We start from the raw sequence: 57,671 nt of genomic DNA, 5'->3' as shown, positions 1-57,671 counted from the left end.
CATCGGTGATTCCGTCGACAATCGAGTAAAGCAGAAAGTCCGGCCCTTTATTCATGTATAATTTACTGCGCAAACTGGTGGCCGCAATTCTCCCCAGCGTCGGCATTTGTTTGCGATGGATGGTGACGATATAATTCGGTCCAAGAAATACATTCAGTTCAAGCGTTGTAATCTCCGTATCGCTTTCCTCGTTATAACGAAGGGCGTGAAACACGAAGAAAAAATAATCCTCATAATCATCAACCTTGGCGCGCGGGCTGACGTGAAGGCAATCTTCAATCGCCAGCGGGTGGAAATTGAAAATTTTTGCCACGTATTGCAATTCTTCATTTCCCACATCGTATAAATCAATCCATAGCAAATCTTCGGGAGAACGTAAAAATTCATTCACCTGATCCAGATCCACGTCATGGTGCATAGTTTGTTCTGAATGGTTATAAAAATATGATTTAATCATCGTTCCACACCTCCCGAATATCCCCGTTACCCTTGATTATAGCCGAAAAAAGAGCAGGAGTTTTCACCTGCCCTTTCATCATACGGGAAATTTATGCGGCTTTCAAATAAAATTCTGGTTAAAAATCAGTCAACGTGATCGATGCCAAGTTTTTTTGCCACATACGCGGTCGTGCTTGCCTGCAGCAGAATCGTTAGCAAAATCGCAAGGAATGTCACAGAAGCGATCATATCCGCATGTGGCACGCCCATCCCCACGACCATACCTGAAAGGGCAGCGGGAATCACACCCGTTTCCCTAACCCAGCACATAAAGAGCATTTCACGAAAGGTCCAGCGGGCCTTGCGATCAGGCAGAGCACAGAGAAATACCGACAGCGGGCGGGCCACCAGCATGAACACAACAATGACAAGAAGCCCGCCGCCCAAATACTTTAGTATCGAAGCAAAATTCACCTGACTGCCTAACAGAACAAAAATCAACATGCGCATAAGCACCGTGATGTTATCCGTGAAATGGTTCATCTCCATTTTTTTATCGTCCATGTGGAGACCGAATATATGCGAATTCCCCCAAATAAGGCCTGCAACAAACGCGGCCATAAATCCGCTTAAGTGGAGTTCATCCCCTATCAGATAAGACAATAAGGCGGTCACGATCATTGCGATCGTTGTGTAATCTTTCAAAAATCCGAGCGACACGTGAGAAACCACATAGGCGACGACATAGCCAATCACGGCACCGACAATGATTCCACCGATGGATACTTTCAAAAAGTCCAAGATGCCCCCGGCTATCGAGACGCGTTGTGCCCCTGTCACGATAGCTAAAACCGAAAAAGTAAGAATGGACCCGACGGCATCATTAAAAGCGGATTCACTTTCTACCGTTTCCCGTACTTTCGGCCTGATTTTCACCTGTTTAAATACAGGAATAAGAGTAGCAGGGTCCGTGGAGGCAATAATCGCTGCCAGCAGAAAGGCATAGGCGAGCGGAATATGCAGAATGAACGCAGCGGTGTATCCGACCACGACAGCGGAGATTAACACGCCAACCACACTCAATAATGCCACCGTTGGCCATACCCGGCGCAGCGTGCGTAAACCGATATTTCTTCCTCCGTCAAATAAAATTAAAGTTGCCCCGAGCACGAGAATAAACTGGTTAGTAAAGGAACGGCTCGTTTCTGAAAGCAAATTCAACCCGGGACCAAGTATAATACCAAATACGAGAAACAGGGCCACATCGGGCAGCTTAAGCGAATTCGCAATTTTACCGGACACCATCCCTGTGGCAAAAATCAGAATCAGAATATACAGAATATAATGAATTGATAATGTAATCTGTTCCATAATCTAGCACCCTTCCCTGAGCTGCACGAAGATTTTTTACCGGCTACAAAATCCCTTCCAAAACATTTACAAAGCGCCCACCGCTTCCGTCCACCATTAGAGGAATAAACAACCCTTTTCGCTCATAGATTGTACAAAAAGTGAGGTGAGCATTAGAAATGGTTAAAATGGAACGGATCACCCTCCCCATTCTTTCCGGAGTTTTATATTCCACGGTGATTGTAGTCATAGGCGCCTTAGTCACTTCCCTCATCCTGGCCTTTTCTTCTCTAAAAGAAGCTTCCCTTCCTTCCTTTGTTTATAGCATCAATTCGCTGGCTTTATTTGTAGGAGGCTTCGTCTCCGGAAAAAAAGGAGGGGAAAAGGGCTGGTATTACGGAGGGATGACAGGAATCGCTTTTTACACACTCATCCTTCTATTCAGCTTTCTCGGTTTTAATACAGAGATTGGCATCAGCCGTCTGTACCACGCTATCCTTGCCTTTATTATCTCATCATTCGGTGGCATCATAGGGGTTAATGTAGCGAGAAAGTAAAAAAGTAAAAGCCCGCTTGCCGATAACCGTCAAGCAGGCTTTTTTCATTACTTTGCCTTTTCACTTTCCTTTTCGCTTACAACAGGCTTTTCTCCTGCAACCGCGTTGACGGCGGCTTTATCGAACGTCAATTTTTGACCTCCGGCGTTAACAACAATCGTGTTGTTCTCCTCATTAATTAGATCAATCGTACCATGAAGCCCGCCGATTGTTACAATCTTGTCCCCTTTTTTTAAAGCGCTCAGCATGGCGTTTCTTTGTTTCGATCGCTTTTGCTGCGGCCGAATCAGAAGGAAGTAGAAAATCACGAACATTAAAAGTAATGGAAGAAGTTGTCCTATTGATGCATTCATTGCGTTAGCCCCCTGCTATATTGTATTTACTATCACTATATTCAAAAACCTCTTGCTTCATTCACCCCATACCGGGCAAAAAATTCATCCCGGAAATCACCTAAGCGATCTTCCATAATGGCTTCACGCACTTGCTTCATCAATTTTAGCAGAAAATAGAGATTATGGTAAGTAGTTAAGCGTATTCCGAAAATCTCTTCACATTTAATCAAGTGGCGAATGTATGCCCTGGTGAAGTTTCGGCAAGTGTAACAGTCGCAATTATGATCAAGCGGTGTAAAATCACGGGCATAGATTGCATTGCGAATCACAAGCCGTCCATGGCTGGTCATACAGGTGCCATTGCGCGCAATACGTGTCGGCAGCACGCAGTCAAACATATCGATTCCCCTTATTGCACCTTCAATAAGTGCGTCCGGCGAACCTACCCCCATCAGGTAACGGGGTTTATTCTCAGGAAGCAGCGGCACGGTATAATCAAGCACTTCATACATAAGGGAGTGAGGTTCCCCTACACTTAATCCGCCAATCGCATACCCCGGAAAATCGAGCGAAGTAATCTCCCTCGCACTCTGTTCCCGCAGTTCCCGGTACACCCCTCCCTGTACAATGCCAAAGAGCGCCTGAGTATGCGGGCGTTCATGCGCCTTCAGGCAGCGTTCAGCCCAGCGGGTTGTGCGTTCCATCGACGGTCTAACGTAATCCGGGTCTGCCGGATACGGTGCGCATTCGTCAAAAGCCATAATAATATCGGCGCCGAGTGCGTTTTGAATTTCCATCGCCTTCTCGGGGCTGATAAAAAGCTTCTCCCCGCTTAAGTGCGAACGAAAAGCGACGCCCTGCTCGTCGATTTCGCGCAGATTACTTAAGCTGAACACTTGAAATCCGCCGCTATCCGTTAAAATCGCCCGGTCCCAATTCATAAAACCGTGCAGTCCCCCCGCTTCTTCCACGATTTCGTGTCCCGGACGCAAAAAAAGGTGATATGTGTTGCTCAGGATAATTTGGGCTTCCATATCTTTCAGTTCTTCCGGGCTCATCGTTTTGACCGTGGCAAGCGTGCCTACGGGCATGAAAATCGGTGTATCAATTGTGCCATGCGGCGTATGAAGTTTGCCCACCCGGGCTCCTGTCTGTTTGCATTTTTTTATTAATTCATAGCGAACCGCCAAATTGTTATCCTCCTGATTACAATATGTATAAAGCTGTAGATGGATAGTCAGAGTGAAGTCCGTACGACTAAGAAATGATAAGCATGGCATCTCCAAAACTGAAAAAGCGATACTTACGTTCCACAGCCTCTTCATACGCATGAAGAACTGATTCTCTGCCCGCCAGTGCACTGACCAGCATAACCAGCGTGGACTTTGGAAGGTGAAAATTTGTCAGCAGGCCGTCCAACACACTGAATGTATAACCAGGGTATATGAAGATGCTCGTCCAGCCTTCATCCGCCTGGAGGATACCGTTATATTTTTTGCCGATCGTTTCAATCGTCCGGCACGAGGTTGTCCCCACTGCAATCACCCGGCCGCCCCGCTTCTTAGTTTCGTTAATAAGCCGTGCGTTCTCTTCATCTAACCGGTAAAACTCGCTGTGCATTGTATGGTCCTCAATTGTATCCACCGAAACCGGGCGAAACGTACCAAGACCGACATGCAGCGTAACAAATGCAATGGTTACGCCCATCCCCCGCAGTTGTTCGAGGTATTCGGTCGTAAAATGAAGACCTGCTGTCGGTGCGGCAGCAGACCCGCTATGTTTCGCGTAGACTGTCTGGTAACGCTCCCTGTCTGCCAATTGTTCCTTAATATATGGCGGTAGAGGCATCTCTCCCAGCCGGTCAAGCAATTCGTTAAAAATTCCTTCGTATTCAAACTGCAGAACCCTGCCGCCTACCTCCGTTTCAAACAGACATTCCGCGGCAAGCATTCCATCGCCAAACACAATCCGGGTACCCGCCTTAACACGTTTACCGGGCTTGACCAGTGTTTCCCAGCGGTCTGAACCGAGCGGCTTTAACAACAGCACTTCGATATGGGCTCCGGTCCCTTCTTTCACGCCAAAAAGCCGGGCAGGAATGACCCTTGTATCATTTAATACAAGGGTATCGCCGGCTTTCAAATAATGTTTCAGATCGGTAAATTGTTTATGTTCGATATGCCCGGTTTCCTTATCCAGCACCAGCAACCGTGACTCTGTACGATTGGGCAGCGGATTCTGGGCGATTAACGATTCAGGCAAATAAAAGTCATAATCTTTTACATCCACGGCTAATCCCTCTGCTTATTATTCTTTTGAAACGTTATCTATGATAACGATTTTTCTATGAACTTGCAAGGAAGTGCGAATATAGCCGTTCTGCTAATTTCCGTCATTCTGCGTCAACACTGCCCCTTGGTAATAAAAATCCAGAATTTCCGCAAAGGTTTTTCCTTCCTTGGCCATTTCCCTCGCACCCCATTGGCTCATCCCAACACCGTGCCCCCATCCGTTCCCTGTGAAGGTGACAGAGGCAATCGTGCCTGCTGACGCCTGCTGGCCGGACAAGGAAGCTTGTCCGGTTGCCCCTTGAATAACAGTTTTTCCCGGAGCTACCGGTTTCACACCTGTTGCCGTTTGAACAGACAAACCAAGCAGGTTTTTCTTCTCGGCAGTCTGACCGAGTACAGTAACCGTGCTGTTCGGATCCGGGTTTGAAGCTGCATTTCCTGTGGTATTAAGTTTTATGGTATACATCGCGCTTTTCAGGCCGAGAACCGTGCGGGCTCTTTCTTTTGATAGATGCTGGGTGCCTTTATCCCCCTGAATAACTAAATCCGCAATCCGGTGAGAAGGATATACCGCTGCAAGCTGAATGCTCTTAACAGTTCCTACCCCCATGCCGGCAGCCGCCAGTTTTTTTTCAATATCACCAATCGTGTACGTTTCCTGCCATCCAATATGCGGTGATATTTTAGCATCATAGGGATCCGGCTTCTCTGTCAGATAGGGATAAGCCCCTCCACTCCACACGTTTTCCGAAGACTCCGTATAACCGCCGTCGCTCGAACTGTAAAGGGCTGAAATTAACTGGCCATTATACGTAAGCACTTCACCCTTGGTGCCTTCCACGGCCTGAGTCGCATTGTCGCCCTCTATATTTACGCCTCGATAAGCCTGGTATTTAACCGTATCGTTAATGTAGCCGTTCGCATTCAATGATTGCATGGATTTCATTACATACGTACGCGCGGCTACCGCCTGTGCTTTTAACGCTTCCATTTCCCATGAATCGCTCATTTCCATAGGAACAACACCTTTTAAATAGTTATCCACGCTAAGCTCGTTAATCGGAATGATACAGGATTGGCCGTTTTTCACACCCAGCCTGAATTCCATACTCTCCCTGTATTTATTGGAAGATTTATCGCCATCCAATTCTACCATATTGTCATCAACAGCGCTGTTTGCTGGTGTCAGCACAATAGAAGTCTTACCCTGTATGATAGGATTCAGGCTATCGCCATTAATCTGGTATAAGTTTAGCACTCCGCTCTCAAGAGAGACGACATATTTCTGACCGGCAGCAATTGGCGTACCTTCGGCCAAATAATCCTCTGTTACCGAAAAATTAATACTGGACAGAGTTCCTGCATCGGTGCTAAAAGGTGACGTAATCTCAACCTTTACCTGCTGCTCTTCGGCGTGTGCAAAACTAGCAAACGGAAAAATCAAACAAACACTTAGGAGGCCCCCAAAAATTCGTGCGGCTTTCATCCGTGCATCCCCTTCTCCTTTGTAATCAACATTACGTTATGTACATTCTACCAGAAATCTATCTACTATTTTCCAACAATAATAATATATACGGAAAAACAGGAGGAAGGTTGCTATATATATTTATTTTTCTCTGCTACTAAAGATATATCCAGATGTTTTCGAACGTTCATTCGTTTGTAATGTGAAAATTCTCAAATTAAATGATAGATTCATGCGAAGGACAAAGGAGAGGAAGCGTAATCGTCACGATCGTTCCGAGGTAACAGTTGCTTTCAATTTGGATAAATCCGCCATGCATCTTAACGATTTTTTGCGCGATAGAAAGCCCGAGCCCTATATCCAAAGGTTTGGTTGTAAAAAAGAGGTCTGATGTGTGCGCAAGCAAGGAAGGCGGCATTCCCTTTCCATTATCTTTAAAAATAATTTGAATCTGTTCCCCCTTGAGGGCTGATTTTATTGTGATGTTCATATCCGCGCGCTCTTTTGCTTCCACGGAATTCGTAAAAAGGGCCAGGAGAACTCTGAGAAACCGTTCCGGGTCTACCTCTATGGCAACCGTATCTAACTCCGGGGACAAGTCTAAGATGGTTTGTATTTGATGAGCAGATAATTGATGGGAAATAGTCTTGTAAAATTCTCTGAGTAAAGCGTTCATAAACACACGCTCTTTTTTGAGTAAAATAGGCGTTGAAACAAGCAAAAAGTCACTGATTACGCGATTGACGCTGTCCAGTTCAGGAATGAGGATGGTTTCGAAAATATGAGCGATATCCGGTCCGACCTGCCCTGAAAGATACTGGAGGTAGCCGCGAACCGTCATGAGCGGATTCCGGACTTCATGGGCAAAGCGGGCTGCCACCCTCCCGACCAGGAATAATGCTTCCGCTTCTGCTCCCCTCTCTTCTCCACTTATCTCCCCATATTTCTCCGTCTCTTCGAATAAAAAATTCCAGTTAAAGTCCAGCGTTTTTGCGATCCGCCGGGCTACGTCTACGCTTGGCGTTCTTTTTCCATTTTCGATCTGGGTATAATACGCTCTTTTTATGTTTGAAAATGCAGCAACCTGTTCCTGTGTATATCTTTTACCTTCTCTCATTTTAACCAGCCATCTCCTTGGAGCCATCCCATCGCCCCCTTTGATGTAGCGTTGCGCTACTTTTAAGCCTAATATTATCTTAAATAGAATAATATGTCAATCATCATGTATCTTATCGCTACAATTATTCTTATGTAGCTCACTGCTACAGTATAATTAACCCATACGAGATAAGGATGGGGTTGCTGTGTTAGGCGACAAGTTAAAAGAACTTCGTCAGAAAATGAAATTAACACAAGAAGAAGTAGCTAAAATCCTCAATATTTCACGTGGAACGTACGCACATTATGAAATAAATAAAAGGCAGCCGGATTTTACAACACTTCAAAAGTTTGCTGATTTTTTCAATGTTTCTACGGATTATCTGCTGGGCCGGACAAGTGAAGCTTCCTCCGTGCCTGAAATTTTAAAGGATCCGTCGATAAACATCGCCTTCTACGAGGGCTATCAGGACCTTTCCCCAAGAGAACAGGAGTTAGTCAAAGAACAGGTCCGCAATACAATCGAAATGCTAAAAAAACTAAAACAGGAACAAAAAGAAGAGTAACCCCTTTGCTATTCTACAAGCCATAAGGGGTTACTCCTTTTTTAGGCTGCTATCGGCCCTAGAAAACGTCAAAATTTATAAACCATATAGAATCCATATATAATTGCTACCGATTGACGATGAAACAAACTCGAGAAACTTAGTTGTTCTTAATTTGAAAGATTTCGCGGTCATGTTCGCCTATTTTGGCATCATAGAAGCGCAGCGCCTTTGTCAAATCCTGAACGTCCTTTTTCGTTTCATAAATATCCTTCATACAAGTTTTTACGTCATCTCTGAGGTCTCGTATTTCAGCTTTTATCTCGGTAAAACTACTCTCCATGCTAACCACTTTTTCGAGTAAAAGCTGCATTAACTTATTCGTATCCATCCGCGAATCCCCCCGTATCATCCTATTGCTATCATTGTAGCAAAAACCACGGTAGATTTCTTTATTTTTGTCGTTAGCTCCCAGCAGACCGTTTGAGAATCCGCTTTTCTACAATGGATAATAATAAGCTAACTGCAAGAGTTGAGTCACTAAGATTTTCCCTTAACTATGATTGAGATAAATGAGGCTAAAAATATTGAGACACTTATGCTCAACATAAAAGCATATCCATTAAAATAAAGGCTATTCTTATGAACGTCCATCCACCAGTTGAACCATTGATTAGTACCTTCTGTATCCGGTACTAATTTTATAACTCTTTTTGAAAAACTTGTTTCTAAGTAAAGGAACGATAAAGTTGATAGCAAAGAGAGGAAAAATACGTATAGTGTAAACCGATAACTGTGGAAACGAAAATATCTTATTCCTTTTAAGACAAAAAGGACATGATAAAGAAGAAACAATATCGCTAATGGAATCATCACAATCAGACCCGGATTGCCGTTTCCCGGATTCATATCCGGGGGGAATGTCAAAAATTTATAAACCATATAGAATCCATAGCCGTGGAACGCAAATAGAAACAGCAATAGATAATTTTCAAGTTCATATACATTACCGTTCGCGAAATGCAGCTTGTATAACCAAACAGTAGCCATTATCGCAAGCAAAAAGAGAAGAAATGAAACCAATAAAATAATATCGCTCATATTTCCCCCTGAAAAGATTTGATAATACTAGGATATGATTAAGCTGAAGGATTTACCATTTAATTATAAAGTAAAACCACTCTTTTTCTTTCGAGTGGTTTTACTTCTAGTTACCTTTCATTTAACTTCCAGGAATAACAAACATCAACGTATGATTACCAATGCTATCATAATCCTGCCAAGCATCACTACCCCACGTGTTTACGTGATAAGATTTGGAACCTGTAGAACTTTGATAGTAACCTCTACACGTTACGATATGCCAGCTATATGGTTTAGAATTAAGAGGAAAAAACATACCAAATGGGTGACCAGCATTAATTTGATTTACCATATACCCCCAAAACGTACTACCTAAGGAAGCGTCATAGGTATAATTTTGCGTTGTAAAGCGATAACCGCTATGTGAGTTAGCATGGGTTTTCATACCCTGTGCCCACGCGCTTGGATCAGTACCAATAATAGAAGTTTGTAAATCACCAAACATGTGATTCATTAGATTGATTCCATTTGTACGATCATTGTCACTTTGAAGATTAGTATACCCTCTTTCATCCCAATAGTTTAATATATTTGCTGCTGCGGCCGGTCCGCATCCGGTATTATTATTTTGAGAATATGCCTGATTATATGATCTTACGCTCAAATCTTTATTAGTATAAACATCCATGGGGCTGATAACACTTTGAGGTTTGGTAATTTTTGATTCAAGAAATCCAGCCCATTTTTCTTTTGCTTTCTTTTTGTTTTCTACACTTATTTTCAAGTCGGAAAATTGGTCCATTTCAAATTGGCCTTGAAGATGATAAATGGACTTCCCAATCACTTTCCCTTTGTCCAGAATGTCAATTTGAACTCCTAAATTCATGGGACCCCCATACAAATACTTAATACCGTCAATGTGCTTATCGCTGCCGACTTTTTTCTTTGCCATTTCTTTTATCATATCTATATTATCTGTTGGTGCTTTACCCGCACCCACTGTAATAATAGGGCTAACATCTTGAGTTGCACCAGCAATAATATAACCTATTTCTTTTGATCCTTGATAAACCTTTAATTGATAGACGATTTGATTGCCATCAATATAGAGTAAAAAGGGACAGGGTTTTCTACTGTAGCTCCTACCCAATTGGTATACAAATACTTAGAAACCACGTTTTTAATGTAGTCGTTTGCTACTTTTATAACAGCATTTGAATCAATAATAATAGAGTCTTGAGTGCTCGGTAATGTCTGCGAAGCTGCTTCAATCGTTTCTGGATTAACTGAATTTTTTTCAATTAGAATAGAATCTTTTGTTGTACTCACACCTGTGGGCTCCGCTGTTGCACCTACCTGCGGTACCTGTATATTTTCAGAGGCTAAGGATATGGTTGGTGACAACAAAGACGCAAGAGTAAATGGAATCACAATTACTTTTTTGACAGTTTTCAATTCGAGTCCCTCCTTAAAAATAACATTTTGTTAATACATGTAAATACAATAAAACAAAATATACCAATTTTCTATTATTTTTTTTGAAATATCTTAATAAATTGTGAACTTTTAATACTTTATATATACCTCAAGAAGGTTAGTCTTAAATTATCACTGAAACGGGAACATACTCATTTAAGAATCCCGCTGCATTATTGTAATAACTTAATGAAGAATAACTATCGAATGACTCAAATCCGATGATCATAAACTGATCGTAGACCCGGTCATCTATAGAACAACAGCAGGCTGTCAATCCAGCCTGCTGTTGTTCTATAGAATTTATTTGCCTTACTTCTGATTACTACAAATTACTTCTCAATTAACTGCAGTTGAACCGGGATGGTTTTGTCAACTGATTCACCTTTTACGACTTTACTGGCTGCATCAATCGCGTATTTTCCAATGAGTTCAGGCTGCTGGGCAATCGTGGCGCTCATTTTTCCCTCTTTCACTGCTTTAACCCCGTCCGCGGTTCCATCGAAGCCGACGATAACCACATTTTTTAAACCTGCGGCTTGAATGGCCTTGATCGCCCCGAGAGCCATTTCGTCATTCTGGGCAAACACTGCGTTCACATTCTTGTTGCTTTGCAGAATATTTTCCATTACGGTAAGACCCTTCGCGCGGTCAAAATCAGCCGGCTGCGAGGCAACCACTTTCACACCCGCTGCTTTGTCAACCATTTCATGGAACCCTTTGCCGCGTTCACGCGCAGCGGAAGAACCAGGGATTCCCTGCAGTTCCACAATGTTGCCTTTGTTCCCCAATTTATTCAGAATGTATTTCGCGGCCATCTGACCGCCCTCTATATTATTGGAAGCCACGTGGGACACCACTTTGCCGCCATCCGCTGTTCGGTCAACCGTAATGACCGGAATATTGGCCTGATTCGCCGATTGAATCGCCGTTTTAATCGCTGAAGAGTCGGTAGGATTGACGAGGAGCACATCCACCTTTTTCTGAATTAAATCTTCAATTCCGGACGTTTGCTTCGCCGGGTCATCCTGAGCATCAACGGTGATTAGTTTCATATGATTTTCATTTGCTGCCTTTTCAGCCCCGTCTTTTAGCGAGACGAAAAACGGGTTGTTTTCTGTCGATAGCGCAAGGCCCACTGTAATCTGGTGGTCTTTTGCCGGCGCCGGTGACGAGCTGTTCGTTCCTGGAGCCTGGGTTGAACAACCGGCTAAAAGCGACAGGCCGACTAAACTTGCGGAAACCCCTTTAATAAATTTATTCATTTGAATAGCACCCCTTTTACATTTTTATATTTTAATTAGCTTTCTTACGGTCGAGTAAGACAGCTAATAAAATAACAATGCCTTTCACAACTTGCTGGTAAAAAGAAGAAACTTCAAGCAAATTCAGTCCATTGTTTAGCACACCGATGATCATGGCACCGATAAGCGTTCCGAAAATCCACCCTTTTCCTCCTGACAGGCTGGTCCCTCCGAGTACGACCGAAGCGATCGCATCAAGCTCGAATCCTGTACCGGCATTGGCTTCCGCTGAATTTAAGCGAGAGGTAAGAATGATTCCCGCAAAAGCGGAGAGAAGGCCGGTTAAGGAATAAATAGCAATTTTTACCCTGTCCACTTTGATTCCGGAGAGAATAGAAGCTTCTTCATTCCCACCTATTGCATAGACACGTCGTCCAAAAGACATTTTTCTTAAAACAAAATAGAGAACCGCAAAAATGGCGAGCATCCAAATTACAGGAACAGGTATATAGGATACGTAACCGCCGCCAATCATCGTAAACAAATCACTGGTAAAATCAGTAATCGGACGGCCGCCCGTATAAACTAACGTGATGCCCCGAAAAAGAGTCATCGTTGCAAGCGTGGCAATGAACGGAGCAATTTTTCCTTTCGTGATCAACAATCCGTTAATAGCCCCCATGATGGTTCCGGCTAAAAGTCCCAGCAGAATCGCTGCGACAGGGTTTAGGCCGGCTACCAGGTAGTTTGCTGTGATAGCCCCTGACAGCGCCAGGATGGCTCCAACCGATAAATCGATCCCACCTGTCAAAATAACGAATGTCATACCGAAGGCAATAAGAGCATTGATGGATATCTGGCGCAATACATTAAAGATATTATTCCATGTAAAAAAATCGGGACTCATAATTGCCAGGACGATAACCAATAAAATAAGCCCAATCAGTGATCCCAGTTTTTGCAGATTGATAGTAAGTGCTCTTCTATCTATCATTTTTTTCTCCCCCAGTAGCGGCATACATAATAGATTCCTGAGTCGCTTCTTCTTTGTTCATAATGGCAGTAATTTTCCCTTCATGCATGACGATGATCCGGTCACTCATACCCAGTATTTCCGGCAGCTCCGATGAAATCATCAGGATTGTGACTCCTTCGGCGGTAAGCTGGTTCATTATGTTGTAAATCTCTTTTTTTGCGCCGATATCGACGCCGCGCGTTGGTTCATCGAGGATGAGAATTTTAGGTTTAATGCCCAGCCATTTGCCAATGACAACTTTTTGCTGGTTTCCCCCGCTTAACGACTTAACGATCTGTTCAGCGTCTTTCGTTTTAATATTTAATTTCTTAATCATGTCTCCGGTTAATTCCCGCTCTAATCGCTCAGAAACAACGCCGCTTTTTGAAATGGCAGCAAGGTTAGGAATGGAAATATTCTCCCGGACAGACAGGTCAAGCACCAACCCTTCCTGTTTCCTGTCTTCCGTTACAAATGCAATTCCCGCTGCAATGGCCTGTTCAGGTTTTCTAATGTGTATCTCTTTGCCAAACAAGAACACTTTTCCGCTCGCTTTCTTGTCAGCGCCGAATAATGTTCGGACGAGCTCCGTCCTTCCCGAACCCATCAGACCCGCAATTCCTAAAATTTCACCGCGTCGTGCTGAAAAAGAAATATTTTTAAGGAACTTTCCATTGCTCAGGTTCTCGACACGCAGGCTCTCTTCCCCGATACCATGAGAGCGCTCCGGAAAGCGGCCGCCGATTTGGCGACCAACCATCATTTGAACAATCGCCTCCAGATTGGTTTCATCAATATTTTCGGTTCCGATAAAATGGCCATCCCGCAGTACGGAAATTCTATCGCAGATCGCAAAGATTTCTTCCATACGGTGTGAAATATAGATAATGCCGACTCCCTGCCTTCGTAAGTCATTCATCACATTAAAAAGGGTTTCAATCTCTCTGTCTGTCAGCGCGGCGGTCGGTTCGTCCATGATGAGAACTCTCGTATCCAGTGAAATCGCCCGGGCAATTTCCACCATTTGCTGCTGTCCTACTGACAGATTCTCCGCGATTTCATCCGGGTTAATGCTTATGCCGAGCTTTTCGAGATACTCTCTCGTTTTCTTCTTCATTTCTGACGTTCGTAATATGCCGGACTTACCATAACAAAGGTCACGTCCTAAAAACATATTTTCGGCAACCGATAACTGGGGAATAATGTTTAACTCCTGGTGGATAACCGATATTCCCATCTTTTCCGCATCTTTAGGCCCTGAAAATTTGACTTCCTGGCCATTGACGTAAATCGATCCCGTATCCGCTGTGTAAATTCCCGTGAGGATTTTTATTAAGGTTGATTTTCCTGCCCCGTTTTCACCCATCAGGGCATGGACTTCCCCTTCCTTTAGAGAAAAAGAAACGTTTTCAAGCACTTTTACATTGGAAAACGATTTGCTTATGTTCTTCATCTCGATCAGATCATTCACCACGAAACACCACCTTCCATATAGTAGACGCAGACCAGCACCAGGCCGCAGGTATAGGTAATTGGCGATTACCTTAGCTGCACCCGGGGGATAAGAAAGGTGTACTTTCTTATCTGCCTAGAAAATAACCCCCGACTGCAAAATCACATTGGCGTAGGGCGTGTCTTCCCCTGTTCGGATGATAGCTTTTGCCTGTGCGGTTGCTTTCTTAAAATCCTCGTGCGAGAGATACGCACATTCCACTCCGGGCATCAATTCCACTATCTTTTTTTTCATCTCAGGATTTTTCTCCCGGATTTCGTTCGCAAGTACGTATTTCTCCACTTCCATTTCCGATAAAACCGTTTCAAGCGTTTCAATTAAACCGGGAGTGCCTCGTTTTAACGCGAGGTCAATTCTTTGCACACCGTCCGGAACCGGGAGGCCGCAATCAGCGATCACGATGGTGTCCGTGTGCCCGAGTTTTGAAAGTACCGCTGAAATGTCACTGTTTAACGTTCCAATTTTTTTCATAATTCTCTGCCCTCCCTTTCCTGAAGAAACTGCTCTACTTCATGTCTTGTCGGCATTCCGCTCTGGGCTCCGAGCCTGGTAACGGAAAGCGCTCCTACTGCTGCCGCATATTTTGTGGCTTCAGAAAGTGATTTTCCCTCGGCCAGCATGACAGCTAGCCCGGCATTGAATGAATCTCCCGCCCCTGTCGTATCGACCGCCTCGACACGATAGCCCGGGCAATAGCCGATCCCGCCATCCGCCGCGGTATAATACGCCCCTTCTTTTCCTTTCGTCATCACTAATTGTCCGGCATACGATTGAATCGCCTTTTTGAAATCGTCGGGCTGCTCAAATTTCTGCCCCGCAATCGTTTCCAATTCATATTCATTTGGGGTTACCACCGTTATTTTTTCCAGCATGCTGCTAGGAAGTTCAGCCGCGGGAGCCGGATTTACGATAACCGGAACCTGATATTTATGGGCGATGTCAACCGCCAGTTCCACACTCTTCAGCGGAATTTCCAATTGCAGCAGTAATAAATTCGATTCCTTGATCAAGTGCTCCACTTGTTGTATTTTCTCTTCATCAATCGCATAATTAGCTCCTGGTACAACGATGATCGAGTTGTCCCCATCCTGTACGGTAATACAGGCAATCCCTGTAGAAAGAAATGTAACCGGTTCCACATTTTCCGTAGAAATATTCTCTTTGCGCAAATTCTCTACCAGCTGCCTGCCGAAAACATCGTCGCCGACGCAGCCAACCATGGTGACATCCGCTCCTAACCTGGCACAGGCGACCGCCTGATTGGCTCCCTTGCCGCCAGGGGTCGTTAAAAATTGGCTTCCGAGCACCGTTTCTCCCATCTTTGGCACCCGGTCCGTTTTAACGACCAGATCCATATTTATGCTTCCAATCACCGTTATTTTAGGACGGCCCATCCTAATCACACACCTTTCTTGTTGTGCCGCGTTCGATGAATTGAACATCCAATTGTTGATACAGTTTATCGACCGGACTATTTTCTATTAATTTAATGAGCATTCTGGCTCCGATTGCGCCCATATCATAAATCGGCTGCGCAACGGTTGACAGCTCCGGAAAAATCATTTCACCCAGGGTTATCCCGTCGAATCCGATTATGGCAAGTTCGTCAGGGATTCGAATTTTTAGCTGCTGAGCCGCTTTCATCGCACCGATAGCCATCAAGTCATTCCCAGCAAAAATTCCGTCCACGTCCGGCTGTTCTGTTAATAGCTTCATTGTCTCATGAAAGGCCTTTTTGATTTCATAATTCCCCTGAATAATTAAATTCGGATGAAACCATTCCTTTTCCCGGACAACGTCTACATACCCTTCACATCGCTCTCTGGCGTTGATAACAGATTCGGGTCCTCGTAAATGTGCGACTTTCTTGCATCCCTGCTTGAGCAAAAGTCTCGTGGCGAGCCGGGCCCCCTCTTTATTTTTAGCAACGACCGTCGGAATGCCCTGACTGACAATACGGTCAATGACTACAATCGGAACGTCAAATGCCTGCATATCTGAAATAGGCATCGACGCAGTAGCTAAGATAAGTCCATCAATATATTTCTGTTTTAATATTTGAAAATAGTGCTTTTCCTTCTCTTCATCTTCGTCTGAATTACAAAGAATAACCGTATAGCCGTATATCTTCATAACATCTTCCACGGCTCTTGCCAGTTCCGGGAAGAACGGGTTCGTAATATCCGGAACAATAAGCCCGATTGTTTTTGTTTTTTTATTGGATAAACTCCTGGCCACAAAATTAGGGATGTAGTTTAACTCATTTATCGCCTTTAAAACCTTTTGTTCCGTATCAGGATGAACATACCCATTCTGATTGAGAACACGGGATACAGTGGCAACAGAAACACCGGCTAATTTTGAAACATCTCTAATATTAGCCATAGTATTCTACCTCTCGCATTAAATTTGCCGTTCAACTAACCTTGTGAATTCTCACATCCCTCCGGTGTGTAACCGGTTACAGTAAGCGCAAAAAAATAGGTAATCGGTTACACGCTATTTAAAAAAATACCTTGAAACTAATAGGTAACCGATTACACCATTTAATATAAAAGATAGAATAAACCGTGTCAATCTTTTATTTTTCTTGTACAGCACCTTCTTTTCTGAAAAAATTTTTCACGTCTCCGACAAGAATATAGTTTGCTACCATACCCGCAATTAATCCACAGAATGCGGATCCAATTCCAGCGATAGAAACGCAGGATATCGTAACAAGAAGTGTGATAAGAACACTTTCCCTGTGCGATTCTTCCTTCATCGCTGATGAAAGACTGGAACTTAACATCATAACATTAGCACGATAAAGGAATGAAATCCATATTTTTCTTGCAAAGTAATTTTCTTATCTCCATGGAAAATAGCTGTCACCAGGTCAAACCTACTAGCCACAGCCTTCCTCTACAAATATGCAATGTTCTCAAACGGTTTCTCTATTCTATATGCGGGTTGCGCGTTTTCATCGATTCCACACTTTTGTTAAATTCCTCTATCTCTTCCGGCAAAAGCTGCGAGAACAAAACTTGCTCAGAGCGGCGTTGCAAAAGGCTCGTGAGCTCCTCCATTACCAGCGGAACATTGATTTCCTTATCGACAAGTTCAGCCAGGGAGGCCAACCGCTCGGGAATGATTTCCGGGTATCCGGTGTCTTCGCTTCCGGCCGCTCGGGAATAGAACGAACGCAGCAACTCAGCCCGCTTTCCCCCGCTTCCTGCAATTAGCAAAAAAGCCTGAACGGCAACGGCTCCTCTCCGCCTGCGCTGGGCCAGTCCGCCAAACTTCCGCCCGCCTATGCTTACATCATACTCACCCGGACAGTAGGATCCATGAACCTCTCCTGTATCCACCGTCACGTGATACGGTTCAAGCAGCAAACGAATCAACTCCACCATTGCCTTATAACCGGCATTAATCTCAGAAAAAATACCTTCTGCCGGGAGAACGAGGGAAATGTTAAGAACTCCTTCGTCCAGTACAACGGCAGCACCTCCGGAATTCCGCACAATAGCCTGATATCCTTCCTCTGCCAGGTAGCGGATTCCGTCACCGATATTCGTAAGTTTATAATCTCTGTTTCCGAGCACTACATTATGCTGGTGTACCCATGTCCGCAGGGCCGCAGGGCTCCTGCCCGAACTGACGGACGAACATAACGTATCGTCAATAGCGAAAGAATAAAGCGCCGTAAACGACGGGTGCGTCTTCGACTGGTCGATCAGGCGCCACTCCTTCCGGCCAAACAACCATCTAACGTCAACCATAAATGTGTCCCCTTTTTTCCTTTCTTATTTAAAAGAAAACTCGACTATCGCCAGGCCGAAGGCACTGGCGATAGCCTTAGTTGCACTTATGTAGATAACAAAGCTATACTTTGTTTTATCTACCGAAAAAAACGCAGTACGTAAAAAATAAACGATAAAATGATGCTTACAATAATGCTGGAAGCGAGCGGAAAATAAAACCGGAAGTTTTCTTTTTCTATCGAAATGTCACCGGGCAATTTGCCCAAATGGAGAAACCGGCCGCCAACCTGCCACAGCAGCCCGAGTACGATCAGAATAATTCCACCAACCACCATCATTTTGGCGATAGGATTCATTCAGGCATCTTCCTTCCAAAATATTGATACGCCTGTACTGTGGCCATGCGGCCGCGCGGAGTTCGCTGGAGAAAACCAATCTGCATTAAATACGGCTCGCATACATCTTCAATCGTCCCCTTCTCCTCGCTGATCGTCGCTGCGAGCGTATCCAGCCCAACCGGGCCGCCGCGAAAGATATCGATAATCGCCATCATCAGATTATGATCGATATGGTCAAGTCCCATTTTATCAACGCGGATTCGTTCCAGTGCCTCGGATGCCTGTTCAGCTGTAATCACGCCATTCCCCTGTACCTGGGCAAAATCGCGAACCCGCTTCAACAGGCGATTGGCGATTCGCGGGGTTCCGCGCGAACGGCGGGCAATCTCCGCCGCCCCTTCACCGATAATTCTAATATCGTAAATATCGGCTGCCCGTGTTACGATGTTGGTTAATTCATCTACCGTATAATATTCAAGCCGATTCACCACACCAAACCGATCCCGGAGCGGTGCGGACAGCATCCCCGCCCGCGTGGTCGCGCCCACCAGCGTAAAAGGCGGCAAATCGAGCCGGATGGAACGAGCTTCCGGACCTTTGCCAATGACAATATCTAATGAATAGTCTTCCATGGCCGGATATAACACTTCTTCCACACTGCGGTGCAGGCGGTGGATTTCATCAATAAACAGGACGTCCCCTTCCTCAAGACTTGTGAGTATGGCCGCCAGATCACCCGCCCGCTCAATGGCCGGGCCTGAGGTTGTGCGAATATGAACGCCGAGCTCGTTTGCGATAATGGTTGACAAGGTCGTCTTGCCGAGGCCGGGCGGTCCGTACAGCAGGACATGGTCAAGGGCTTCTTCCCTCATTTTCGCAGCCTCGATAAATACTTTTAAATTGTCTTTAATCTGTGTCTGTCCGATATATTCATGCAAATAACGGGGACGAAGGCTGGATTCCAAGTAATCTTCCCCCTGAATTTCCGCCGTTATGAGTCTCTCTTCCACCATTTATCCCTCCTCAGGTGGTTAAAAATAGCTGGAGTGCCCGCTTCACAATCTTGTCGGTTGATGCCAGGTCAGCCCCATCCTTCTCAAGCTTTTTCATGACTTTCTGTATCTCGTTATCGCTATATCCAAGAGCGGTCAAAGCCTCTATCGCTTCCTGTCTCGGCTCTTGAAAAGCCCCAAAAAGCGAAAGTTCTTCTTCCTTAGGATTCTCTTCCACCTGTTCCATCAATGTTTCCTTATGTATAGCGCCTTTCAGCTTATCCTTCAAGTCAAGCACAATCCGCTGGGCGGTTTTCTTGCCAATTCCGGGAAAACGCGTGAGAAAGTCGATATTCTCCAGTTGAATGGCAGAGATAATCTGTTGCGGCATACCGGCGGATGTAATGGCGAGCGCTCCTTTGGGCCCTATCCCTGATACATCAAGTAACTTGCGAAATAAATTCCTTTCATCCCGGCTGCGAAATCCGTATAAAAAAATTGCATCCTCGCGAACATAGTGATGGGTATATATTCTAACAACCTCACTGCCATTTTCCCGATAGACAAACGGATTCCCCGAAAAAACGCGGTAGCCGATTCCATTTGTACTAATAATAACACTGTCCGTTTCTATATATTCAATCCTGCCCTCAATAAAATCAATCATACAACCTTGCCCTCCACAATCCCAGAGAATCTTTATCTTCATTGTACACTAACTGAAAATATACGAACATACATTTTGTTAATGAGCAGGATAAAAAACCCTGAAACGGCCGCTTTTTTCCGAAACAGGGTTTTGTTGTTTTTTTCTTTTAAGAAGCTGTCCATTCGACAATCAGTCCGGCCTGGACGAGTCCACCGCCAAATCCGTAAAGAAGTACTCTGTCCCCCGGCTGCAGCTTTCCTTCCATAATGCCCTTTTCCAGTGCGAGCGGAATCGTTGCTGAAGAGGTATTCCCAAAGTACTCTATACTGGTTAGCGTTTTTTCTATCGGAAATCCGCTTTTTTCACATATCGATTCAATCATTCTCAGATTGGCGCTGTGAGGCACAAACCAGTCTATATCTTTTAGGTCAAGCCTGCTTTTTTCCATGAGGGCCTTCATTCCAAGGGGAACCGTCGTAACGGCCCACCTGTATACTTCCCGTCCATTTTGTACGATATAGCCGCTATCGTTTAACTCATTGAGATCCATCTTTTTTGACAATCCTGTCCGGTATAAATGAACGCCGCCTTCACCTGCAGACGTAAGGTAGGAGGACAAAAAGCTCGGATTTTCTTCATCATACTCGACCAGGACGGCGCCAGCCCCGTCACCAAACAAGATACAGGTCGTTCGGTCGCTGTAATCCGTTACTTTGGATAGCGTTTCTCCCCCGAGCACTAAAACCTTTTTATTCAAACCTGCCGTAACTACACCGTTGGCAAGGTGTAATCCATATACAAAACCGGCACACGTCGCGTTCAAATCGAGCGCGCCTGCATTTTCTATTCCCAGTCTCGCCTGAATTTGGCTTGCCACACTTGGAAAAACATAATCCGGTGTAGTTGTCGATACAATAATAAGATCCACATCTTTCACGGATTTATTGTATCTTTCTATTAAATTTTCGATGGCTGCCACACACAAATCAGTGGTAAATTCCTCAGGTTGAGATATTCGCCGCTCTCGAATCCCAGTGCGGCGTACAATCCACTCATCATTCGTATCCACCATTTTCTCCAGGTCTGCGTTCGTTAAGGTGCGTTGCGGAACATAGGTACCGATGGCCGTAATTTTTGCTTTAGAAGATATAGAACTCATTATAAACGCCCTCCCCTTTGTAAAGCGTATAAATTAAGAAGAACTTTTTTATACACCGTAAATACAACTAAGTCTATCGCCTGCACCTTTGGCGTTGCGCTAGCTTTATAATACGTATTATATCATCTGGTGTTATTACCTGGTACTAGTTTTTTCTCTGTTTTATTTGGGATTGGATTCGTTCTTTTCGTCATTAGCAAACTCACTGTATGTAGAAAGAATCGAATTATATTCGGCAACGTTAGAAATTCGAATTCCGTTTTTTAATCGCAGAAGCTCGTCCTGCGGCAGACTGGATTCCAGCTTCTGAGCATCCAACGGGAAGAAAGTCTGCATAACCTTCCTTTTTTCCGGCTCCCCGTTATACAAAGCAAGCATTCCATTGTCATTGATTCCAAAATATCCGTTCTTTTTACATGCCGGAGAGATATCATTCACCTTCATTTCGAAGACGAATTGATTCCCCTGCTGGGAGATAAAATTCCAGCTATGGTATTTCCGTAAAATTTCACTGGACGAATTCACGATCTCCTGACGGTTCTCCCTGGTAGTATCACCGGATAAATAATTTCGCTTTAGAATGACATGAATAGTTTGGGCGCTAACCTGGCGATCCGCCGCGCCTTTTAACCACTCAACCGAGCGGTAAAAATACGAAGTCCCTCCCGCAACTCCTCCAATAAGAAAGCTTACCATCACCAGAAGAAATACGACATGCTTTACTCTATATCGCCTATGTTTACTTACAGTCATAAAAATCCCCGCTTTGCATTTTTTTCTTATCTTTTCCAGAAAATAAATGATTTATGCAAATTTTTTTAACTTTTTCGATCTTCGTAGCAAAACGCCCAGCCCTGCATACGATGTTAAGGTAATTTTGGAAGAGAGGATGGGTGCTCTTATGAAGATCCATATTGTTAAAAGAGGAGATACCCTGTGGAAAATTGCGAAGCGGTATGGCGTGGATTTTAAAACCCTTCTAGAGGCTAATACACATATTAAAAATCCTGACAAAATCATGCCTGGAATGAAGGTGAAGGTTCCAACGGAAGGTGTGAATATCAAACCGGAACTGCCGACATCGCCCCATTCGAATCAACCACTGGGTGACATTGACATCAATTTGGAGATGAATATTGAAATACCGAGCGTTCCATTTAAGAAAGAAAAACCGATGAAGGAATTCCCTGTAGTGAAGGAAAAACCAATGAAGGAAGCACCGGTGGCAAAAGAAATGCCAATCGTAGAAATGCCGGTAGAAGAAGCACCGGCGCCAATCCCAATACCAGCGCCTACACCACCGCCATTGGCTCCAAAGAAGGAAATGCCTATTCCGGCACCAGCTCCGGCACCAGTTGTGGAAGCGCCTGTGCAGAAAGCGCCACTTCCCTCACCGCCTGCTGTACCGTGCCCACCATGTCCGCCGCAGACCGTACAGCCGTGTCCGCCGCCTGTAAAACAAATGCAGGTGTATATCGAAGAAAGCAGCTCATCGTATGAGATGATGCAGCACATGATGCCGCCGCTTATGCCAATGATGCACCCATTCCCAGCTCCGTTTATGCCAATGCCGCAAGTTCCGCTCCCGTGCAAAAGGCCTCCGTTTGCTCTTGCACCAATGATACACAGACCGCCGTGCCCTATGCCTCTGGCACCGGTGATACACAGACCACTGTGTCCTCCTTTGCCTATGCATATGCCTATGCCAGTACATCAGTTTCCACAAATGGGAGCGGTCATGGGAGATGAAGAGACAGAGTCCTCCTCTTACTCCCCGATAACAACAGGGCCAGCATTGCCATGGGAAGCCGGTCAGGCATATCCGGCTATGCCATACTACCATCAACCTGCCGGCACGTGGATGTCACCGGGCATGGCACCTGGTATGCCGTATGGTTATCCATATGGGATGACACAAGACATGTATTCCGGTATGTCACCGGACATGTCGGACGGTACAGCACCGAGTGCCCCGTACGGTACACCATCAGATTTTTCACCAGGTACGTCTTTTGATACGGCAGATTCATCCTCCGGTGAGTCTTCCAGTTCGTCGCCCGATACGTCATACGGTATGGCACCGGGAACGTCTTATGGCGCTCCTTACGGTATGACACCAGGGATGTCTTACGGCACTCCATACGGTACCACACCCGGGATGTCTTACGGCACTCCATATGGCATGCCACCGGGAATGCCATATAGCAGCACACCTGGCGCAGGACAAACAATGATGTCGTATAATCCTTATTCACCATCACAAATCATGAACCCATTTCCTTATCAGACTTCACTGCGGAAAATTTCATATGAAGCACCCTCTTTACAAAAAGAAATTACAGATGAATTCACAGAAACCGGTGAAATAGTAGAGGCACATACCGAAGAAAACTGATCCAAGCGGCACTGTAAAGAAAAACGAGCATGAAAGACGGCTCGTTTTTCTCTTCTATATTAAATGGAACAACACATGGAGGATTATAGTATGCGGGAACTGGCTCTGAAGATTGAACAAGCCTACAACGCCCAAGTTATCCGGATAATCAACAAGCAAAAAGTGTGGATTTGTGAGACAAACAAAGGAAGTGTCGTTATAAAAGCTTATGCCTCGATGGAGAAAGCTCTCTGGGTTACTCATTTGGCAGATTCACTTTTTTCAAGGGGATATCGCGAAGTTGTCCAGTACATTCGCGCGTATGATGGTTCTCCTTTTTTCGCTTGGAACGGCAGCTATTTTACCGTGATGAAAAAAATTGAGGGGCGCTGCAGCAGCTATTTTAACCGGGACGATATAAAACGCGCGGCTCGATCACTGGCTCTTTTTCATACCTTCTCCCAAAACATAGTCCCTGGCCCTTTGGCAACATCCCCCGTGCCCCCTCTTCTTTTTAAATGGAGCACACGGATGAAGCGGTTTTACGAAATGGTTACCAATGCAGCCCCCATTTCTCCCAATCCGAGACTGGACGCACTCATTCGTTGGGCCGCTCCTTCTATTCTTGAAGAAGCTCACCGCGCAATGACCGCCCTTCAAAGGTCGGAGCTTAGTAAAGAATATACGAAGTCTCTCGAATCTTTTTTTGTATCTCACCGGGACCTCGCCAGCCACAATTTTATCATCACCAGGTCACACACAGCGGCTTTAATCGATTTCGATACGGCTGCATATGACACACCAATCGTAGATATTGCTCAATTCATCAGCCGGGTTCTCGTTCAGCAGGAATGGAACCCGGCTGTATTCCACATGATTATGGCCACCTATGAGAACATTCGTCCACTCACCCGGCAGGATCTCAGTCTGATTTTTTTGCTACTTCGTTTTCCTGATAATTTCCTCCGTGAAGTCATCGGGTTATACGACCATAAAAGGGGATTTCAGGCTGACCGCATCGAGTTTTTTCTTTCCATGCTGATCCGGCAGACAAGAAAACGAGAGCATTTTTTTGCAAGCTATCATCACTTGATTGGGTAACTTACCATTTTTTATTTAGATCCGACTGAACGTAAACTAAGCGATAGCGGGCAAGGGAATGAAATGCGAGGTGGCGCGAATGGAATGCTCCGTTTTTGATTTTTTGTTTTCTTTCCGTTACCCAGTGTGATTCCAAAAAGGGAAACGTCTTTCCTGTCCGCTTGTCTCCATCACTGAGCTACCCAGATGTTCCGGACAGGGTCGCCCTTTTTTGGAATCACACGGGTAATTGACGCTTCCCTGTAAGGAAAGACTCCACAAAAAATAAAAACGAACCGTTCCATTCCCATTGCTCCGGATGTTTCGGTCCGGTCCCGAAACGAAGGAAAAGCGCGGACAGTCACGGCTTCCTTGCAAGGGAAAACCCGCAAAAATACGGATTCGGTGTGTCCCGCTTTTGCTACAAAACGCCTATGCTTTTACATCGTCGTATACTTTGGTGCCCTGCTCAACTACAACTTTGCGGAATTCGACGAGCAGTTCATGGGTGACTTTACCCGGTTTTCCGCCTCCGATGGCGCGTGCGTCGACTTCAATAACCGGAATGACCTCGGCCGCTGTTCCTGTCAGAAATACTTCATCGGCAACAAATACGTCGTGGCGTGTAAACGGCTGTTCTTTCACCTCATATCCAAGCTTACGCGCAATATCGATAATAGCATTGCGGGTAACTCCTTCGAGCGCCCCTAAATAGCTCGGCGGTGTATAAACGACGCCGCGTTTCACGATGAAGATATTGTCTCCGGAACCTTCACAAACGTAGCCCTGCTGGTTTAACATGAGAGCTTCACTTACTCCAGCATTGTTGGCCTCAATTTTAACCAGTATATTGTTTAGATAGTTAAGCGATTTGATTTTCGGATTGAGCGCATCCGGAGTATTGCGACGGGTAGGTACCGTAATAATCTTGATCCCCGTTTCGTACAATTCTTTTGGAAAAAGGGCAAGCTGTTCCGCAATAATAACGATATTTGGCTTCGTACAGTTGCGCGGGTCAAGACCCAGGTCTCCTGTGCCGCGGGATACGACAAGGCGGATATACGCATCCCTCAAATTGTTGCGGCGCACTGTCTCTAACAGGCATTCCGTCAATTCTTCAAGTGGCATCCCGATATCAAGCAGAATCGAGGTTGCGGACTCGTACAGCCGCTCCATATGATCCTGTAATTTAAAAACATTTCCGTTATATACACGGATTCCTTCAAAAATTCCGTCCCCGTATAAAAACCCGTGATCATAGACTGAAATTTTTGCGTCTTCTTTTTTAACATACTCCCCATTTAAGTAAATGATTTGTTCCACTCTCTAGCACCTCCAGATTATTCCGCCTATTTCGATGATTCAGCTTTAATAAAAACAATACGATTTATTACTTGATGTGTCAACTAATTTTTAACAGGAAAGATGAACCGATGCTTGTTTTAAGTAAGAAGGGTACGAACCAAGGAAACGAATTTCGAATCCCAGCGCTTCAATTTCCGCGAAGGCACCGGGAAGCAGCGCCTCGTCCATTTCCTGATCGATATCGATAATAAAATAATAATTGCCAAGCCCGGTTTTCATCGGACGCGACTCAATGCGGGATAGATTGATTTTACGCCAGGCAAAGGCGGCCAGCACCTGATAAAGCGCCCCGGGAAAATCGGACGGCTGTGCCACAAGAATGGTTGTTTTGTTTTTATCCGATTCCGGCAGGGCAACTTTTTCTTTACCCACCAGAATAAACCGTGTCAAATTGTTTTTGTTGTCTTCGATGTGCTCAGCAACGATCATCAGGGGGTATACGTTCACTGCGGCCATTGGGACCACCGCTAGCCATGGCTGCTCCGGCTGCTCGCTGACAATGCGGGCCGCTTCCGCCGTACTGCTCGTATATTCAATCTGCGCATTGGGCATGTGCTCGCGCAAGTAATCATGGCTTTGCGCAATAGCCTGGGGGTGAGAAAGGACTTTTTCCACTTTGTCATAAGGCAGAGGGCTTTCCCGTTTTCCGGACACCAAATTTTGAGCAATAGGAATAGTGAGATCCGCTAGAATCGGTAAATCTACTTTATGAATCATCCAATCCAACGTGATATTCACGGATCCTTCGATTGAGTTCTCCAAAGGGACTACCGCAAAGTCTGCCTTCTTTTCGACTACTGCTTCCAGGCAATCCGGAATCGTACGATACGGACAAAATTCTTCCCCTTCATTTTTAAACAAAAAACGAGCTGCCTCTTCTGTATTCGTCCCGGAGGGTCCAAAAAATGCAATTTTTCTCTCCATAATACTACCTCCTCTGTTCCGTTACCGCCCGAAAAGTATTTACGACTACGCCTGTTTCGTCCGGAACAAGGTGCAGCACGGTTGAATGAATATTATATGCTTCCAGTGTATGAATCATGAAGTCTTTTAATTCATCATACGGTTTGCGCTTGTCGATCAGGGTAAGAATGGTAGGCCCGGCTCCTGACAGCGCCACCCCCAGCGCTCCATATCGATGAGCCTCTTTCAGAATTTCTTCCAGTCCGGGCACCAACTGCAGGCGGAAGGGCTGGTGGATCACATCCTCCATGGCCGCGCCAAGCAGCGATAAATTCCCCGTGGCAAGGGCCGCAATCAACACGCCGGCATGACCGGTTGTGAAAACAACATCCTTGCGGCTATACATGGTTGGCAGCACGTCCCTTGCTTTTTCCGTAGATAACTCAAAATCCGGGATAACGGCAAGGGCTTCCAGATGTTCAGGAACAGGAAGGCGTACATAGGGTACGTCCTTTTCGCCGATAAACGCCACGATAATTCCGCCAAAAAAAGAGGCGCCTACATTGTCGGGGTGCCCCTCCAGTTCAGCGGACATCCGATATAATTCATCGTTGGTGAACGGTTTGCCAGACAGTTGATTGGCGGCAACGAGCGCCCCAACAATCGCGGCTGCGCTGCTCCCAAGCCCCCGTGTAAGTGGAACCTCGGAATCAATATCAATGATGAGTTCCGGCGTCCCGTACCCTGCACGCTCAAATACCAGGCTTGCCACCTTATAGATAAGATTCGTTTTATCCAGCGGCAGTCCCTCTAGCTTATCGCCATGCAGGCGGATCACGGTCTTATCCGCTAACTCCATCGACACGGTCGTATAAAGCTGAAAGGCCATACCGACCGCGTCAAAACCGGGGCCAAGATTGGCTGTGCTGGCCGGAACCTTTACTTCTACTCTCCAGCCCTTCAAGTTAGACACCCGCTTTCTCGGCAATGATGCTTAAAACTGCTTCCTCCGTACTTTCCACCACAACCGGTTCAACACCAACCGCCTTTAATGCAATGTTCGGGTCTTTCAACCCATTTCCTGTAAGGACACAGACGACCTGCTGTCCCTGTTCAATGAGCCCTAATTTGCGCATTTTGATGACGCCGGCAAGGGAAGCGGCCGAAGCCGGTTCAGCAAATATGCCCTCACTGGAAGCCAACTTGCGGTAAGCCTCAAGAATTTCATCGTCCGTTACCATGTCAATGCGGCCGTTTGATTCATCCTTTGCATTCACAGCCAAATCCCAGCTCGCAGGGTTTCCAATGCGGATAGCGGTGGCAAGTGTTTCAGGGTTTTCAATTACTTTCCCCTTAACAAGGGCAGCGGCCCCTTCCGCTTCAAAGCCAAACATGCGGGGCAAATTGTTTACTTTTCCCGCCTCTCTGTACTCTTTAAACCCTTTCCAATAGGCCGAAATATTGCCTGCATTGCCTACCGGAATTGCGAGAATGTCCGGCGCTTTACCGAGCTCATCGCACACCTCAAACGCAGCGGTCTTCTGTCCTTCCAGGCGATATGGATTCACGGAATTTACAAGTGTAATCGGGTGTTTGTCGGTAATGTCCCGCACGATTTTCAGCGCCTGGTCGAAGTTTCCTTCGATAGCTATGATTTCAGCTCCGTAAATGGCCGCCTGGGCAAGCTTGCCGAGTGCAATATTATTATTTGGAATCAGGACGATACAGCGGAGGTTCGCGCGGGCAGCATACGCTGCAGCCGCAGCCGACGTATTGCCTGTCGACGCACACATAATCGTGTGGCTTCCTTCTTCTACGGCTTTGGCCACCGCCATAACCATTCCACGATCCTTAAATGAACCGGTTGGGTTTAAGCCCTCGTATTTGAAATAAATCTCCAACTTCAATTCTTCAGATAATTTCGGAGCAAATATAAGCGGTGTATTTCCTTCGTGAAGAGTGAGCCGCGGTGTTTTTTCCGTAATCGGTAAGTACCCTGCATATCGTTCAAGTAAACCTGCCATTATTCTTCCTCCCCACCTTCTACCCGGTATAAACTTTTAACTTGAAGCACACTATCAAGTTTATCTAATTCTTTCTCGACGTTAACGATATTTCTGCGCGTTGCCTGGTGGGTGACCATAATAATTTCGGCCTCTCTTCCCCCTCTATACGGCTGCTGAATCACTTGTTCCAAGCTTACATCATGTTCGGCGAGAATGCGAGTAATTTGCGCAAGTACGCCCCTCTTATCGTCAACGATTAACCGCAGAAAATATTTGGAAACAATCTGCTCATCTGTCTTTAAATATTTTTCCTGATATGGTGCGACACTGCCCCGGCCGTTTACGCCAAGCTTCATATTTTTCACTACGGTTACCAGGTCGGATACAACCGCTGTAGCTGTCGGAAGTTCCCCGGCTCCGGGCCCGTAAAACATCGTTTCACCAACCGCCTCGCCATATACGTATACTGCATTAAATACGCCGTTCACGGAGGCCAGTGGATGCGACTTGTGAATGAGTGTTGGCTGAACGCTGACCTCGATCAGATTATCATCGCGTTTGGCTATTCCAAGCAGTTTGATTTCATAACCCAATTTCTTCGCATAGGAAATATCTTCGGCACTCACGCGGGAGATCCCCCTGCTATCCACATCCTCAAGCCTCATGTCCACATGGAATCCAAGCGTGCTGAGAATCGCCATTTTGCGGGCTGCATCATGGCCTTCCACATCGGCTGTCGGATCGGCTTCCGCATAGCCTAACTCCTGCGCCTCTTTTAACACCTCTGCATAGTCGGCGCCCTCTTGGCTCATTTTGGTCATGATAAAGTTGGTGGTTCCGTTTACGATCCCCATCATTTTCGTAATCCGGTCAGACGAGAATCCTTCCACCAGGGCACGAAGAATCGGGATACCCCCGGCTACGCTCGCCTCATAGAAAACATCGCAACTTTTCTCCTGCGCTTTCTTCAAAATTTCAGCCCCGTGCAACGCCATTAAATCTTTATTGGCCGTAACGATATGTTTGCCATTCTCCAGCGCCTGCAGAATAAATTCTTTAGCCGGGTGAATGCCTCCGATGACTTCGACCACTACATCAATATCCGGGGAAGCAACCAGTTCCATGGCATCCGTCGTGATCAACTCTTTCTCAATCGAGATGCTGCGCTCTTTGTCGGTATCCTGCACAAGAATTCTTCTAACTTCAATCGATAACCCGGTCTGGTTTTGCAAATCCTGCTGGTGTCCCTGAATAATCCGGACAACCCCGGTTCCGACTGTTCCCAGTCCCATTAAACCTACCCTCACTGTTTGATTCATCCTAATCTCTCCCTATTCACGATTGTTTTAACCTCTGCCTACGATTACTGCCCGCTTGACGCCCTCCAGCCCTTGCAGTTCATCCAAAAATTCGGTGGTAGGCAGCAGCAGACCAGCCGTATCAATCGACAACGCCACATTGGCCATCCCCTGCAAAGGGATGGTCTGGTTGATGGTCAGCACATTCCCCCCTCTGTCCGCTACGAACGACAGAACTTTCGAAAGGATACCTGAACGATGTTCAAGATTTAGCGAGACTGTTATAATCATCTCACGCATCATCGAGTTGAATGGAAATATACTATCTTTATATTTGTAATACGCACTTCTGCTTAGCCCGACTTTTTCAACAGCTTCATGAACCGTCTCCGCTTCCCCGGATTCAAGCAGTTTTTTAGCTTCGATCGTTTTCGTAATCGATTCTGGCAAAATATCGGCGCGTATTAGATAAAACATTTCATCCGGATGGCTCATGTTCGTCCTCCCTAAAAAAACAACTGTTTATGTATAATGGACATTATACGGGTAAGAAGAGAATTACACAAGGGGCATTTACACGAAAAAGCCCGTTCCATTAATTGGAACGGGCTTGCCTGCAAACAATACGGGTCAATCTACAAACTCAAACTCCAATTTTCCGATCCGAACAACATCTCCGTTCTCGGCGCCTTTTTTGCGCAGGGCTTCATCCACTCCCATGTTGCGCATCAGGCGTGAGAATCGCTGAATAGAGTCGCGGCTGTTGAGGTTCGTCATCTTGACGAGCTTCTCAAGTTTTTCTCCTTCCACCACGTATATTTCATTTTCTTTGTAAACGGTAAATTCATCCGCTTCTTTCTCCGCTTTGTAAAGCACAGAGGTTTCAGGATTAACGGCCTCTTCCACGGTCGGTATCAGCGGGATTTCATCGAGTTTATCGGCAATGGCGTACATTAATTCACGGATCCCCTGGCGTGTGGCAGAAGAAATCGGATAGAGCGGAAGGTCGCCGACTTTTTTGCGGAATGCTTCCAGATTTTCTGCCGCTTCGGGAATGTCCATTTTATTCGCCGCGATAATCTGTGGTTTATCTTCGAGGTCCTTATTGTAAAGCTTTAGTTCTTCGTTAATTTGCACGAAATCTTCGTATGGGTCACGCCCTTCAGAGCCTGACATATCTACCACATGCACAATGACACGCGTCCGTTCCACGTGGCGCAGGAATTGATGTCCTAATCCCACCCCCTCATGAGCCCCTTCAATAAGCCCCGGCAGGTCAGCCATAACGAAGCTTCGTTCTTCATCCAGATCAACTACGCCAAGATTCGGCGTAATCGTTGTAAAATGATACTCCGCAATTTTTGGGCGCGCCGCCGATACAACAGAAAGGAGAGTTGATTTTCCCACGCTCGGAAACCCTACGAGCCCGACATCCGCAAGAACTTTTAACTCGAGACGCACATAGCGCTCCTGACCTGGTTCCCCGTTCTCCGCAATTTCCGGTGCAGGGTTGGAAGGCGTAGCAAAGCGTGTATTCCCCCGGCCCCCTCGGCCGCCTTTTGCAATAACCGCCTGCTGCCCGTGCACAGTTAAATCGGCGATTACCTGTCCGGTGTCATCATCAATGACGGTCGTGCCCGGCGGTACGCGGACTATTAAATCTTCTTCCGCCGCCCCATGCTGGCTTTTGGTGCGGCCGTTTTCCCCACGTTTAGCCTTAAAATGGCGCTGATAACGAAAATCAACCAGCGTACGCAGCCCTTCGTCAACGACAAACACGACGTCTCCTCCGCGCCCGCCATCACCGCCGGCCGGACCACCCATCGGCACATATTTTTCCCGGCGAAAAGCAACCATTCCATTGCCGCCATCGCCGCCTTTTACATAAATTCGAACACTATCTACGAACATTCATGAATTCCACCTTTATTTCTGCGCTTGTATCCTAGAAAGGAAAAATACATTCGATAACCGATTCTTCTTCCGTATGGATTTCCACTGTAAACATCGCGCCTTCCTTTTCCGCTCTTTGGCGCAGCTCGTCCAGCTCGATTTGAGCTCTTCCGGCATCCAGCCGCCCGTTAAAGTCGACCACGATGCGCAAACTTCCCCTTATGTAGTGAAGGGTGAGTAAAAGCGTGTTAGGTTCTCCATTATTACAGAACGAATATTGTTCATACGGCTTGATAAACGACAGGATAAACTCACCCAGAAAGTCAGTGCGGCTTGTCACTTGATGCAAACTAAACGGCTCCGGTATTTCTACTTCAAGCTCAACATCAGGGTGGATTGCGTTAAAAGACAGCAAATGTTCAACCAGTGCAGGGCAGTCTAAGCCTGAAATAATGGATTCCCGGGTCATTTGGTCAATCAAACGATAAATGTATTCTTCGCACATCGGATACTTTTTAAGCTTTAAATAACCGAGCAGCACTTGCATATGATTTAGCAAATCATGCCTCTGGTATTTTAATACCTCAGTTAGTTTATCCACGCCATAATTTCCCCTTTATCGAAACTCCCTCCATTTTACCACATCTAGCCTTTTTGTACGATGCTGTTTGTCTACACATTATTCTTTCTCCGGAGTTTATCCGGGATTCGATTCACGTCTTATTCCAATACGGTAACTACAGGAGCAAATCCATCACAGGTTTTCCCCAGAAGCCACTGCCCGGTTCTAAATTGAAGATCACGTGCGGATAAATCGTTTCCTGCACTGTACCCATACACATAATCCAGGGCTTCTTCTTCCGCAACATTCTTCGCCGTTTTTCCGATGACGATAACCAGCTCCGTCTCATAGTCAAACGCCGCCTTCAAAATGGGGCCAAATTCGATGGTATCCTGAGAAATAATTAAATGACCATCTTTTCTAGAAATCACTTGATCCACGAGGCGTTGAAGATTTTCAAATCCCTCTTCTCCGCTCGCTATAAGAGCATCGATTGTACCAGGAAGCCCTTGATTATATTCGGCGCTTGCCTGGTCCACATCAATAATCCCCTCGTCCGTTTGTACACCTAATACAAGTTGATTACCTTTTCTAAAATGAAGTATTTTCATTGACGATTCCCTTCCTGTTTCTGGGCCGCAAAACAGTCGGTTATAAGGGTCCCTTCTTTGAGCTCTTTCATGCATATTTTAACAAAAATTCGCATTAAATTACTCCATAGAAAAAGGCTGCCGACATCAGTCAGCAGCCTTTTTCTATTCATCAGCTATGAAGTTAGCTATTACGCTTCGCTTGCTACAGCTTCAACCACAACTTGCTTGCGGTCACGGCCAAGACGTTTGAAACGAACGATACCGTCTGTTAAAGCAAACAGTGTATCGTCGCCGCCGCGGCCTACGTTTGCACCAGGATAAATTTTTGTGCCGCGTTGACGGTACAAAATGTTACCTGCTTTTACGAATTGGCCATCCGCACGCTTCGCACCCAGGCGCTTCGCGATAGAGTCACGGCCGTTCTTCGTGCTACCTACCCCTTTTTTAGAGGCGAAAAATTGAAGGTTCATTTTTAACATGAAAGCCACCTCCTTATCGTTTCTTCTTATCGTTCACTTTGACAAACGAACCGTATTCCAAGGCTACCGACTTCAGGGAAGCAATCATTCCTTCCAACAGCAGTTGCACCTTCTCCCGCAGTTCTTCCGGGTATTCTTGCGGAACCGCACAGCGAAGGTAGCCGTCCTCCCCCTGCGTTACGGCCAGAGGCGTTTTCAGAAGCATTTCAATCGCATTTAACATACCGAAAGAAATGCCCGACACCGCCGCACAGACGATATCTTCTCCGGGGTTGGCGAAGCCGGCATGTCCGTCAATCGTCACTTCCGCCACTGTATGGTCAGCGTGACGTTTCACGTTCACCGTAATCATCGGAATTTACGCGTTAATCGCTTCGATAACAACTTTAGTGTACGGTTGACGGTGACCTTGCTTACGGCGATAATTTTTCTTCGCTTTGTATTTGTACACGATAACTTTCTTGCCTTTACCGTGACGTTCTACTTTCGCTGTAACGGTTGCCCCTTCCACTAAAGGAGCTCCCATTTTCACACCGTTCTCTCCGGAAACAAGCAATACACGATCGAACGTAACGTTCTCGCCGTCAGCTTGCGGAAGCTTCTCAATGTAAAGCTCCGTGCCTTGTTCTACTTTGTATTGTTTCCCGCCTGTTTCAATAATTGCGTACATAAACTGCACCTCCTTTATATACTAAGACTCGCCGGCACAGGCGCAGCAAGGCCGCTGGCTTATAACCTGTTTCGAGCGGTTGTAGTATGCCTGAGGTGTCAGACACACTGATCAACAAATAATAGATTATCATATTACCAGTCGTATTGCAACGATTAGTTTTGGGCGTGAACCTCTTGAGCCCTGCGCAATACCTCTTCTTCCGTTCCTGTAAAAGCAATACGGTAGTGCTGTTCGCTCATACATTCGTTGTCTTTAAGATAAATCGCCAGCCCAAGCTCTTTTTCAAGCTGCCTTAGCGGTTCCTTTTTGTTTTGCTTATAATGGTCGAGAATATGCGGGTGCGCTTCGAGCAGCACCGCCTCTGCGTGAGAACCGCGGCTGTATTCCCTAAGTTCACGCTCCATTCTGCCGATCACGGAAGCTTCCGAAAGAATACGGCCGGTCCCGCCGCATGTTGGACACGGGCGGGTCAGCACCTCTCCAAGGTTTTGCCGCACTTTTTTTCGCGTCATCTCCAGGAGACCGAGCTGGGTGAACCCAAGCAGATGCGTTTTTGTCCGGTCTTTCCGAAGTTCGGCCTCCATGCAGGCCTGTACACTTTTGCGGTGTTCTTCTTTAGCCATGTCGATAAAATCAACGATAATAATTCCGCCTACATCACGTAGTCGCAGTTGTCTCGCTATTTCGGCACAGGCTTCCAGGTTCGTTTTCACAACGGTGTCTCCCAGTTCCGATTGTCCGACATACTTGCCCGTATTGACATCTATCACGGTCATCGCTTCCGTCTGGTCAATCACAAGGTAGCCGCCGTGTTTCAGCCAAACTTTGCGTTTAAGCGCCCGCTCCATCTCACCTTCGACTGCATAATAGGAAAAAATATCTTCTTTTCCTGTATACAGCCTGACTTTTTCCTTCAATTCGCGGCTGTCGTGACTCAGCAAATCACGAACCTCGGCATAGTGAGAACGGCTGTCAATGATAAACTCATCGACTTCCTCACTCAACATATCGCGAACCACGCGGGATACGAGGTCAATTTCCTGATAGATAACAGCGGGCGGCTTCTTGTGTTTTCCAGTTTCCCATGCCCGCTGCCACTGCGCCCGCAAGAAAAGGATGTCGTCTTCAATTTCCTTTTTCCCTACCCCTTCAGCGAGCGTTCGAATGATGACGCCTTCTTCCGTTCCAAGGGTAGTAAACGCAATCGTACGGAGCCGCTCTCTTTCCTTTTCATTCTTAATCCGGCGCGACACTCCCACATAGCGGACATTAGGCATAAACACAACAAACCGCCCGGGAAGAGACAGTTGGGTTGTAACGCGGGCCCCTTTCGTGCCGACCGGTTCTTTGCTTACCTGAACGAAAATTTCCTGTCCTTTGGTCAGAACTTCCCGTATGTCCCGTTTCTTTTCTGTGCTGATATCTCCCGGTGGAAGACAGTCGTCCACATATAAAAATGCATTTTTATCCGTCCCAATATCCACAAAAGCAGCCTGCATCCCCGGCAGGACATTTTCTACTTTTCCTTTATAGATGTTGCCGACAACCCGGCGATCGACGGGCCGCTCAATATACAATTCGGCCAATCGGCCGTCCTCCAAAATCGCAATCCGGGTCTCGCGGCCGGCACAGTTGACGATGATTTTACGCAAATGGTGCGCCCCCTTGTCAGTGCATGTGGTTCCCTGTTTTTCTTATTTTACCGTAAAAGCAGCTCCACTGCACAATGTGGGGTCTTTGTGAAATAATACGTCAGTATTTCTTGCTCAGAGATCGCTTGATAAGCCGAATAAGCCCTGTCGTTTACCAGGAAACTATGATAGCGCCCGCGTTTTAGCTTTTTTGTAATCTCGAACAGCGTATGCTGCCGGTTTACCCGTACCTTCCGAACAGGGAGGTTTTTCAACTTGTCTATTCTTTGATACCTTGCAAGGAGAAAACGGAGAAACTGAAAACGCATCTGCCTGTATGACATAATATTGCTAAAAAAAAGATAGCAGGCCACCGCTACTCCGTTTAACTGGGGGGAAGACTGCCTGATGCTCCAGATAAATATGAAAAGGGAACCGATGAGTCCGGAAGCGATGGAGACATAGATAGATGTCCGATACGTAAAGGTTAAGCTGCACACGGTATGCAGAATACGCCCGCCATCGAGCGGCCAGATCGGGAGTAAATTAAATCCCCCTATCGCAACGTTGCCGTACATAAAAAAAGCCGCCCACTCAGGCGCCCATAAACCGGATCGCTGCAGAAAATAGCCGACTGTTATTAGCACTCCATTCATGAGTGGTCCTGCCAATGCGACCACGATTTCTTCTACCGGGCGCGTATTCCCCCATTCATCGACTTCCGCAACCCCGCCAAACGGCAGAAGTTCTATTTTTCTTACACGCCAACCATAAGCAAGGCCTGCTGCCACATGTCCGGCCTCATGGATAAGGACAATCATAAACAGTGTAATCACCTGCACGAACTGCCCGGTGAGCAGCGCAAACAGCATAATCATCCAGAATAATGGGTGGACATGAAAGGTCATGTTACTCAAAACGCACCACTTCCTGCGGATTGACAAATCCACCTTCTTTCTTCACGGCAAAATAAACCGGCTTACTGGTTTTCCCGTCCTGCAAGGCTTTGCCTATCGGATGCTGTGCGTCTACCCAGTCATTAACTGATACGCTAATTTCGCCTAACCCGCCGTACCACGTTTCCATTCCACGGGCGTGTTCAATGATGACGGTTTTGCCAAGACCATCCTTTACCCCGGCAAACGTGATCCATCCCTTATCGATCGAGTTAATGACGGGATTCTGCGGTGTAAAATACAGCCCGTTTCCCTGCTCTGCGTACGTTTTTACGACTTTTCCGGGGGCTGGTGCCTTTAGCAGCGTCGTCTTCGGCTCCAGCACCGGCTTAGCCTGATTGCCAAGCGGGCCTATCGAAGGCAGCATCATCGGAACCGCCCCGAATTTTTTCTCATACCAGGCCGACATCGCCTGAAAGTCATACGAGCGTTTCATGACGTCGTTTAGCATCGCCCGATACTTATCCGCACCGTTAAATTGACCGTAGCGAATGCCATACGCCGCGCTCAGCAGGCAGAACGAAACCACAATCCGGATAAACCATTTGTCTCTGCCTGTCCGCCGAACCGGCTTTTTCCTGTACGACGAAAAATGCGCCGCATGTCGATGATGCATGTGAGACGAGTATGGCTCCTCCGACGGATGATGCATTCTCGACGGGTAATTCGGCTGCGCGGATGAAAGCCACTCAGGTTCATCCTGCCACGGTCTGGCTTCTTCCCCTTGGTACGGCAGAGGGATTTGGCTGTCATCTTCAAAAAAATAGGAAGAATAGGTGTCTTCCATCTGCTCTCTCAGCCGGCGTACCCGTTCTTCCCTGCGACGTTTAATTCCGTCCGTATCAAAATAACTCATATAAAAACCCCCTTATCGTTAGCCTCATAGTACAAGTGTATGAGAACAGGGACAGGGGTATGTTTCCATCTATTCAAACATTAACTTTTTCCTTCGCATTCCTACATTCATGACCATGCCCATCACAAGAAAGTTCGAAATGAGAGAACTCCCTCCATAGCTAATAAAAGGCAAAGGAATTCCTGTTATCGGCATGAGTTGAATGGTCATCCCGATATTCTCAAATGTCTGGAATACAATCATTCCAATGACGCCGGCGGCAATATAGGAGCCAAATGTGTCCTTGGAGTCCATCGCAATGCGAACCATTCGGTACACCATAAAAAAGAAAAGAAAAACCAGGATACTGGAACCGACAAAGCCAAGTTCCTCGCCAATAACGGTAAACACAAAGTCACTTTCCCCTACGGGAACCCATCCGTTTCGCGCCTGCGTCCCCCCGTCAATTCCCTTGCCAAGCAGTTGCCCGGAACCGATGGCAGTCAGCGATTGGCGCAGCTGGTACCCTTCCTTTGGGTAAGCGTCCGGGTTGAACCACGACTCAATCCGCATCCACTGATACGGCTTCATTATTTTAAAGAACGCATCTTTATTAAAGTTGTATAAATACGCCAGTCCCACGAACACGAGGGAAATGCAAAAACCAAGAATAACAAAGTATTTGATAGGGGTTCGGGCCACGGTCAGCATACTGAAAAGAATGCCTGTAAACACAAGAGCCGTTCCGAGGTCCGGCTGGATTAAAATAAGCAGCAGCGGTACGCCGATCAGCAAAACAGCCGGCACAATCTCCCTTAGGCCAAGCGCCTCGTCCTCTTTTTCGTCTTTTTTGGAAAGAAATCTGGCAACCGTTACAATAACAAAAATCTTCATCAATTCGGAGGGCTGAAAGTCCATAAACCCAAGCTGATACCAGCTGTGGGCATTGTTTTTGGCAGGCATAAACAGCACGCCGATAATGAGCAGCATGCCAAACGCGTAGAGCCCGTACGAGAGGTTGCCAATGGAATGATAATCAAACAGCAGGACAATGGTCAAAAACGCAAACCCGACTCCATACCAGATAATTTGCTTCCAATGGTAATTGGCGTCAGGTTTGGCACCCGAAATACCGATAAAACTAAAGATGCCAAGCATAATCAAAACGATGATCAGCAGCCAATCCAGATTGCGTAAATACCTTTTATCCAAATCCATTCTTTGTCCTCCGCATCCTCCCCGCTGCCTCCAGCCTTCACCGCATGCCGAACAGACGTTTCACTTTACTCATAAACCCCTTTGATTCGTCGAGATTAAGAAAAGGAACTGAATCTCCGAGCATGCGCCGGGCAATGTTCCGATAGGCAATTCCCGCTTTGGAATCATGATTCATCGCCACAGGCTCTTTTAAATTCAAATGCTTAATCACTTCTTCATCATCCGGAACATATCCGATCGGATCTACCGAGAGCATAGAAACGACATCGTCTACATCCAGCATATCCCCGTTCTTTGTCATATGCGGACGGATGCGGTTGACAACTAAATACGTTGCTTCCATGTTCTCCTGTTCCAGCAGGCCAATTACCCGGTCCGCATCGCGGATAGATGAAACATCAGGCGTGGTCACGACAATCGCTTTATTGGCACCAACGACCGCATTTTTGAAACCCTGTTCGATTCCTGCCGGACAATCAATCAATACGATATCGAAATCCTGTTTTAACTCCTCAATCAGCTTTACCATTTGCTCGGGCGTAACAGCCGTCTTATCCTTTGTCTGCGCGGCGGGCAGCAAAAAAAGCAAATTGTCAAAGCGTTTATCTTTAATTAGGGCCTGGTTTAGCTTGCATGTTCCTTCAACCACATCAACCAGGTCACATATAATACGATTTTCCAGACCCATAACCAAATCGAGATTGCGCAGGCCAATATCCGTATCGACCATGCATACTTTCTTGCCGAGCTGTGCAAGCGCCGTCCCAATATTAGCAGTCGTCGTTGTCTTCCCTACTCCCCCTTTTCCTGAAGTAACGACAATGGCTTCCCCCATGCTTACGCCCCCTCTTATTTTCTCTATCGCTCTTGCTTTATAGTCATTTTACAACGTGATGTCCCCAATTTGAGGACGGATTTTATGTAATTGAGTCAATTTTTCGATTGCCATGCGGCCATCCAGCAAATAAGCAAACTCCATTTCGGTACTGGCCGTCTCCCATTCATCCGGCGGACGGCTAATCACCCCCGCTATCCGGAGCTGGGTAGGAACCATCGTATACGCCGCAATAATACATTCGGCGTTGCCTTCACAGCCGGCATGGGCGGTTCCCATCAACGATCCGAGTACAAAAATATTGCCGGTACACAGGATAAGAGCTCCCGGATTGACATCGCCAAGCACAAGCAAATCCCCATGCTGGCTAATAATCTGGCCGGATCGGACCGTTTTCGAATAAATCCGGATTTGAGCGGATAATTTTTCCCGCAGCGCGTCTTCTTTCGTAATGACTCCCGTTTCTATCGCTTTGATCACCAGATTGCCGCGCGTACGCAAGATTGCGACCAGCCGTTCCTCCTGCTCGGCGTTTAGATACCGCATGCCGAGATTTACGGTAATGCGAATGACCGGGCCGGTCAGGATCTGCTGGTGACTATTTTCTACCTTTTCCTTTAATTCCGTAAATAGATCCTCCAGAGAGCAAGTATCATCCAGATAGAAAACGAGGCCCTCTTTGGTCCCTTTAATCATCACATTTTGTTTTACTGTCATCATAGCCAAAGATTCACTCCATCTGAAATAGTATTCGCCATAGAGTATCTATTTCCTGCCAACCACCTAAGCAAGCTGGTTCTTCTTACTTTCCGCTGCGGTAAGCATCCTGCTCATCGGACGAAAGATAAGCAGCGCGAACAGTGTATTAAACAGCACCGTCGGAACCATTTCCTGCAGGAGAAGAGTATTCAGGCTAACTTCCGCCATATGAAAAAGATGATAGAGACCGTAGACGATCCATTCGTTCATGAAAGTTGCCAGAAGAATGGTTGTGGTCACAAGCAGCAGACTTTGGTGGAAATAGCGGGCACACAAACCTGCCAGGTACCCTGTTAGTCCCATCGTAAAAGCATAGACCCCGATTACGTCGGTATAGACAACGTCATACAGCAAGCCAAAAAGCAGGCCGTAAACGAGGGCCTTCCGTCTACCCAGGTAGAGGCCGATAAAAACAATCCCTACCAAAACAAACCGGGGAGTAATAATCCATGAAAGCCCCCACGCTGCGGCTCCTATCACTTGAACGACCGTGCCTTCTATCAAAAAAAACAGAAATATAACAGCGGAAATAATACCAAGTCTCATCTATATGTCCACCTTTCCCGCACTATGGGGTACTGTTCGTTTGATTCCCCTGGCCTGCAGGCTTGTCGTTCACTACAAACTTACGTTGAACGACAAAGACTTGTTCGAGCTGATAGAAATTAGCCAGGGGTGCAACATAGGCGGTTTGGGTCAGTCCATAATCCCCTTTGGCGACACCTTTAACCTGACCGATTACCAGCCCCTGCGGCATCACTCCACCCATCCCGGACGTTGTCACATAATCCCCATTCTTGATCGGCGTCTGCAGCGGAATTTTACTCATGACCAGCCAGTTTTTGTTCAGGTCAAAATCAAAGCTATCAATAATTCCATAAATGGGCTGCTGCCCGGCAATGACAGCCGATATATAATTGCCTTTCTCGATATCCATTAATAATTCTACCTGGGAGGAAAAAGTAGAAACGCTGCGGACGCGGCCAATTAAGTAGCCCTCTGAAGACAGTACCGCCATGTCCGGCTTAATCCCGTCATTGCTTCCCTTTCCGATGGTGATCAGGTGGTTCCATCTGTCCGGGCTTCTCGCAATAACGTCCGCGGCAATCGAATTATACGCGCTTAATTTTTTATCCCGGATATCCAGCATTTTACGCAGCTGGTCATTTTGATACTGGATTTGCTTAAGCTGTGTAGTTACCTCTGCATAATGGTCGAGTTCTGCCTTCAACTGCCGATTTTCTTCATAGATATGATACATTTGCTTGATATTCCCAAAGAATTGAGCGGCCGCGTTGGTCGGTTTATAAAAAACCCCCTGCATAAACGATACCGTGTCCCGCGCAAAACGTTCCGGCAAGGTAGGAAAAGGGCGCTCCTTTACGGTAGCACCCATTATAACAACCAGTACAATCAGTCCGATTAATAACGCAATTAATCGTTTATTCCCAAAGAAATTGGACACCTACAACACCCGCTTATCGACCGCGCTGTGAACGCGCTGTAATCCCTGACTTTGATTTAAATAAATGAATGTTTTCGAGCGCACGCCCCGTCCCTATCGCCACGCAATCAAGTGCGTTCTCCGCAACAATCACCGGCATGCCGGTTTCTTCCGCCAGCAGCTTATCCAGATTGCGCAGCAGAGCTCCACCACCTGTGAGGACAATTCCCCGATCCATAATATCGGCCGCAAGTTCCGGCGGACTTTTTTCGAGGGTAATCTTCACCGCTTCCACAATGCTTGATACCGTTTCGCTCAGTGCTTTGGCGATTTCCTGGGATGTGATTTCAATCGTTTTCGGCAGGCCGGTAATCAAATCGCGGCCGCGAATATCCATCGTTTCGGCTTGAGCAGGCGGAATCGCTGATCCAATTTCCATTTTAAGCGTTTCGGCCGTACGTTCCCCAATCATCAGGTTATAGTTCTTCTTGATATACTGAATAATCGCTTCATCCATTTCATCACCCGCTACACGGATCGACTTGCTTGTTACAATCCCGCCGAGTGAAATGATGGCTACTTCCGTTGTCCCGCCACCGATGTCAACTACCATGCTTCCGGTTGGTTCCCATACCGGTAAATCTGCGCCGATAGCTGCAGCGAACGGCTCTTCAATCGTAAACGCCTCTCGCGCACCCGCAAGTTTCGTCGCATCTTCCACCGCGCGCTTCTCTACAGCGGTAATCCCTGAAGGAACACAAACCATAACGTTCGGTTTGCGCGAAAACAGACCGCGTGTTTTCTGGGCCTGATCGATAAAATATCGAAGCATCGTCGCGGTCGTTTCAAAGTCAGCAATAACCCCGTCTTTCATCGGGCGAACCGCAATGATATTTCCCGGCGTGCGGCCAATCATGCTTTTTGCCGAGTTTCCTACGGCTTCAATGCTGCCTGTGTCGGTACGAATAGCGACCACAGACGGCTCGCGTACAACGATCCCTTTTGATTTTGCGTATACAAGAGTATTGGCTGTTCCCAGGTCAATCCCCATATCTCTGTTAAAACTACGAAACATTCCAGTGTATCTCCCTTCGTGATAAACCCATATGTAGTAACATGACAATTATACGTAAACGGCAGGCTTTTTCAAGAAGGAAACTATTGGAGATTATTTAAAATGTCCCTTTTCCTTCAAGCTGTAAAAACGCCCGTCTCCGATAATAACATGATCAAGTAATTCGATGCCAAGAATGCGGCCGACTTCCTGTAACCGATGCGTCACATCAATGTCTTCCCTGCTTGGCGCAGGATCACCGCTCGGATGATTATGGATGCAAACGATTGAAGCGCTGCTTTTCCGAATGGCTTCCTTAAATATCTCACGCGGATGGACGATGGACGAATTCAAGCTGCCGATAAAAATCGTTTTCCTATCCAAAATCTGATTTTTCGTATTTAAATATAAGCAGACAAAATGTTCCTGTGTGAGGTACCGAAGTTCCTCCATCATGACATTCGCAACATCCTGCGGCGAACGCACGGCCGCCCGACCGGCTCCCGTCGAAACCGCAATGCGCTTGCCAAGTTCAAGGCCGGCCATGATTAAAAGGGCTTTTGCCGGGCCAATGCCGCGTATAGCGGTCAGCTCTTCGTACGTGATCGTCTTCAGCCCCCGCAGTTCCCCCACCTTGTTGAGCACACGGCAGGCGAGCGACATGACCGATTCCTCTGTCGAACCTGTCCGGAGCAGAATCGCCAGCAGCTCCGCATTGGAAAGCGAATCCGCCCCCGCTTGAATCATTCGTTCTCTTGGCCTGTCTGCCGCAGGGATATCGCGAATCATCGGATGATACTGCGGCAAAAGCATGTCCTGTTCATGCATACTAAAACTCCCCCATTTACCATTCAGATAAGGGTTCTTAGCTGCCGCTGCATGCTGCACCCTGAAGGCCGGCGCTTACACTGGCCTTCAGAATAATTGTACACCAAATTCTTCCAAAAAGTCACTCAGCAAATGGAGCGGAAGACCTACGACAGCGAAATAATCGCCTTCCATCCGGGATACAAACGTGGCACCATACCCCTGAATGGCATACGATCCGGCCTTGTCCATCGGCTCACCGGTCGCGATGTAGCTCCGTATCCGCTCTTCTGAAAGCGGCCGAATAAAAACCCGGGTCGCTACATGGCCAGTTCTCTCTTTACCCGCTGTATCCAGAACACAAACACCTGTGTAAACCGTATGTTCTCTCCCCTGCAGACAAGTCAGCATCCGGAAAGCCTCTTCCTCGTCGGCCGGCTTTCCCAGAATGTTATCGTCGAGCACCACAACGGTGTCCGAACCGATAACAAGCGTGCGCTGTGCCTGAATTCGCCCGACAGCCTGTGCTTTACGCTGTGCAAGGATTTCCACATACCTTGCAGGGGTAACGTTGTCTTCCACCGTTTCATCCGCCGCGCTCGGCTGGATGGTAAAAGGTAAGCCGAGACCCCGCAGCAGTTCCTGACGCCTTGGCGAAGAGGAGGCTAAAACGATAGGTACTTCTGTTGCTACCATCATATCCACCTGCTTTGTAAATGTATAAGCAAGTATAGCATGTCCTTCTTCTTCCATAGAGACACATGTCATACATAATTTTAGCAAAGGCAGGTTCAGTGCACAACAAAAAAAAGCGATCGTCTAGGACAATCGCTTTTCAATTCGCAATGGATGCCGCCAATTGCTGGTGATCCGCAAGAAAATGCATAATATTCTCCTGCGCCTGCCAGAGGTACGCTTTATCAGGCTGCTTGCCATACTGGGTTACGCCGGTTACCGCGGAGGTTATATCGTTTAACTCCTTCTGCAGCAGCTGCCTGGGTGAATCCTTCAGCACAGACTGAATCTCCTGCCCTTGCTGCAGGAGTTGATGGTGGGCGGAAACAATTTTTTGAATGGCCGTCGGGTCGGTTTTCCCTGTCGTTAACCCGCTAACGGTACAGGTGGAGAGCTGGTGGATGATATCCGCTTCCGTTTGCCCCAGCGCAGGCAGCGGGCCGATTTTTTTATCTCCGCTAACCTGTAAAGTCACAGTCTGGGCTTGCAAGGCTTTTTCTTTAATATAAACATCCTGGTTCGCACTGCGAAATTGCCCGGCCAGCGCATCGGCTTCATCGTGCGTGGAGCCGACACCGAGAAACAAATAACGCTTCCCGTTCTCCTGGGAGGAAGAGACCGCCCAGCCTTTCTGTTTAAACTGCTCTGCCATTTTACCAGCGCTTTCGTCCGTAGCAAATACACCGCCCTGAATAAGATAAACCGGTATCGCCGGAAGAGTCAGCGTCATCGTTGCCCCGGTTTGTCCGCTCGATGGTTGGCCATTTGGCTGAGCCGGGGCCGATCGAGCGGAATCAGGCGGCTTTTCAGCAGCGGATGGCTGGACAGACCCCGCGGATGCATCCATAGATTTCACTGCGGGCGGCTGCGGATTTTGTGCAAATGTATGCATGACCACATACCCAAACAGGAGGCCGATAAGAATGGCCCCGCCTACAACAAACGAATGGCGAAACGTATGAGGGCCGGGCCCTTTTCTTCTAAAGCTGTGGCTCGTCCGTACAGGTTCGATATGCAAGTTTTCCTCAAAGGGGGCTTCTGATAGCCCATCTCCTGATATCGCATCTCCTGAATCGTCCTGTTTATCCTCGTAATATGAAGATGTTTCTTTATAAAATGGAGATTTTTCATGGAAAAAAGGACGTTCCTGCAAGTCTTCGGTCAAGATCGGCAGGACAGGGACAGGTGAAGTGTTTAACTTAATTTTTGGCGTTTTTCCCTGCTTCTTTGGCACCGCAGGACGAACCGCAGGGCCCACCGTGGGATGCTTTAGTTTCGCAGCCGGCGTATCTGAAGGTTTAGAGCGTATCGTATATGCGAGCGTCTTCTTCATCGTAGCTTGTCTCCCTTCAACTCTATCAATTACTAGAGTATATGAGACGAACTCTACGGATATGCAGGCGTTCACTATTTATATTCCGTAAAACTACGATCTGTTACTCTGACAATTGTTTTGGCTTTTCAGTGACCGGATATTTCATCGGATTCCACTTACCCGAAGGCGGTTCCGCCTGAACCGGCGGCAATTTATCAAGCAAACCGGCAAACTGCGGCGCATAATACGTTGTAAGCTTTACAGTCGCGGGCATGTCTTTTTCTTTCGGGATGACAAAACTGTCCTTTTGATTGGAGGTAAAGGTTAGCCCATCCACCCGCAAATATCGCGACAGGTTCTGAACCTCCGAAACAAAATGATAAATAGATTGATAGTCTCCTTTAATTGATAGGGTGATTTCGATACTGCTTACAGTCGTTCCCGGCAAATAACTCTGAAGGGCTTGAAGAGTGACCTGCTTACTGTCCTTTGTTTGGCTTGATGAGCCGGACTGGGCAAACCCTTGGTTCTGGTCGTCTTGGCTGACAAATTTCTTCGCCAACTCAGATAGCTTCTGTTCTTTCTGTTCATTAAACGTAGCATTCTCAATTTGAATGTTGCTGATCGTTTGCAGTTTCCCCAGGTCTTTGATGAGCTGGTCCGTGTAAGGCTTTACCGGAAGAAATTCGGCAATTTTAGAGAGCTGTTCCTGATAAGGTGTCAGATCGTTTTTCTTTTGTTGGCTTTCAGCCGGTTTTATCTGCATGTTCGTTTGTTGAAGTTGAAAGCTTGCTTCTGTCACTTTCTTTTGCAAGGGAGTGACATAGAAATAGTAGAAGGCCGCCAACAACGCAAACAACAGGGTTAATCCCAGCAAAACGTATTGACGCTCTTTTTCCCCCATCTATTCGCACCTTCTTCTTTCATTACTGTTTTTGCCCGTTGTTCGGCTGCTTCGAAGAGACAGCTTTCGGGTCGATCGTTGTTACGTTCACTTCATACTCGGCAACATAACGTGGGAGCAGTTTTCCTCCGAGCGTCTGCAAAATGGCGGACAGCGGCTGCCCCTTGTCATCCACCGGCCCAACCCATTTAACCGGGGCGTCTGTTACACTTTTTACCGTTGCATTCACAACATAACTGGACATCTGTAAATTATGCAGGTAAGCGGCAACGTCATCCATCTGGTCAAAAACGCCGGAAACGGTAATTTTGCCATCAAGGCCGTACTGAACTTGCATTAGCCTCCCGTCCTTCGGCAAATTGCGCGACAGTTCATCAAGCAGAAGAGTGGTCGGATAAAATAGATGCTGCAGTTTATCAGAAAGCGTGATGTAATCCTGTACATTAGCCACCTGATTCCCCTGCTGCGATTTCTGCCTGGCAGTCGCAAGCAATTTTTCCTGCTGCTGTTCCTGAAGCGCTAAGGCGGCCAGCTTCTGATTGCCGCTGTAGTACATAATACCAAGATAAGCAGCGCCTATAAGCCAGAGTGCTCCAATCAACATATAAAAAGACAGGGTTCCTGAAATTCTTTTCTTCCTCTGAGGAAGCAGGTTAATGTTAACCAATGTACTCAACCTTTCAATGATAATCCAAAAGGCACGGTATATGCCTGTACATTTGCCGTCGCCGAAAATCCGTCCACATACGAGTGGACTGGGAGGCTTATAATTTCTTGCACACTCAACCGTTCTTTCAGGAAGGGAATCATTCTGTCTATATCGGGAAAATCGCCGGTTACGTATATTTTTTGCATACGCGTGCCGTCGTTTTTCATACTGAAATGATAAAAATTAATGACCCGATCCAGTTCCCGTACGAGGTCATTGGCAAACGAATCAAACATTCCCCGATCTTCAAGAAATTGCAGCAGATCGGAGGACTGCAGGTTGCGCTCGTCCATTGTAATTTTATAATTGGTTAAATCAAGCGGGATATTGCGCATAAATTCAGGGATTTCCCGATTAAAAAACGATACATCCACCGTATGCATTCCAAGGTGGATAAACATGTGGTACTGCTCGCCTGTGTGAAGCTGAAGCATATCGAGTAATCGGTAGAGCGCGAGCGGTTCAATATCAACGGCCGCCAATTGAATATCCAGTTCGGAAAACAACCGTACGTACTGATCGATCAGGTCCCCCGGCGCCGCAATCACAAGGTATTGGTCCTGAAGTTCCGCTTCAGATGCTTCCGTGTCTTTGTTTGTATTCTCATCCTGCCCCATTTTATAAAAGTCGAAGTACGGCCGGGAAAAAGGGAGGTGAATAGTCGACTCCAGCTCAATCTCGATAAACGAGCGAACTTCTTTTGGCGGTAGCTTCGGAAGGGAAACTTTACGCATGACAACGGAAGAAGTAGGAGCCGAAATGACCGCTTTCTTGTGCTTTAGTTTCGCTTCCTTCAAACCGAGCGCAAGCTGAACCAGCACCTGATCTTCATCAATGATTTTTCCGTTCTCAATCAGCCCGCTGTCCAGCGGGATCATACCCGCCTGTTTAATCTTTAACCCTCCGGAACTGTACCGGACTTCGGCATAACGAAGGCCCTCATCCTCCAATTCCATGCCTACCCGGCCCGGGCTTTTTCTGATTGAAAAAGGATGTGATAGTTTCGGTTTCCATGTGTTTATTTTCATCGCTATTGGAACCTCTTATAAATTTAGTAGGGATTGAGATTTCTTATAATCTACCCAAAGATACGAGTGCTAGAACAAATGCTAGTTCTAGAATAAGTGCCAGTACCATTCGATGATAGCATATCCACGAAACATCGCAAGGATGCTTCCGAGGGCGATAAACGGCCCGAAAGGAACTTCGGTTTTTCTCCCCGCTCCTTTAAAAATCATTACTAGAATACCATAAAACGTCCCAAGTAACGTAGAAAGAAGAATGGTTAATAATAGAAGCGGATATCCAAGGTACAATCCGACCACGGCAAACAGCTTAATATCCCCGCCCCCCATTCCTCCCCTGGAGACAACGGCAATGAGATAAAAGAGAATAAACCCAAGAGCCATCCCGATAAGGTGAGCCACGTATGTTTCATTCGGGTGAATAAAAAACCGCAGCACAAGAAAGAGACCCCAAAACGGAAACACCACTTTATCCGGAATAAGCCGGTACGCCAGGTCGGACACGGTAACGATCACAAGAAGCGAGACAAATAAAAGCGCCATCAACGTTTCCCATGAAAAACCGTAGAGAAAATAAACACCGGTAAAAAGAATTCCGGTCACAGCCTCCATTACAGGGTAGATAGGAGAGATCGAAGCCGCGCACACCCGGCATTTGCCCCGGTTGATGAAGTAAGAGAGAAGCGGGATTAAATCCCGTGGTTTTAGCTGTGCTGCACATTTCGGACAGTGAGAGGGCGGATAAATAATAGACTCTTTTTGCGGCACCCGCAGCCCCACTACATTAAAGAATGATCCGAAAATAAGTCCGAGCAAAAAAAAGAGAAGAAGCCTCATGTCGGCTACATCATAGAGTTCGATGACAATTCCTCCCTCATATGTAAACGATAAACCATCCAAGCCACTAGGGCGTTGGATGGCCAAGTTTTTTAAGAAGTATTATTTTAATTAGCGTCAACAAAGTCACGCTTTAGATTATCGACAGGTACTGGGCTAGTGTTACCAGTTGCACCTGCCGTAGCTTCAAAGTAGTTTTTTGTTCCATCTTTAGAAAGATACACTTTATACGTATAATTCCCACTTGAATTATCAACCTCGACATAAGAAGATGCAGTCGGTGCGGTAGTTGTCACGTCAGTTGAACTATCTTTATAATAATCGCTGTTACTGTTAAAAGGATCCTTCATAGTTTCTAATTGTTTGTCGGTATATAAAACATTTAACGGAATATACGTTGTTGCGGCAGTAAACTTATCAGTATGCGAAGTAATATACAATTTCGCAGAGTTTACCATTTGAATTGCATTAGCCGCTGTCGCATCCTTTTTCGAGTTCGTAATTAGCCCCCCGATCGCTGGAATAGCAATCGCCGCAATAATCCCCAAAATAACAATCGTCGCCAACAATTCGATGAGCGTTAAGCCCCGCTGATCCTTCACAATTTTTTTCCAGTTAAACATCCGACTATCTCCCCCTCTAAGCCTATTTTTACTGGTGAATATGAGAATACATATCAAACATCGGAATCATAATGGACGACACAATGGTCCCGATGATCACCGACAGGAAAACAATCATTAGCGGCTCAATTAACGATTTGACCTTGTCCACCATGTTTTCAACTTCGGCTTCGTAGAAATCCGCAATCTTCTCCAGCATTAAATCGAGCGAACCGGTTTCTTCCCCTATCGCAATCATATGGGTGACAAGCGGTGGAAATACCCACGACTTTTTAAGCGGTTCCGACAGCCGGCGCCCGTTGCGCAAACTCTCCTTTGCCTCACTAATGGCGTTACTTATAATTTTATTATCGACCACACCTTCGACAATGGTCAACGCCTGCAATATCGGAACCGAGCTGGCAAACAGCGTGCTTAACGTCCGGTTCATACGTGCCAACGCTCCCTTTTGAATTAACTTTCCAAATATGGGCATTTTTAGTTTACCATAGTCGACGATACTGCGACCACGGGAAGTCGTGACAAAAATTCGAAATCCTGCGACAAGAATGATAAGAGAAAGCAAATAAAGATACCAGGTGTGGACGATGCTGTTGCTTAAAGATAGCGTTAAAACGGTGATTTTAGGCAACTGAGCATTTAAACCTTTAAACATTCCGACAAATGTAGGAACAATATTGGTCAATAAAAATATCGTGACAGCCACCGACAGAACGAGCATGACGATGGGGTAGGTCATCGCAGATTTAATTTTTTCTCTCGTATAATGCGACTTCTCAAAAAAGACCGCCAGCCGATCGAGAACGATTTCCATGTTCCCCGATGCCTCACCTGCGCGAACCATGTTTAAAAATAGCGGCTTGAATATTTTTGGATACTTGGCACATGCTTCAGACAGTTGGATCCCCTGACGAATATCGGCTTCGACTTCACCGAGCGTTTTGCGGAGCGCCTTGCTTTCGCTCTGCTGGGAGAGAATATGAATCGAATCGACGATCCCGATGCCCGAACGTATCAACGTCGCAAGCTGGCGTATAAACACAACGAAGTCCTGATTTTTAACGGGGCTGCCAAACGTGATCTCCTGCTGGAGCACTCCTTTTTTTACTTCTTTAATCGCAAAGACAAAAACACCCTGTTTTTTTAGTTCCGAGAGGGCAGCAGCTTTCGTGTTGGCTTCAATGCTGCCTCTCTTCTTCTTTCCGCCGCTTTCCCTTGCTTCATATGCGAAAGTTGGCATCTACTCCAGCGCCCTTTCAGCAAAATGGTGCTGAACCATCTCACGCAGCAGCAATCCCTGGTCAATCAGGCTTTTCATGGACATTTCCAGCGTATGCATACCTAAATCTTTGCCTGTCTGCATCATGCTTTTAATTTGGTGGACCTTCTCGATGCGAATCAGATTGCCAACCGCTGGTGTATTAACGAGTATCTCGGTAGCAGCAACCCGACCGCCGCCAACTTTGGGAAAGAGGCGCTGCGAGATGATCCCGACCAGCACCGAAGCGAGCTGAATGCGAATCTGCGGCTGCTGGTGCCCTGGAAATACGTCGATGATCCGGTCGATCGTTTGCGGCGCGTCGGACGTATGCAGTGTAGCAAACACAAGGTGGCCGGTTTCAGCCGCGGTAATGGCCGTGCTGATCGTCTCTAAATCACGCATTTCTCCAACGAGGATCACATCGGGATCCTGGCGCAACGAGGCGCGCAGTCCACTGGTGAAATCTTTCGTATCAAATCCTATTTCACGCTGGTTAATAATCGAAAGCTGATGTTTATGTAAATATTCAATCGGGTCTTCCAGCGTTATAATATGGCGGCGCATGGTCCGGTTAATATAATCAATCATAGCGGCAAGCGATGTAGATTTCCCGCTGCCGGTAGGCCCCGTGACAAGCAAGAGCCCCTGGGGTTTATGGCAAAATTTCCGAAGCTCATCCGGCATGCCCAGCGATTCAAGCGTCGGAATGCTTGTCGGGATGACGCGTGCCACGATGCCTATGCAGTTGCGCTGGTGATAGGCGTTGATGCGAAAGCGCGAAACACCCGGCAACCCGTATGAAAAATCGAGTTCACCCTTTTCCATAAACCTGTCATACATATGCTCCGGGATCAATTTTTTGGCCATTGCCTCTGTCTGTGCCGGGGATAACGGATCGGTATCAAGCCTTCTTAACTCCCCGTCGATCCGGAATACGGGCGCGGCTCCGACTGTAATATGCAGATCGGAAGCGCGTGTGTCATAGGCATATTTGAGTAATTTTTCAATGTCATCAACCGACATAATACACCTCCCACCTATTATCATCATAATGGCGCAAAGGAACTTTCACATAAGCATAAAGACCTAACTATTCATTTACGGCAATCCGGAAAATTTCATCCATCGTCGTGAGTCCCTGTCTCACTTTAATTAACCCGTCATCAAACAGTAAAATCATTCCATTCTTCATCGCGTACTTTTTATATTCGGAGGTCGGGTAATTCCGCGTGAGCATCTGCCGCAGCTGGTTATCCATTTTGAAAACTTCATGGACAGCCAGCCTGCCGCGATAGCCGGTGAGGCTGCAGCTTCCGCACCCTTTTCCTCTCCATAATTTATCTATCTTGATGCCTCGCTGCTCAAAAATTTCCTTTTCATGGTCACCAGGCACATATTCTTCCATGCAGTCCTTGCAAATTCGCCGGACGAGGCGCTGGGCCAGTATACCGTTAATCGATGAACCAAGTAAAAAAGGCGGGATACCCATATCGATGAGACGCGTCAAACTGCTTACCGCATCGTTTGTATGAAGAGTACTCAGCACCAAGTGCCCGGTGAGAGCCGCCCGAATTGCGATTTCCGCCGTTTCCGTATCCCGGATTTCCCCCACCATGACTATGTCGGGATCCTGCCGCAAAATCGAGCGCAAAGCAGAAGAAAACGTCATTCCGATATTGGCGTTCACCTGCACCTGATTTACGCCTTCAAGCTGATACTCAACCGGGTCTTCTACCGTGATGATATTAACGGAATCTTTATTTAAGTGCTGCAGCACCGCGTACAGAGTGGACGACTTCCCGCTCCCAGTGGGGCCGGTAGCGAGGATGATGCCGTTTGGACGGCTAATCAGCTCCTGAAACACCGCAAGATTTCGCTTCGTTAATCCCAGCTTGTCAATTTCAAGCAGCGCATTGGTAAGGTCAAGCAGCCTCATTACTATCTTTTCGCCATAAATCGTTGGCAGCGTTGAAATCCGGACATCGATTTCTCTGAAGACCACATTCATCTGGAAGCGGCCGTCCTGGGGAATCCGCCGTTCAGCGATGTTCAGATTCGCAATAATTTTAAGGCGGGCTGTAAGAATGCCTATCATATGTCTCGGCAGCACCCGTTCCGTACGCATAAGTCCGTCGATCCGATAACGGATCCGGATCCCGTCTTCCTGGGGGTCGATATGGATATCACTGGCCCGCAGGTGTACAGCCTGTTCAAACATTTGATTGACAAGCCGGACAATTGGTGAATCTTCATCCGTTATTTCCGCCTCCTCAATTTCGGCGGCGGCATTCATCCCCTCCATTAGCTCATTGACGGAATCCTGCATGCCGTACATTCTCACAATGGCCCGCTGTACCTCATCTCTGGTGGCAATGGCCGGTACAATGGTAAAGCCTGTGCTCATGCGGAGTTCATCGATCGCAAAGTAGTCCATCGGGTCAACCATAGCAACGGTTAGCCTGTCCCCTTCTTTTTTGAGCGGAACAAGCAGATACCGTTTTGCAATATCTTCAGGGACGATGCTGGCGAGCGAAGAATCCAATTTATACCGGAACAAACTAACATGCGGAATGCCGAGCTGAAATTCGAGAATTTCAATGAGCTGCTGCTCTGTAATGTATCCTGCCTGAAGCAGATGGTCTCCGAGCTTCAGCTTTGATTTTTTCTGCTCCTGCAGAGCCTGCTGCAGTTGTTCCTGCGTGATAATGCCGCTCTCGACAAGTATATCGCCCAGACGTTTACGCGCCACTGTGCTTATCCCCTTTCCACTGCTAACTAAGCCAACCATACGTTCAAATCAATTGAGATAAATCACGTTGTTCTGACTTTTCTGTTTTTTATCTTTCGTGTCTTTTTGCTGCGGCTGTTGACCGGACGAATTCCCCTGGGAGGTAGCGTCCGGTTCCGGCTGCGGAGTGGGCTCTGTCTGCTGTTGCTGCGGCCCGCTTCCCTGCTGGCTGGAATTCGCACTGTTTCCACCGGGCGGGGTTGCTCCCTCTACTTGCGGACCTACCGCAATAATATTTGGCAGCGGCTTGTAAAAATCGTCCGATAACGCTTCCTGCTTCGTGGAGCCATCCTTGTCCGTATAGGAAATCGATACTTTTACCCGTACTCCTTTTTCACCGAGCCGCACAATTTTCTCCTGACCGGCCGCCAGCGTTTCGTCAGGGCGTGCAATCGTATCGGGAGAAAAAGTTTGCAGTTGCTTTGCCGTAATCTGTACGTTTGTTTTTTGGTCCTTTCCCCCAAAGATGGAGATATGAAGACGGTCACTTTTTGCTTCGGCATAAATATAGATCGGCGTTTTTCCATTGTTGAGAAAGCGTAAATCCATGTCTTTCCCATTGACGAACGCATCATATCCCGCAGGTAAATAATCGACCGGCCGCGCATTATTATGACGTTCCAAAATGGGCAAATGAGTCTTAACAGCTGCTATGTATAAGGTGGAGGCAACCTGTGACGCTCCCCCGGCAACCCCGTCCTGTATGTCTTCATCGCTTAAAATAGCCACCGGTGTATATCCGTTTGTGTCGGAGAAAGGGGCTATTTTCTTAGTAAACGAAAATGTTTCCTGTGGATTGACAACCACACCGTTTAACAGTTCAGCAGCCCTCTGCACATTAAACAGCCGATTTGGAACAGAAGACTTAATCGTTGTTTCTTCTTCTGAAAGCAGCGTGTTAATCGGCTGCAGCATCGCTCTTGTAACAGTTGGCGTATCTGTCGTGACAACGAGCGGCACTTTTAACTGGCGTTGAAATACTTGCAGTTCCTGCTGAACCATCGCCAGAGTGTTTTGCACATCAACCTTATATCCTTCCTGTTCGGGAATGACGGTAATTTTATTTTCCTCTACTTTTTCCCTGGCCGGTACGGCAGGCCGGTTCACATTTTTTCCTATCTGGTTGATGATGGCCGACAAAGACTCCCGGTTGTACGAAACTTTCAACGGAATGTTCAGTGATGGAGCTGTCCCGCTCCACTTCTTCCATATGGCTGTAATTCCCGAGCTTTCTTCTGAAACATTCTTCGCTTCCTGAATCGTACCTGCAATATCGTAGGCTAATTGAATGTCCTTTTTATTAACCGGGTATGACTTCCCGTCCATTGTAATTTCAAGTGTGGCCGCATTGATTTTGGATACCAATTGCCGGACCCTGGTCTCTGCTTCTTCCGGTAGAAGTCCGCCAACTTCCACTCCTGCAATGGTGATGCCGTTATATAACGGTGATTCTTTCCCCTGCTGCTTCCATTCGCCGGATAACTGTAAACTGATTCCGTTAAAAATAACTAACTGAAAAAGAAGCAATAAGAAAACGAGCATGAATTCTCTCGCATAGTTTCTTTGAAGCATGATTTCTCCACCCCCTCCATTACCTTTATTTTTTCTTTCCTGTTTGATAGGGATAAACGTTCCTACCGAATAGATTAAGATTCATCGAGGGATGAAGGATTTTGTATCATCCACTCCAGCAATCGGGCAGACGCCTGTTTGCGAATCGCTTCTGTTACAAGCGGCCAGGGTTGATAGGGATTCCCTTTTTCTCTGAGCAGTAAAGTAAGGATTTTAAGAAATTGGATATGTTTTTTAACTTCTATTTTTAACCTACTCGTTCTTGTTATGCTGGCATTTTCGGTTTTCAGCCACTCTAACAGGCGCTGCAATTCCGTAATAGCCCGGTTGTACATCCCCATGTTTTTTAATGACCATACATAATCGCCGCTCAGCATGACTCTCACAGAAAAAGGTACTGGATGAGCAAGCGCGCGCTTTAACCAAAATATCGCGCCTTCATAATCACGATGGTTGATTGCCTCCAGCGACGAAACATATACAGCAGGAAGCTGGCTTCTATCTTTTTCGGTCAATAGCTCTATATTCATGGGAGAGTCATGGGCGTACTCTAACTGGGCGTCTATTAATTTCTCATTTTCCACAGGCTCGCCGTCAAAATGAATGAAGGGCTCTTGTTCCCCTTGTTCTTGTTCCTTTTGTTCATCATCTTCTGCAACGTCAATATCCAAAGCAGGCAAGTCAGGTGCGAATTCAAATGTCGGTTGAGTATCTGCCGCTATATTCGTTTCATTTTTGATTTCGTTATCCATTACATAGACGGGTTCGTTATCTATGGAATTTTCCAAAACAAAATTGATTGCAACATCTTTTTTATCAGACGCCAGATGGTTTTCCTCCTGCTGCACAGGAGAGGAGGATGGCTCATCTATCGCTATTTCGGGTTCTGGTTGAAACTGAAAAAGCTCCCCGCCCGGCTCAAGATAAAAATCATGCGTATCCAGAATCAGATTTCTCTGATTGGCTTCTTCGCTACTTGTACTTTCCGGCATGCTTACTTTTTGAAAATCAATTCCTTCCTCTTCCATGACTTCTTCCAGGCGAAGAAGATACTCATTATTACCTGATACAGGCTCATCCCATTGAACTTCTGCCCCGTTATCTTCGTCTAAAGGCGGAATATCCGACAATGGAAATTTGTCGAAGTCATTCATTTCTTCAACAGGTAAAAGACCTGCCGTTTCTGAATGCTCTGCTGGTTCCTCACCCTCAAACCGGAGAGTTTCTCCAACAGCAGGTTCAACTACAGCGACGGGCCGCTCTGTTTCAAAATCACGTATATCACCTGTGTCTTCTTTGAATACATCCTCTAAACGAAGTAGGTACTCATCGTCTCCGTTCTCACCATTATCAGTTTGGCCAAAATCCTTTTCCTGCCCGGAGCTGATCTCGTCAGGCTCGCCTGCCGCCTCTTCTCTGACAGGCATAGAATTAGGATAGATTAGGTCAGCATTTTGTGCCGCATGACGGGGAGAAGCCATTGAAACATCCGTGTCCGGTGTGATCTCCATGGTATGTACAGGTTTCTCTCTCATTTGCAACCCGATAAAGAGCACACTAAATAAAACAGAAGCAACCCCAAAAATAACGATGGTGAGCAATCCGCCTAAAAAGTTTGCTAGAAATGGAGCCAGAGAACCTAGTAAAATAGATCCAGGAAACAGAATAAGCAGTGCTCTGTTATTCTGTAATTTTTGCCGTAAAAAAATAAATAGCAAGGCCGTTAATAATAGATAAATGGTAAAATAACCGGATGTGCCCGATACGATCATAGGATCACCTGTATAATTAATTTTCTAAGCACTTATCATATCATACTTATGAATTATCTTTTATGAAC

Annotated in this window: 62 protein-coding genes and 1 other annotated feature (1 of these 63 only partly in view); of the genes, 4 read left to right on the top strand and 58 right to left on the bottom strand. The window is 46.5% G+C overall.

Annotated elements, in window-relative coordinates; genetic code table 11:
- Both corA and H525_RS0102775 read right to left on the bottom strand, forming a co-directional pair.
- A protein-coding gene (gene corA / locus H525_RS0102780; protein WP_027414931.1) for a magnesium/cobalt transporter CorA crosses the window boundary here: on the bottom strand, window positions 1-457 show its 5' end (the start). 515 nt of this gene lie to the left of the window's left edge; only the first 457 of its 972 coding nucleotides appear in the window; the start codon lies at window positions 455-457; its stop codon lies beyond the left edge, outside the window.
- A 125-nt stretch (window positions 458-582) separates the two neighbouring features.
- Window positions 583-1,809, bottom strand: coding sequence for a cation:proton antiporter (locus H525_RS0102775; RefSeq protein ID WP_027414930.1), 1,227 nt, complete (start codon window positions 1,807-1,809; stop codon window positions 583-585).
- Window positions 1,810-1,967: 158 nt separating this feature from the next.
- On the opposite strand from H525_RS0102775, the gene H525_RS0102770 reads away from it, so the two are divergent.
- Window positions 1,968-2,345 (top strand): TIGR04086 family membrane protein, encoded by a 378-nt coding sequence (locus H525_RS0102770; protein WP_245590383.1) that lies wholly within the window; start codon window positions 1,968-1,970, stop codon window positions 2,343-2,345.
- A 47-nt stretch (window positions 2,346-2,392) separates the two neighbouring features.
- On the opposite strand, the gene yajC is transcribed toward H525_RS0102770, so the two are convergent.
- From yajC to H525_RS22565, 5 genes are all read right to left on the bottom strand, one after another.
- Entirely contained in the window at window positions 2,393-2,698 is a 306-nt protein-coding gene (gene yajC / locus H525_RS0102765) for a preprotein translocase subunit YajC (protein WP_027414928.1), read from the bottom strand.
- Between the two features lie 41 nt (window positions 2,699-2,739).
- Complete coding sequence (gene tgt / locus H525_RS0102760) at window positions 2,740-3,870, bottom strand: tRNA guanosine(34) transglycosylase Tgt (protein WP_027414927.1); 1,131 nt, start codon at window positions 3,868-3,870, stop codon at window positions 2,740-2,742.
- Between the two features lie 67 nt (window positions 3,871-3,937).
- Entirely contained in the window at window positions 3,938-4,969 is a 1,032-nt protein-coding gene (gene queA, locus H525_RS0102755) for a tRNA preQ1(34) S-adenosylmethionine ribosyltransferase-isomerase QueA (RefSeq protein WP_027414926.1), read from the bottom strand.
- A gap of 93 nt (window positions 4,970-5,062) precedes the next feature.
- Window positions 5,063-6,457, bottom strand: coding sequence for a SpoIID/LytB domain-containing protein (locus H525_RS0102750; RefSeq protein WP_027414925.1), 1,395 nt, complete (start codon window positions 6,455-6,457; stop codon window positions 5,063-5,065).
- A gap of 199 nt (window positions 6,458-6,656) precedes the next feature.
- Window positions 6,657-7,583 carry an ATP-binding protein gene (locus H525_RS22565; protein ID WP_051330754.1) on the bottom strand — a complete coding sequence of 309 codons (927 nt, stop codon included), beginning with the start codon at window positions 7,581-7,583 and terminating at the stop codon, window positions 6,657-6,659.
- Between the two features lie 160 nt (window positions 7,584-7,743).
- On the opposite strand from H525_RS22565, the gene H525_RS0102740 reads away from it, so the two are divergent.
- On the top strand, window positions 7,744-8,103 hold the full coding sequence (locus H525_RS0102740; protein ID WP_027414924.1) for a helix-turn-helix transcriptional regulator: 360 nt from the start codon (window positions 7,744-7,746) through the stop codon (window positions 8,101-8,103).
- A gap of 139 nt (window positions 8,104-8,242) precedes the next feature.
- Here the strand turns inward: H525_RS0102740 and H525_RS0102735 are convergent, their stop codons facing one another.
- The 17 genes from H525_RS0102735 to H525_RS25305 form a co-directional block, all read right to left on the bottom strand.
- On the bottom strand, window positions 8,243-8,473 hold the full coding sequence (locus H525_RS0102735; RefSeq protein WP_027414923.1) for a hypothetical protein: 231 nt from the start codon (window positions 8,471-8,473) through the stop codon (window positions 8,243-8,245).
- Window positions 8,474-8,622: 149 nt separating this feature from the next.
- On the bottom strand, window positions 8,623-9,183 hold the full coding sequence (locus tag H525_RS0102730; RefSeq protein WP_027414922.1) for a hypothetical protein: 561 nt from the start codon (window positions 9,181-9,183) through the stop codon (window positions 8,623-8,625).
- A gap of 121 nt (window positions 9,184-9,304) precedes the next feature.
- Window positions 9,305-10,165: a C39 family peptidase gene (locus H525_RS0102725; protein WP_027414921.1), complete on the bottom strand. Its 861-nt coding sequence runs from the start codon at window positions 10,163-10,165 to the stop codon at window positions 9,305-9,307.
- 74 nt (window positions 10,166-10,239) lie between these two features.
- Window positions 10,240-10,620: a hypothetical protein gene (locus H525_RS0102720; protein ID WP_027414920.1), complete on the bottom strand. Its 381-nt coding sequence runs from the start codon at window positions 10,618-10,620 to the stop codon at window positions 10,240-10,242.
- A 353-nt stretch (window positions 10,621-10,973) separates the two neighbouring features.
- A complete protein-coding gene (rbsB, locus tag H525_RS0102715) occupies window positions 10,974-11,906 on the bottom strand; it encodes a ribose ABC transporter substrate-binding protein RbsB (protein WP_027414919.1) in 933 nt (310 codons plus the stop codon).
- Between the two features lie 31 nt (window positions 11,907-11,937).
- Window positions 11,938-12,879, bottom strand: a complete 942-nt coding sequence (locus H525_RS0102710) for an ABC transporter permease subunit (RefSeq protein WP_027414918.1) — start codon at window positions 12,877-12,879, stop codon at window positions 11,938-11,940.
- Window positions 12,869-14,353: a sugar ABC transporter ATP-binding protein gene (locus H525_RS0102705; RefSeq protein ID WP_035099761.1), complete on the bottom strand. Its 1,485-nt coding sequence runs from the start codon at window positions 14,351-14,353 to the stop codon at window positions 12,869-12,871. Before H525_RS0102705 ends, H525_RS0102710 begins: the two co-directional genes overlap by 11 nt.
- A gap of 135 nt (window positions 14,354-14,488) precedes the next feature.
- Entirely contained in the window at window positions 14,489-14,884 is a 396-nt protein-coding gene (rbsD, locus tag H525_RS0102700; RefSeq protein WP_027414916.1) for a D-ribose pyranase, read from the bottom strand.
- Entirely contained in the window at window positions 14,881-15,807 is a 927-nt protein-coding gene (gene rbsK / locus H525_RS0102695) for a ribokinase (RefSeq protein WP_027414915.1), read from the bottom strand. The genes rbsD and rbsK overlap by 4 nt, the downstream gene beginning before the upstream one ends.
- 1 nt (window position 15,808) lies before the next feature.
- The gene (locus H525_RS0102690) at window positions 15,809-16,798 is read right to left on the bottom strand and encodes a LacI family DNA-binding transcriptional regulator (RefSeq protein ID WP_027414914.1); all 990 of its coding nucleotides are present in this window, start codon (window positions 16,796-16,798) and stop codon (window positions 15,809-15,811) included.
- A 196-nt stretch (window positions 16,799-16,994) separates the two neighbouring features.
- The gene (locus tag H525_RS29245; protein WP_027414913.1) at window positions 16,995-17,207 is read right to left on the bottom strand and encodes a benzoate/H(+) symporter BenE family transporter; all 213 of its coding nucleotides are present in this window, start codon (window positions 17,205-17,207) and stop codon (window positions 16,995-16,997) included.
- A gap of 142 nt (window positions 17,208-17,349) precedes the next feature.
- On the bottom strand, window positions 17,350-18,177 hold the full coding sequence (locus H525_RS0102680) for a lipoate--protein ligase family protein (protein WP_027414912.1): 828 nt from the start codon (window positions 18,175-18,177) through the stop codon (window positions 17,350-17,352).
- Window positions 18,178-18,296: 119 nt separating this feature from the next.
- On the bottom strand, window positions 18,297-18,515 hold the full coding sequence (locus tag H525_RS0102675; RefSeq protein WP_027414911.1) for a DUF2905 domain-containing protein: 219 nt from the start codon (window positions 18,513-18,515) through the stop codon (window positions 18,297-18,299).
- A complete protein-coding gene (gene ruvB / locus H525_RS0102670) occupies window positions 18,512-19,507 on the bottom strand; it encodes a Holliday junction branch migration DNA helicase RuvB (RefSeq protein ID WP_027414910.1) in 996 nt (331 codons plus the stop codon). Before ruvB ends, H525_RS0102675 begins: the two co-directional genes overlap by 4 nt.
- 13 nt (window positions 19,508-19,520) lie before the next feature.
- On the bottom strand, window positions 19,521-20,156 hold the full coding sequence (gene ruvA, locus H525_RS0102665; RefSeq protein ID WP_027414909.1) for a Holliday junction branch migration protein RuvA: 636 nt from the start codon (window positions 20,154-20,156) through the stop codon (window positions 19,521-19,523).
- 148 nt (window positions 20,157-20,304) lie between these two features.
- A complete protein-coding gene (locus tag H525_RS0102655) occupies window positions 20,305-21,297 on the bottom strand; it encodes a ketoacyl-ACP synthase III (RefSeq protein ID WP_035099711.1) in 993 nt (330 codons plus the stop codon).
- A gap of 162 nt (window positions 21,298-21,459) precedes the next feature.
- Window positions 21,460-22,050: a BofC C-terminal domain-containing protein gene (locus H525_RS25305; RefSeq protein ID WP_051330753.1), complete on the bottom strand. Its 591-nt coding sequence runs from the start codon at window positions 22,048-22,050 to the stop codon at window positions 21,460-21,462.
- Window positions 22,051-22,198: 148 nt separating this feature from the next.
- Here H525_RS25305 and safA point away from each other — a divergent pair, with 148 nt between their 5' ends.
- Both safA and H525_RS0102640 read left to right on the top strand, forming a co-directional pair.
- Window positions 22,199-23,692 (top strand): SafA/ExsA family spore coat assembly protein, encoded by a 1,494-nt coding sequence (safA, locus tag H525_RS28890; protein WP_051330752.1) that lies wholly within the window; start codon window positions 22,199-22,201, stop codon window positions 23,690-23,692.
- Window positions 23,693-23,755: 63 nt separating this feature from the next.
- Window positions 23,756-24,772: a phosphotransferase gene (locus tag H525_RS0102640; RefSeq protein ID WP_081413190.1), complete on the top strand. Its 1,017-nt coding sequence runs from the start codon at window positions 23,756-23,758 to the stop codon at window positions 24,770-24,772.
- Between the two features lie 411 nt (window positions 24,773-25,183).
- Here H525_RS0102640 and ilvE read toward each other — a convergent pair whose 3' ends face one another.
- From ilvE to H525_RS0102460, 34 genes are all read right to left on the bottom strand, one after another.
- Entirely contained in the window at window positions 25,184-26,074 is an 891-nt protein-coding gene (ilvE, locus tag H525_RS0102630) for a branched-chain-amino-acid transaminase (RefSeq protein WP_027414906.1), read from the bottom strand.
- Window positions 26,075-26,164: 90 nt separating this feature from the next.
- Entirely contained in the window at window positions 26,165-27,040 is an 876-nt protein-coding gene (gene pheA / locus H525_RS0102625) for a prephenate dehydratase (RefSeq protein ID WP_027414905.1), read from the bottom strand.
- Window positions 27,041-27,044: 4 nt separating this feature from the next.
- Window positions 27,045-27,983 carry a homoserine kinase gene (gene thrB / locus H525_RS0102620; RefSeq protein WP_027414904.1) on the bottom strand — a complete coding sequence of 313 codons (939 nt, stop codon included), beginning with the start codon at window positions 27,981-27,983 and terminating at the stop codon, window positions 27,045-27,047.
- A 1-nt stretch (window position 27,984) separates the two neighbouring features.
- Window positions 27,985-29,043 carry a threonine synthase gene (gene thrC, locus H525_RS0102615; RefSeq protein ID WP_035099706.1) on the bottom strand — a complete coding sequence of 353 codons (1,059 nt, stop codon included), beginning with the start codon at window positions 29,041-29,043 and terminating at the stop codon, window positions 27,985-27,987.
- Window positions 29,043-30,344, bottom strand: a complete 1,302-nt coding sequence (locus H525_RS0102610) for a homoserine dehydrogenase (protein WP_027414902.1) — start codon at window positions 30,342-30,344, stop codon at window positions 29,043-29,045. The genes thrC and H525_RS0102610 overlap by 1 nt, the downstream gene beginning before the upstream one ends.
- A gap of 27 nt (window positions 30,345-30,371) precedes the next feature.
- Window positions 30,372-30,818 carry an ACT domain-containing protein gene (locus H525_RS0102605; RefSeq protein ID WP_027414901.1) on the bottom strand — a complete coding sequence of 149 codons (447 nt, stop codon included), beginning with the start codon at window positions 30,816-30,818 and terminating at the stop codon, window positions 30,372-30,374.
- A 135-nt stretch (window positions 30,819-30,953) separates the two neighbouring features.
- Window positions 30,954-32,234 (bottom strand): GTPase ObgE, encoded by a 1,281-nt coding sequence (gene obgE / locus H525_RS0102600; RefSeq protein WP_027414900.1) that lies wholly within the window; start codon window positions 32,232-32,234, stop codon window positions 30,954-30,956.
- Between the two features lie 34 nt (window positions 32,235-32,268).
- A complete protein-coding gene (locus H525_RS25300) occupies window positions 32,269-32,817 on the bottom strand; it encodes a Spo0B domain-containing protein (RefSeq protein ID WP_051330751.1) in 549 nt (182 codons plus the stop codon).
- A gap of 119 nt (window positions 32,818-32,936) precedes the next feature.
- Window positions 32,937-33,389, bottom strand: a complete 453-nt coding sequence (locus H525_RS28885) for a fumarylacetoacetate hydrolase family protein (protein ID WP_051330750.1) — start codon at window positions 33,387-33,389, stop codon at window positions 32,937-32,939.
- Window positions 33,390-33,559: 170 nt separating this feature from the next.
- A complete protein-coding gene (gene rpmA, locus H525_RS0102580; RefSeq protein WP_027414899.1) occupies window positions 33,560-33,850 on the bottom strand; it encodes a 50S ribosomal protein L27 in 291 nt (96 codons plus the stop codon).
- Window positions 33,851-33,863: 13 nt separating this feature from the next.
- Window positions 33,864-34,202 carry a ribosomal-processing cysteine protease Prp gene (locus H525_RS0102575; protein WP_027414898.1) on the bottom strand — a complete coding sequence of 113 codons (339 nt, stop codon included), beginning with the start codon at window positions 34,200-34,202 and terminating at the stop codon, window positions 33,864-33,866.
- Between the two features lie 6 nt (window positions 34,203-34,208).
- Window positions 34,209-34,520 (bottom strand): 50S ribosomal protein L21, encoded by a 312-nt coding sequence (rplU, locus tag H525_RS0102570; protein ID WP_027414897.1) that lies wholly within the window; start codon window positions 34,518-34,520, stop codon window positions 34,209-34,211.
- Between the two features lie 14 nt (window positions 34,521-34,534).
- Window positions 34,535-34,611 (bottom strand) — a sequence feature (ribosomal protein L21 leader region).
- 64 nt (window positions 34,612-34,675) lie between these two features.
- On the bottom strand, window positions 34,676-36,175 hold the full coding sequence (locus H525_RS22540) for an Rne/Rng family ribonuclease (protein WP_051330749.1): 1,500 nt from the start codon (window positions 36,173-36,175) through the stop codon (window positions 34,676-34,678).
- 47 nt (window positions 36,176-36,222) lie between these two features.
- A complete protein-coding gene (locus H525_RS22535; RefSeq protein ID WP_155837087.1) occupies window positions 36,223-37,062 on the bottom strand; it encodes a M50 family metallopeptidase in 840 nt (279 codons plus the stop codon).
- A 1-nt stretch (window position 37,063) separates the two neighbouring features.
- A complete protein-coding gene (locus tag H525_RS0102555) occupies window positions 37,064-37,966 on the bottom strand; it encodes a M23 family metallopeptidase (RefSeq protein WP_027414896.1) in 903 nt (300 codons plus the stop codon).
- Window positions 37,967-38,035: 69 nt separating this feature from the next.
- Window positions 38,036-39,163, bottom strand: coding sequence for a rod shape-determining protein RodA (gene rodA, locus H525_RS0102550; RefSeq protein WP_027414895.1), 1,128 nt, complete (start codon window positions 39,161-39,163; stop codon window positions 38,036-38,038).
- A 37-nt stretch (window positions 39,164-39,200) separates the two neighbouring features.
- Window positions 39,201-39,998: a septum site-determining protein MinD gene (minD, locus tag H525_RS0102545; RefSeq protein WP_027414894.1), complete on the bottom strand. Its 798-nt coding sequence runs from the start codon at window positions 39,996-39,998 to the stop codon at window positions 39,201-39,203.
- A gap of 48 nt (window positions 39,999-40,046) precedes the next feature.
- Complete coding sequence (gene minC / locus H525_RS0102540) at window positions 40,047-40,718, bottom strand: septum site-determining protein MinC (protein WP_027414893.1); 672 nt, start codon at window positions 40,716-40,718, stop codon at window positions 40,047-40,049.
- A gap of 63 nt (window positions 40,719-40,781) precedes the next feature.
- Complete coding sequence (mreD, locus tag H525_RS0102535) at window positions 40,782-41,303, bottom strand: rod shape-determining protein MreD (RefSeq protein WP_027414892.1); 522 nt, start codon at window positions 41,301-41,303, stop codon at window positions 40,782-40,784.
- A 22-nt stretch (window positions 41,304-41,325) separates the two neighbouring features.
- Window positions 41,326-42,222 carry a rod shape-determining protein MreC gene (gene mreC, locus H525_RS22530; RefSeq protein WP_035099704.1) on the bottom strand — a complete coding sequence of 299 codons (897 nt, stop codon included), beginning with the start codon at window positions 42,220-42,222 and terminating at the stop codon, window positions 41,326-41,328.
- A gap of 13 nt (window positions 42,223-42,235) precedes the next feature.
- The gene (locus H525_RS0102525) at window positions 42,236-43,276 is read right to left on the bottom strand and encodes a rod shape-determining protein (protein ID WP_027414891.1); all 1,041 of its coding nucleotides are present in this window, start codon (window positions 43,274-43,276) and stop codon (window positions 42,236-42,238) included.
- Window positions 43,277-43,369: 93 nt separating this feature from the next.
- The gene (gene radC, locus H525_RS0102520) at window positions 43,370-44,044 is read right to left on the bottom strand and encodes a RadC family protein (protein ID WP_035099746.1); all 675 of its coding nucleotides are present in this window, start codon (window positions 44,042-44,044) and stop codon (window positions 43,370-43,372) included.
- A gap of 126 nt (window positions 44,045-44,170) precedes the next feature.
- Window positions 44,171-44,758: a Maf family protein gene (locus tag H525_RS0102515; RefSeq protein ID WP_027414889.1), complete on the bottom strand. Its 588-nt coding sequence runs from the start codon at window positions 44,756-44,758 to the stop codon at window positions 44,171-44,173.
- Between the two features lie 139 nt (window positions 44,759-44,897).
- The gene (locus tag H525_RS0102510; protein WP_027414888.1) at window positions 44,898-46,130 is read right to left on the bottom strand and encodes an SPOR domain-containing protein; all 1,233 of its coding nucleotides are present in this window, start codon (window positions 46,128-46,130) and stop codon (window positions 44,898-44,900) included.
- A gap of 103 nt (window positions 46,131-46,233) precedes the next feature.
- Window positions 46,234-47,016, bottom strand: a complete 783-nt coding sequence (gene pilO, locus H525_RS0102505; protein ID WP_027414887.1) for a type 4a pilus biogenesis protein PilO — start codon at window positions 47,014-47,016, stop codon at window positions 46,234-46,236.
- 22 nt (window positions 47,017-47,038) lie between these two features.
- Entirely contained in the window at window positions 47,039-47,620 is a 582-nt protein-coding gene (locus tag H525_RS0102500) for a PilN domain-containing protein (RefSeq protein ID WP_155837085.1), read from the bottom strand.
- Between the two features lie 68 nt (window positions 47,621-47,688).
- Window positions 47,689-48,753 (bottom strand): type IV pilus biogenesis protein PilM, encoded by a 1,065-nt coding sequence (pilM, locus tag H525_RS0102495; protein WP_051330747.1) that lies wholly within the window; start codon window positions 48,751-48,753, stop codon window positions 47,689-47,691.
- An 87-nt stretch (window positions 48,754-48,840) separates the two neighbouring features.
- Window positions 48,841-49,650: a prepilin peptidase gene (locus H525_RS0102490; RefSeq protein WP_342664263.1), complete on the bottom strand. Its 810-nt coding sequence runs from the start codon at window positions 49,648-49,650 to the stop codon at window positions 48,841-48,843.
- Between the two features lie 44 nt (window positions 49,651-49,694).
- A complete protein-coding gene (locus H525_RS25970; protein ID WP_081413188.1) occupies window positions 49,695-50,210 on the bottom strand; it encodes a prepilin-type N-terminal cleavage/methylation domain-containing protein in 516 nt (171 codons plus the stop codon).
- A gap of 28 nt (window positions 50,211-50,238) precedes the next feature.
- Window positions 50,239-51,450: a type II secretion system F family protein gene (locus tag H525_RS0102480; RefSeq protein WP_027414883.1), complete on the bottom strand. Its 1,212-nt coding sequence runs from the start codon at window positions 51,448-51,450 to the stop codon at window positions 50,239-50,241.
- On the bottom strand, window positions 51,451-52,494 hold the full coding sequence (locus H525_RS0102475) for a type IV pilus twitching motility protein PilT (protein ID WP_027414882.1): 1,044 nt from the start codon (window positions 52,492-52,494) through the stop codon (window positions 51,451-51,453).
- A gap of 67 nt (window positions 52,495-52,561) precedes the next feature.
- The gene (locus H525_RS0102470; protein WP_051330746.1) at window positions 52,562-54,259 is read right to left on the bottom strand and encodes a GspE/PulE family protein; all 1,698 of its coding nucleotides are present in this window, start codon (window positions 54,257-54,259) and stop codon (window positions 52,562-52,564) included.
- Window positions 54,260-54,268: 9 nt separating this feature from the next.
- A complete protein-coding gene (locus H525_RS0102465) occupies window positions 54,269-55,831 on the bottom strand; it encodes a VanW family protein (RefSeq protein WP_027414880.1) in 1,563 nt (520 codons plus the stop codon).
- A 74-nt stretch (window positions 55,832-55,905) separates the two neighbouring features.
- Window positions 55,906-57,603 (bottom strand): hypothetical protein, encoded by a 1,698-nt coding sequence (locus H525_RS0102460; protein WP_027414879.1) that lies wholly within the window; start codon window positions 57,601-57,603, stop codon window positions 55,906-55,908.
- Window positions 57,604-57,671: the final 68 nt, after the last annotated feature.

It is taken from the genome of Aneurinibacillus terranovensis DSM 18919 (assembly GCF_000430625.1).
Classification (GTDB): Bacteria; Bacillota; Bacilli; order Aneurinibacillales; family Aneurinibacillaceae; genus Aneurinibacillus_B; species Aneurinibacillus_B terranovensis.
The sequence above is the reverse complement of the archived record's forward strand: the minus strand, read 5'-3'. Positions and strand labels throughout refer to the sequence as shown.

Bases quoted from the DNA above. Each gene is read 5' to 3' on its own strand.
- H525_RS0102775 (WP_027414930.1), bottom strand. From the start codon at position 1,809: ATGGAACAGATTACATTATCAATTCATTATATTCTGTATATTCTGATT.
- H525_RS0102770 (WP_245590383.1), top strand. From the start codon at position 1,968: ATGGTTAAAATGGAACGGATCACCCTCCCCATTCTTTCCGGAGTTTTA.
- yajC (WP_027414928.1), bottom strand. From the start codon at position 2,698: ATGAATGCATCAATAGGACAACTTCTTCCATTACTTTTAATGTTCGTG.
- H525_RS0102750 (WP_027414925.1), bottom strand. From the start codon at position 6,457: ATGAAAGCCGCACGAATTTTTGGGGGCCTCCTAAGTGTTTGTTTGATT.
- H525_RS22565 (WP_051330754.1), bottom strand. From the start codon at position 7,583: ATGGCTCCAAGGAGATGGCTGGTTAAAATGAGAGAAGGTAAAAGATAT.
- H525_RS0102735 (WP_027414923.1), bottom strand. From the start codon at position 8,473: ATGGATACGAATAAGTTAATGCAGCTTTTACTCGAAAAAGTGGTTAGC.
- H525_RS0102730 (WP_027414922.1), bottom strand. From the start codon at position 9,183: ATGAGCGATATTATTTTATTGGTTTCATTTCTTCTCTTTTTGCTTGCG.
- rbsB (WP_027414919.1), bottom strand. From the start codon at position 11,906: ATGAATAAATTTATTAAAGGGGTTTCCGCAAGTTTAGTCGGCCTGTCG.
- H525_RS0102710 (WP_027414918.1), bottom strand. From the start codon at position 12,879: ATGATAGATAGAAGAGCACTTACTATCAATCTGCAAAAACTGGGATCA.
- H525_RS0102705 (WP_035099761.1), bottom strand. From the start codon at position 14,353: ATGAAGAACATAAGCAAATCGTTTTCCAATGTAAAAGTGCTTGAAAAC.
- rbsD (WP_027414916.1), bottom strand. From the start codon at position 14,884: ATGAAAAAAATTGGAACGTTAAACAGTGACATTTCAGCGGTACTTTCA.
- rbsK (WP_027414915.1), bottom strand. From the start codon at position 15,807: ATGGGCCGTCCTAAAATAACGGTGATTGGAAGCATAAATATGGATCTG.
- H525_RS0102690 (WP_027414914.1), bottom strand. From the start codon at position 16,798: ATGGCTAATATTAGAGATGTTTCAAAATTAGCCGGTGTTTCTGTTGCC.
- H525_RS29245 (WP_027414913.1), bottom strand. From the start codon at position 17,207: ATGATGTTAAGTTCCAGTCTTTCATCAGCGATGAAGGAAGAATCGCAC.
- H525_RS0102680 (WP_027414912.1), bottom strand. From the start codon at position 18,177: ATGGTTGACGTTAGATGGTTGTTTGGCCGGAAGGAGTGGCGCCTGATC.
- H525_RS0102675 (WP_027414911.1), bottom strand. From the start codon at position 18,515: ATGAATCCTATCGCCAAAATGATGGTGGTTGGTGGAATTATTCTGATC.
- ruvA (WP_027414909.1), bottom strand. From the start codon at position 20,156: ATGATTGATTTTATTGAGGGCAGGATTGAATATATAGAAACGGACAGT.
- H525_RS0102655 (WP_035099711.1), bottom strand. From the start codon at position 21,297: ATGAGTTCTATATCTTCTAAAGCAAAAATTACGGCCATCGGTACCTAT.
- H525_RS25305 (WP_051330753.1), bottom strand. From the start codon at position 22,050: ATGACTGTAAGTAAACATAGGCGATATAGAGTAAAGCATGTCGTATTT.
- safA (WP_051330752.1), top strand. From the start codon at position 22,199: ATGAAGATCCATATTGTTAAAAGAGGAGATACCCTGTGGAAAATTGCG.
- H525_RS0102640 (WP_081413190.1), top strand. From the start codon at position 23,756: ATGGAACAACACATGGAGGATTATAGTATGCGGGAACTGGCTCTGAAG.
- pheA (WP_027414905.1), bottom strand. From the start codon at position 27,040: ATGGAGAGAAAAATTGCATTTTTTGGACCCTCCGGGACGAATACAGAA.
- thrC (WP_035099706.1), bottom strand. From the start codon at position 29,043: ATGGCAGGTTTACTTGAACGATATGCAGGGTACTTACCGATTACGGAA.
- H525_RS0102610 (WP_027414902.1), bottom strand. From the start codon at position 30,344: ATGAATCAAACAGTGAGGGTAGGTTTAATGGGACTGGGAACAGTCGGA.
- H525_RS0102605 (WP_027414901.1), bottom strand. From the start codon at position 30,818: ATGAGCCATCCGGATGAAATGTTTTATCTAATACGCGCCGATATTTTG.
- obgE (WP_027414900.1), bottom strand. From the start codon at position 32,234: ATGTTCGTAGATAGTGTTCGAATTTATGTAAAAGGCGGCGATGGCGGC.
- H525_RS28885 (WP_051330750.1), bottom strand. From the start codon at position 33,389: ATGAAAATACTTCATTTTAGAAAAGGTAATCAACTTGTATTAGGTGTA.
- rpmA (WP_027414899.1), bottom strand. From the start codon at position 33,850: ATGTTAAAAATGAACCTTCAATTTTTCGCCTCTAAAAAAGGGGTAGGT.
- H525_RS0102575 (WP_027414898.1), bottom strand. From the start codon at position 34,202: ATGATTACGGTGAACGTGAAACGTCACGCTGACCATACAGTGGCGGAA.
- rplU (WP_027414897.1), bottom strand. From the start codon at position 34,520: ATGTACGCAATTATTGAAACAGGCGGGAAACAATACAAAGTAGAACAA.
- H525_RS22535 (WP_155837087.1), bottom strand. From the start codon at position 37,062: ATGACCTTTCATGTCCACCCATTATTCTGGATGATTATGCTGTTTGCG.
- H525_RS0102555 (WP_027414896.1), bottom strand. From the start codon at position 37,966: ATGAGTTATTTTGATACGGACGGAATTAAACGTCGCAGGGAAGAACGG.
- rodA (WP_027414895.1), bottom strand. From the start codon at position 39,163: ATGGATTTGGATAAAAGGTATTTACGCAATCTGGATTGGCTGCTGATC.
- minD (WP_027414894.1), bottom strand. From the start codon at position 39,998: ATGGGGGAAGCCATTGTCGTTACTTCAGGAAAAGGGGGAGTAGGGAAG.
- minC (WP_027414893.1), bottom strand. From the start codon at position 40,718: ATGATGACAGTAAAACAAAATGTGATGATTAAAGGGACCAAAGAGGGC.
- mreD (WP_027414892.1), bottom strand. From the start codon at position 41,303: ATGAGACTTGGTATTATTTCCGCTGTTATATTTCTGTTTTTTTTGATA.
- H525_RS0102525 (WP_027414891.1), bottom strand. From the start codon at position 43,276: ATGTTTCGTAGTTTTAACAGAGATATGGGGATTGACCTGGGAACAGCC.
- radC (WP_035099746.1), bottom strand. From the start codon at position 44,044: ATGATTCGCGATATCCCTGCGGCAGACAGGCCAAGAGAACGAATGATT.
- H525_RS0102515 (WP_027414889.1), bottom strand. From the start codon at position 44,758: ATGGTAGCAACAGAAGTACCTATCGTTTTAGCCTCCTCTTCGCCAAGG.
- H525_RS0102510 (WP_027414888.1), bottom strand. From the start codon at position 46,130: ATGAAGAAGACGCTCGCATATACGATACGCTCTAAACCTTCAGATACG.
- pilO (WP_027414887.1), bottom strand. From the start codon at position 47,016: ATGGGGGAAAAAGAGCGTCAATACGTTTTGCTGGGATTAACCCTGTTG.
- H525_RS0102500 (WP_155837085.1), bottom strand. From the start codon at position 47,620: ATGTTGATTGGAGCACTCTGGCTTATAGGCGCTGCTTATCTTGGTATT.
- pilM (WP_051330747.1), bottom strand. From the start codon at position 48,753: ATGAAAATAAACACATGGAAACCGAAACTATCACATCCTTTTTCAATC.
- H525_RS25970 (WP_081413188.1), bottom strand. From the start codon at position 50,210: ATGTTTAACTGGAAAAAAATTGTGAAGGATCAGCGGGGCTTAACGCTC.
- H525_RS0102480 (WP_027414883.1), bottom strand. From the start codon at position 51,450: ATGCCAACTTTCGCATATGAAGCAAGGGAAAGCGGCGGAAAGAAGAAG.
- H525_RS0102475 (WP_027414882.1), bottom strand. From the start codon at position 52,494: ATGTCGGTTGATGACATTGAAAAATTACTCAAATATGCCTATGACACA.
- H525_RS0102470 (WP_051330746.1), bottom strand. From the start codon at position 54,259: ATGGTTGGCTTAGTTAGCAGTGGAAAGGGGATAAGCACAGTGGCGCGT.
- H525_RS0102465 (WP_027414880.1), bottom strand. From the start codon at position 55,831: ATGCTTCAAAGAAACTATGCGAGAGAATTCATGCTCGTTTTCTTATTG.
- H525_RS0102460 (WP_027414879.1), bottom strand. From the start codon at position 57,603: ATGATCGTATCGGGCACATCCGGTTATTTTACCATTTATCTATTATTA.